Here is a 57,671-nt window from a genome sequence, read left to right on the forward strand (position 1 = left end):
AGCAGCCGCACGCGAGGCCGCACCACCGATGTGGAACGTACGCATCGTCAGCTGAGTACCTGGCTCACCGATGGACTGTGCTGCGATAACGCCGATGGCCTCACCTTTGTTGATGATGTGACCACGCGCCAGATCGCGTCCATAACAGTGCGCACACACACCGAAGTCAGTTTCGCAACTTACGACGGAGCGAACTTTCAGGCTGTCGACAGAGTGTTCTTCCAGCAGATCACATTGGTACTCGTGCAGCAGCGTGTTACGCGGCAGCAGAATATCTGCAGTGCCCGGCTTCAACACATCTTCCGCCGTTACACGTCCCAGAACACGTTCACGCAGTGGCTCTTTAACATCACCACCTTCGATAACCGGCGTCATCAGGATACCTTCGTGGGTACCACAGTCGTCCTCGGTGACCACCAGATCTTGCGCTACATCAACCAGACGACGCGTCAGATAACCGGAGTTCGCGGTTTTCAGTGCGGTATCCGCCAGACCTTTACGCGCACCGTGCGTCGAGATGAAGTACTGGAGTACGTTCAGACCTTCGCGGAAGTTCGCAGTAATTGGCGTTTCGATGATGGAGCCATCTGGCTTCGCCATCAGACCACGCATCCCCGCCAGCTGACGAATCTGTGCAGCAGAACCACGCGCACCGGAGTCGGCCATCATAAAGATGCTGTTGAAGGAGACCTGACGCTCTTCAACACCGTCACGGTTAATCACGCTCTCGGTCGACAAGTTTTCCATCATCGCCTTGGCTACGCGTTCGTTTGCTGCAGCCCAGATATCGATAACCTTGTTATAACGCTCGCCAGCAGTGACCAGACCAGACTGGAACTGCTCCTGAATCTCAGCCACTTCCGCTTCCGCTTCGGTGATGATTTCCGCTTTCTTCGCCGGGATGACCATGTCATCGATACCAACGGAAGCACCTGAACGTGCTGCATAGGCAAAACCGGTGTACATCGTCTGGTCAGCAAAGATGACGGTTGGTTTCAAGCCCAGAATGCGGTAACAGGTGTTCAGCATTTTGGAGATGGCTTTCTTACCCAGCGCCTGGTTGACGATAGAGTAAGGCAGACCTTTCGGCACGATCATCCACAGAATGGCGCGGCCCACGGTCGTGTCAATAATGCTGGTTTTAGCAACCCACTCGTCCTGCTCGTTTTTCTCATGCTCAGTGATACGTACTTTCACACGAGCATGTAACGAAGCCAAACCAGCGCGATAGATGCGCTCTGCCTCTTTCGGACCGGTCAGCACCATGCCTTCGCCTTTGGCGTTAACACAGTCACGGGTCATGTAGTACAGGCCCAGCACGACGTCCTGAGAAGGAACGATGATTGGCTCGCCGTTCGCAGGTGACAGAATGTTGTTGGTTGACATCATCAACGCACGTGCTTCCAGCTGAGCTTCCAGCGTCAGCGGTACGTGCACAGCCATTTGGTCACCATCGAAGTCGGCGTTATAGGCCGCACAAACCAGCGGGTGCAGCTGGATAGCTTTACCTTCGATCAGAACAGGTTCAAATGCCTGAATACCCAAACGGTGCAGAGTTGGTGCACGGTTCAGCAGGACCGGGTGTTCACGGATCACTTCGTCGAGGATATCCCAGACAACAGCTTCTTCACGCTCTACCATTTTCTTAGCAGCTTTAATGGTGGTCGCGAGGCCACGCAGTTCCAGCTTGCCGTAGATGAACGGTTTGAACAGCTCCAGTGCCATTTTCTTCGGCAGACCGCACTGATGCAGACGCAGGTATGGACCTACGGTGATAACAGAACGACCGGAATAGTCAACACGCTTACCGAGCAGGTTCTGACGGAAACGACCCTGCTTACCTTTGATCATATCGGCCAAAGATTTCAGCGGACGCTTGTTAGATCCGGTGATCGCACGGCCACGACGGCCGTTATCCAGCAGGGCATCTACCGCTTCCTGCAGCATACGTTTTTCGTTACGTACGATGATATCAGGCGCAGCCAGATCCAGCAGACGCTTCAGACGGTTGTTACGGTTGATCACGCGACGATACAGATCGTTCAGATCTGAGGTTGCGAAACGACCGCCGTCCAGCGGCACCAGTGGACGCAGATCCGGCGGCAGCACTGGCAGCACGGTCAGGATCATCCACTCTGGTTTGTTGCCAGACTGCACGAACGCTTCCAGCAGCTTGATGCGCTTGGTCAGCTTTTTGCGTTTAGTTTCAGAATTGGTTTCATTCAACTCTTCACGCAGCTGTTCGCACTCTTGCTCCAGATCCATGTTTTTCAACAGGGCCTGGATCGCTTCTGCACCCATTTTTGCGTCGAATTCATCACCAAACTCTTCCAGCGCATCCAGATACTGCTCTTCAGTCAGGATCTGACGCTTTTCAAGGTTGGTCATGCCGCCTTCAACCACCACATAGGATTCGAAGTACAGCACGCGTTCGATATCACGCAGTGGCATATCCAGCAGCAAACCGATGCGTGATGGCAACGATTTCAGGAACCAGATGTGCGCAGTTGGCGAAGCCAGTTCAATGTGGCCCATGCGCTCACGGCGAACTTTGGTCTGTGTAACTTCAACGCCACACTTCTCACAGATCACACCGCGATGTTTCAGGCGCTTGTACTTACCGCACAGGCACTCATAGTCTTTCACTGGCCCGAAAATACGCGCACAGAACAGACCGTCACGCTCTGGTTTGAACGTACGGTAGTTGATGGTTTCCGGCTTTTTAACTTCACCGAAAGACCAGGAACGGATCATGTCTGGCGAAGCCAGCGCAATTTTGATCGCATCAAACTCTTCAGTTTTAGTTTGCGCTTTCAGAAACTTAAGTAAGTCTTTCACGGATTAGCTCCCGTCGGAGTGAGACTTCTCAGAGACGCCCGGAATAAACCGGGCGCCCTGTAACCAGTACAAATGCGAGTCGTTACTCGTCTTCCAGCTCGATGTTGATACCCAGCGAGCGGATCTCTTTCAACAGCACGTTGAAGGATTCCGGCATGCCTGGTTCCATCTGATGGTTGCCGTCTACGATGTTCTTATACATCTTAGTACGACCATTCACGTCATCAGACTTAACAGTGAGCATTTCTTGCAGCGTATAGGCAGCGCCGTATGCTTCAAGCGCCCACACTTCCATCTCACCGAAGCGCTGACCACCGAACTGCGCCTTACCACCCAGCGGTTGCTGAGTAACGAGGCTGTAAGAGCCGGTAGAACGTGCATGCATTTTGTCATCCACTAAGTGGTTGAGTTTCAGCATGTACATGTAGCCAACGGTAACCGGACGCTCAAACTGCTCGCCAGTACGGCCGTCAAACAGCGTAATCTGACCCGAAGTCGGTAAACCGCCAAGCTGCAGCAGTTCTTTGATTTCGCTCTCTTTCGCACCATCAAACACCGGCGTTGCAATTGGCATACCTTTTTTCAGGTTCTCTGCCAGACGCAGTACTTCTTCATCACTGAAGGTGGCCAGGTCAACTTTCTGACGCACATCAGTGCCCAGATCGTATGCACGCTGAATAAACTCACGCAGTTTGGTCACTTCTTCCTGCTTCTTCAGCATCGCGTTGATTTTCTCACCGATACCTTTCGCAGCCATACCCAGGTGGGTTTCAAGAATCTGACCAATGTTCATACGTGATGGTACGCCCAGCGGGTTCAGTACGATATCGACCGGCGTGCCGTTCTCATCGTAAGGCATATCTTCGATCGGGTTGATCTTGGAGATAACACCTTTGTTCCCGTGACGACCAGCCATTTTGTCACCCGGCTGTATCTGACGCTTAACGGCCAGATACACTTTAACGATTTTCAGCACGCCAGGTGCCAGGTCATCGCCCTGAGTGATTTTACGGCGTTTTGCTTCGAGTTTTTTCTCAAACTCATGCTTCAGCTCGTCGTACTGCTCAGCCAGCTGTTCAAGTTGGTTTTGCTTGTCTTCATCGGTCAGACCCAGTTCTAACCAGCGCTCACGTGGCAGTTTGTCCAGCTTCTCAGCTTCAACGCCACCTGATACCAGTACGAAATGGATACGGCTGAACAGACCCGCTTCGAGGATCTGCAGTTCTTCAGACAGGTCTTTCTTGGCCTGCTTCAGCTGCATCTCTTCGATTTCCAGCGCACGCTTGTCTTTTTCTACACCATCGCGAGTAAAGACCTGAACGTCGATAACCGTACCAGATACGCCGTTTGGCACGCGCAAAGAAGAATCTTTAACATCAGACGCTTTCTCACCAAAGATGGCACGCAGCAGTTTCTCTTCTGGCGTCAGTTGGGTTTCACCTTTCGGCGTTACCTTACCAACCAGAATGTCGCCACCGGTCACTTCCGCACCGATGTACACAATACCGGATTCATCCAGTTTAGAGAGTGCAGCTTCACCCACGTTCGGGATATCAGCGGTGATCTCTTCCGGCCCCAGTTTGGTGTCACGAGACACACAGGCCAGTTCCTGAATGTGGATAGTAGTGAAGCGATCTTCCTGTACTACGCGTTCGGAGACCAGGATGGAGTCTTCGAAGTTATAGCCGTTCCACGGCATGAACGCCACGCGCATGTTCTGGCCCAGCGCCAGTTCACCCAGATCGGTAGATGGGCCATCTGCCAGCACGTCGCCGCGCTCGATTGGCTCACCCAGATTGACACACGGCATCTGATTGATGCAGGTGTTCTGGTTAGAACGGGTGTATTTGGTCAGGTTGTAAATGTCGATACCCGCTTCACCCGGATACATTTCGTCTTCGTTAACTTTGATAACGATACGTGATGCATCAACGTACTGAACGGTACCGCCACGTTTCGCTACGGCAGTTACACCCGAGTCAACCGCAACCGCACGTTCCATACCGGTACCCACAAGCGGCTTATCAGCACGCAGTGTTGGGACCGCCTGACGTTGCATGTTTGCACCCATCAATGCACGGTTGGCGTCATCGTGTTCCAGGAACGGGATCAGGGACGCACCGACAGAAACCACCTGCTGGGTGGAAACGTCCATGTAGTCAACCTGATCGCGACTGAACAAGCTGGATTCGCCTTTGCTACGGCAGGTCACCAGATCGTCAACAAAGTGACCTTCGTCATCGAGATTGGTGTTCGCCTGAGCGATAACGTAGTTACCTTCTTCAATCGCAGAAAGGTAATGAATTTCGTCGGTCACCACACCTTCACGCACGCGGCGATATGGCGTTTCGAGGAAACCATACTCGTTCGTCTGTGCATAAACAGACAGCGAGTTGATCAGACCGATGTTTGGACCTTCCGGCGTTTCGATTGGGCACACACGACCATAGTGAGTCGGGTGAACGTCTCGAACTTCAAAGCCTGCACGCTCACGCGTCAGACCGCCCGGGCCAAGTGCAGAAATACGACGCTTGTGCGTGATTTCAGACAGTGGGTTGTTCTGGTCCATAAATTGAGACAGCTGGCTGGAACCAAAGAACTCTTTCACTGCTGCAGAAATCGGCTTCGCGTTGATCATATCCTGTGGCATCAGGGTATCCAGATCGCCCAGAGACAGACGCTCTTTTACCGCACGCTCAACACGTACCAGACCGACACGGAACTGGTTTTCTGCCATTTCACCAACGGAACGGATACGGCGGTTGCCGAGGTGGTCGATATCGTCCACTTCACCCACGCCGTTACGGATGCCGATCAGCTTTTTCATCACTTCAATGATGTCGTCTTTGCTCAGGATACCTGAACCTTCGATCTCATCACGCAGCAATGAACGGTTGAACTTCATGCGGCCAACCGCAGAAAGATCGTAACGATCTTCCGAGAAGAACAGGTTCTCAAACAGGTTCTCAGCGGCTTCACGCGTTGGTGGCTCACCAGGACGCATCATGCGGTAGATCTCAACCAGCGCGCTAAGACGATCGCTGGTTGGGTCAACGCGCAGGGTCTCGGACATGTAAGCGCCGTGATCCAGGTCATTGGTGAACAGCGTTTCAATGCGCTTGTGACCAGACTGGCTCAGTTTTGCCAACAGGTCGAGCGACAGCTCCATGTTAGCCGCTACGATCAGCTCACCGGTGTTTTCGTCAATGTAGTCTTTAGCCACAACTTTACCGGCAATGTATTCAACCGGCACTTCAATATGCTGGATACTGTCTTTTTCCAGCTGGCGAATATGGCGCGCAGTGATGCGACGACCTTTTTCAACATAAACGGTGCCATTCGACTCAATGTCGAATGAAGCGGTTTCGCCGCGCAAGCGCTCAGGAATCAACTCCATCTGCAGCTTGTTATCGCGAATTTCGTAAACCACTTTGTCAAAGAACAGGTCAAGGATCTGCTCAGTGGTATAGCTCAACGCACGCAGGATGATGGTCGCAGGCAGCTTGCGGCGACGGTCAATACGGACGAACAGGTTGTCTTTCGGATCGAACTCGAAATCCAGCCAGGAACCGCGATAAGGAATGATACGCGCGTTATACAGCACTTTACCCGAAGAGTGGGTTTTACCCTTATCGCTGTCAAAGAAGACGCCAGGACTACGATGCAGCTGAGAAACGATAACCCTTTCTGTACCGTTGATAACAAAAGTACCGTTATCGGTCATGAGCGGAATTTCGCCCATGTAAACTTCTTGTTCTTTGATGTCTTTAACGGTGCCTTCCGGCGCTTCGCGCTCGTAGATCACCAGACGCAGTTTTACACGCAGCGGAGCTGAAAAAGTCACGCCACGAATCTGACACTCTTTAACATCAAATACAGGTTCGCCCAAGCGATAGCTGACGTACTGCAGCTCGGAGTTACCGCTGTAGCTTTGGATAGGAAAAACAGAACGGAATGCTGCTTCCAGCCCGTACTGGCCTTCCGGATCTTGCTCGATAAATTTCTGAAACGAGTCAAGCTGGATAGAAAGGAGATATGGAATATCCAGAACTTGTGGACGTTTTCCAAAATCCTTACGAATGCGTTTTTTCTCGGTATAGGAGTAAACCATAGGGTTCCTCAGCTCGCTGAAAAGTAGAACCACTCTGTCCGTCCTGGAGGACAGTTCATGCAACACTATTTGGTTTTCCGGAAAGCAAAGGGGACTTTCCGCAATACATCTTTCTATCACTCTTAAATCATTTCATTGCTCTTGTGCAGACAGGGAGCCCTCACAGGGAAGCAGTATATTAAGGCGTCGATAGAAAAAGATATTGAAGGACATCAATGGCTAAACAGTGTGAAACCCCATTGAGGTCCTGTAGCGCAAAAAGGCTGGTGACCAAAAATAGTCACCAGCCATCAGCCTGATAAATCAGACTGCAACCAAAAAGGTCGTCTTACTTAACTTCAACTTCTGCACCAGCTTCTTCCAGAGAAGCTTTAAGTGCAGCTGCGTCGTCTTTGCTAACGCCTTCTTTAACCACACCCAGCGCTTCAACCAGGTCTTTAGCTTCTTTCAAGCCCAGACCAGTTGCGCCACGTACGGCTTTGATTACTGCAACTTTGTTAGCGCCGATGCCTTTCAGCACGACGTTGAACTCAGTTTGCTCTTCAGCAGCTTCAGCTGGGCCAGCAGCAACAGCTACAGCGGCAGCAGCAGAAACACCGAATTTTTCTTCCATAGCAGAAACCAGCTCAACAACGTCCATTACGGACATAGCTGCTACTGCTTCCAGAATTTGATCTTTAGTGATAGACATGACAATTGTTCCTAAGAATCAGAAAAAGTTTATACGTTAAAGTGCGCAAGAAAAGGAAGAGCGATTAAGCCGCTTCTTTTGCATCGCGAACAGCAGCCAGAGTACGAACCAATTTGCCTGCAGCGGCTTCTTTCATGGTCGACATCAGACGTGCCAGTGCTTCTTCGTAAGTCGGCAGCGTTGCCAGACGGTCAATTTGAGCCGCTGGGATCAGCTCACCTTCAAAGGCCGCAGCTTTGACCTCAAATTTTGCATTCGCTTTCGCGAACTCTTTGAACAGACGAGCAGCAGCGCCCGGGTGTTCCATAGAGTATGCAATCAGGGTCGGACCAACAAACGTGTCTTTCAGGCACTCAAACTGAGTACCTTCAACGACGCGGCGCAGCAGGGTGTTACGAACAACACGCATGTAAACGCCAGCTTCACGACCTGCTTTACGCAGTTCAGTCATTTTATCTACGGTCACGCCACGGGAATCCGCAACAACCGCAGACAGCGCGCCTTTGGCTACTTCGCTGACTTCAGCAACAATCGCTTGTTTGTCTTGAAGATTTAATGCCATTAGCTTGTGCTCCTGGATTTTGGCCGGAGAAGGATTTCTCCGGAACTCACTTTCACTTATCAACCGCAAAGAAGATAAGCGCTAAAACACGGTGAGCAGAATCCAGCAAAGACTATAAAAATATTCTTCAGGTTCTGTCACCGTCTACGCAGGAAAAATTAAGTTTCTTGCGAAACTCCTGCGGTCTTGGACGGAGGCCTGGATAAGGCCAGGCTCCAACCGAAAATTCTTTCTAATTCGTCGTCTTTCAAGCCGCCACTAACTTGGCCGCTTTCACTTACCTCAGACACACAGTTAACTATGCTACCGAGGATTCATTCATTTGCCGCCACGCCACAACTTGAATGACTCGATTAGACGTCCTGTATATTAACAGAACAACGGGCGTAAGATTCTAGACGAAACTAACGCCCGCGTAAAGCAACGAATTAGTTCGCTGCTGCGTTCAGGCCAGCCTGATCAACTGCAACACCTGCACCCATTGTGGTGGAGATGCTAACTTTCTTGATGAAAATACCTTTTGCCTGAGAAGGTTTTGCTTTTTTCAGCGCAACCAGCAGAGCTTCCAGGTTTTCTTTCAGCTTGTCTGATTCGAAATCAACCTTACCGATAGTAGTATGGATGATACCGTTTTTGTCGTTGCGGTAACGAACCTGGCCCGCTTTAGCATTTTTAACTGCTTCAGCAACGTTAGGTGTTACGGTACCGACTTTCGGGTTTGGCATCAGACCACGTGGGCCCAGAACTTGGCCCAACTGGCCAACAACGCGCATTGCATCAGGAGATGCGATAACAACGTCAAAGTTCATTTCGCCTTTTTTGATCTGGTCAGCCAGATCTTCCATACCTACCAGCTCAGCGCCTGCAGCTTTAGCAGCTTCAGCGTTTGCGCCTTGGGCAAATACTGCAACGCGAACAGAACGGCCAGTACCGTGTGGCAGTACAGTTGCACCGCGAACGTTCTGATCGGATTTACGTGCATCAATGCCCAGGTTTACAGCTACGTCAACGCTTTCTACGAACTTAGCGGTCGCCAGTTCTTTCAGCAGAGCAACAGCTTCGTTGATGTCATACTGTTTAGTTACATCAACTTTCTCACGGATCACGCGCATGCGCTTGGTCAGCTTAGCCATTTCTTAGTCCTCCACTACCAGGCCCATGGAACGAGCAGTACCTTCGATTGAGCGAGTCATCGCTTCAACGTCAGCACCAGTCATGTCCGCAGCTTTGGTTTCTGCGATTTCACGTACCTGAGCACGAGTTACTTTACCGACTTTCTCTTTGTTTGGCTTACCAGAGCCAGACTTAACACCCGCCGCTTTTTTCAGCAGAACTGCTGCTGGCGGGGTTTTGGTCACAAATGTGAAAGAGCGGTCAGCGTAAACGGTGATAACAACCGGAGTCGGAAGACCCTTTTCCAGGCTTTCTGTTTTGGCGTTAAACGCTTTACAGAATTCCATGATGTTAACACCCTGCTGGCCCAGAGCTGGACCTACAGGTGGACTTGGGTTAGCCATACCTGCAGCAACCTGCAGCTTGACGTAGGCTTGTACTTTCTTAGCCATGATAATTCCTCTATTGGGTTTTAGCGCCTTAGTTAAAAAGGCTCCCCGTGATTAATATTCACACGCTGAAACAGCGCATAAAAACAAAAGGCGCGAAATTATAGTTAAATTTCGCGCCTTCCGCAACCGGAAATCGGTTACTGCTTATACTGGCACTTGTTGCATACAGGCTGTTTCACCTGCAGCAAGCTACACAATAATTTTAGCCTTTCTCAACCTGCCCAAAATCCAACTCTACTGGCGTTGCACGCCCAAAGATGGATACAGAGACTTTCAAGCGGCTTTTTTCATAGTCAACTTCTTCAACAACACCGTTAAAGTCAGCGAACGGACCATCGTTGACACGAACCATCTCACCAGGTTCAAACATTGTTTTCGGCCGCGGTTTATCACCAACCTGCTGCAGGCGGTTCATAATCGCATCAACTTCTTTATCGCTTATTGGTGCAGGACGATCGGAAGTACCGCCAATGAAGCCCATGACGCGAGGCACGCTGCGCACAAGATGCCAGCTTGCATCGTTCATGACCATCTGAACCAGAACGTAGCCCGGAAAGAACTTGCGCTCGCTTTTACGGCGCTGCCCGCCACGGATTTCCACAACCTCTTCGGTTGGAACCATGACATCGCCAAACAGTTCTTCCATGTTATGTAACTTGATATGCTCACGCAGCGATTGTGCTACGCGGCCTTCAAAACCGGAAAACGCCTGAACGACGTACCAGCGCTTTTTTGGAGCTTCAGACATCTCAGAACCTCAGGCCAGTGATAAACGATACCAGACGGACCAGAATACCATCCAGCCCCCACAAAATCAGTGACATCACGGCGGTTACCGCGGCAACGATTAACGTGGTGTGCAACGTTTCCTGACGAGTTGGCCAAATGACTTTACGGACTTCAGTTCGCGCTTCACGCGCAAAAGCCACGGTAGATTTACCTTTGGTCGTCAGCAGCGCAATGCCGCCCGCCGCTGCGATCAGAATGACAACAGCCAGCGCACGTATCGGTAATGTAACGTCGCGATAGTAGTAGTTACCTACGATTGCCACGATCAGCAAAACGGCAACGACTAGCCATTTAATCGCTTCCAGGCCGCGCCCGCTCCCTTGAGCTTCGGTATTAGCACTCATAAACTAACCTGCCACCATAAATCAGAAACTGTTTTGCTTCGCAATACGAAGCAACCAAACCGAATAATGCTGTGAGGCGAAACCCGGCATATCCCTTCATCTTTCAAATCACAGCAGAATGATTGCCTGCCTTTACCCGGTTCTTGCACTAAATCTGCATATCCAGAGCATTCACTCACATTTGCTGTAACGTGAAATCTATTGGGTTCAACGCCGTGCGACAGAGCCTGCCTCAGCAATGATTATGATCTAAAATCACTGATGAGCCAGGTTCTATGTTACAGCGTGCAAAAAGGGCATCAAATGATGCCCTCTTCATGTACGTTGCGTCAAATATTATCAGCGATTAAGCGATAACTTTAGCAACAACACCTGCACCAACGGTACGACCACCTTCACGGATTGCGAAACGCAGACCGTCGTCCATTGCGATTGGGTGAATCAGAGTCACTTTCATGTTCACGTTATCGCCTGGCATTACCATTTCCACGCCTTCTGGCAGTTCGATGGTACCGGTCACGTCAGTTGTACGGAAGTAGAACTGTGGACGGTAGCCTTTGAAGAACGGAGTATGACGGCCGCCTTCTTCTTTGCTCAGGATATAAACTTCTGAGTCAAACGTGGTGTGTGGCTTGATAGAGCCTGGCTTAGCCAGAACCTGACCACGTTCGATTTCTTCACGCTTGATACCGCGCAGCAGAACACCAACGTTCTCACCGGCACGGCCTTCGTCCAGCAGTTTGCGGAACATTTCAACGCCAGTACAGGTTGATTTTACGGTTGCTTTGATACCAACGATTTCAACTTCTTCACCCACTTTAACGATACCGCGCTCTACGCGACCGGTAACAACGGTACCACGACCGGAGATGGAGAATACGTCTTCGATTGGCAGCAGGAACGGCTTATCAATCGCACGCTCTGGCTCAGGGATGTAAGAATCCAGGTAACCTGCCAGTTCGATGATTTTCTCTTCCCACTGTGCATCGCCTTCCAGCGCTTTCAGTGCAGAACCACGAACAACAGGCAGATCGTCGCCCGGGAAATCGTATGCAGACAGCAACTCACGAATTTCCATCTCAACCAGTTCCAGCAGCTCTTCGTCATCAACCATGTCACATTTGTTCATGAACACGATGATGTAAGGAACGCCTACCTGGCGACCCAGCAGGATGTGCTCACGGGTCTGAGGCATCGGGCCGTCAGTCGCAGCAACAACCAGGATTGCGCCGTCCATCTGTGCAGCACCGGTGATCATGTTTTTGACGTAGTCGGCGTGTCCCGGGCAGTCAACGTGCGCATAGTGGCGGCTTGGGGTGTCATATTCAACGTGAGACGTGTTGATGGTGATACCACGAGCTTTTTCTTCAGGCGCGTTATCGATCTGGTCGAATGCACGAGCAGAACCACCGTAGGTTTTAGCCAGAACGGTAGTGATAGCTGCAGTCAGAGTAGTTTTACCATGGTCAACGTGGCCGATAGTACCGACGTTGACGTGCGGTTTTGAACGTTCAAATTTTTCTTTAGACATCGATTGTCCCTCTAAGACACGGATAAATCGGTGATATCACCACATCAACCAGGCTACGCCTGAACAGTTGAATTTTATTCACAGAAGAAGAATCAGGAAGGGAGATAATGAAGTGGTGCTGATACCCAGAGTCGAACTGGGGACCTCACCCTTACCAAGGGTGCGCTCTACCAACTGAGCCATATCAGCACATCTGGAGCGGGCAGCGGGAATCGAACCCGCATCATCAGCTTGGAAGGCTGAGGTAATAGCCATTATACGATGCCCGCATCCTGGAACTCGGCTACCTGTTCTTTCTGTAGCATATGAACAGTTAAAAAGGTTTTACTGTTCGAGTCAACTTGCACTGCCTGCTGACTCTGACTGTGCTTGAGCTCAGTCTGAATATGGCGGCTGGGTAAGAATTACTCGTCACTTAACCCTAACCTTTCACATCATGCTCTACACGTTTCCTCGTGCTTCATAACGTGAAACTTCCAGAAGATTTTTCAACCTTCCCGGATGACTTATTATTCATCCGCTTTCGGTCCTTTACTACAGAACCAAAATGGTGGTGGGGGAAGGATTCGAACCTTCGAAGTCTGTGACGGCAGATTTACAGTCTGCTCCCTTTGGCCGCTCGGGAACCCCACCCAGTTACTTGATGGTGCCGGCTACCGGAATCGAACTGGTGACCTACTGATTACAAGTCAGTTGCTCTACCAACTGAGCTAAGCCGGCATCAAGTGACGCGCATTCTAGGAAGACCGGCCTCGCTATGCAACAAAAAAATTGCGATAAATGTTCTATCGCTTATAATTTGTGCAAATTGTCGCAATTTAACCATTAAACGCTGAAAATTCATCCAGGTTTGATTGTCTCCCCGAACTTTTACAACCGCATTTCGCCACGCCGATAAACGGTCTGGACTTTCCTACCTCGCTGCATAGTATATTATTTATGCAATAAGAGACATTTATTTACTCTCATGACGTCTGGTGTACCCGGGTTGTTGGGGCTGGTATAGAAGAAAGCCTGATGTTCTTTGGGTATATGGACAAACATCATGTCTATCGTGGCGTGACGAGGATCGCGAGTACGCACTTGCAGTGCTCACCTTATACTTACCGAATTAAAGTTGAAAAGTGCGAGTGCCGTTGTGATTGCATCGGCATATTTATTTTTTCCTTCTTTTTCTCGTCATACTGATGTTAACCTCCTGCGCACTGTTTTCTGAAACGTCCCTTAGTACTCGAGTTGAGAAATTGATGATTTTATTACGCATCCTCAACAGCAACGTGCTGACAGGAAAATATTTGCTGACAGAAGCATGCATATGAGTAAAAAAGATTCCTCGTTAACGACACCTTATTTGCAATTTGATCGCACCCAGTGGGCGGCACTGCGCAACTCTGTTCCCATGACGCTGAGGGAAGATGAAATTGCACGTCTTAAAGGTATTAATGAAGATCTCTCGATTGAAGAAGTTGCAGAGATCTACCTCCCACTTTCGCGCCTGTTAAATTTCTATATCAGCTCTAATGTACGTCGCCAGGCGGTACTTGAGCAGTTTTTAGGGACCGATGGGCAAAAGATACCCTATATCATCAGTATTGCTGGCAGTGTTGCGGTTGGCAAAAGTACAACCGCCCGTGTACTTCAGGCATTGCTCAGTCGCTGGCCAGAGCATCGGCGCGTAGAGTTAATCACTACTGACGGTTTTCTTCATCCAAATGACGTATTAAAGGAACGTGGATTGATGAAGAAAAAGGGGTTCCCGCAATCCTATGATATGCATCGTCTGGTAAACTTTGTCTCAGACTTGAAGTCAGGCGCAACTCAGGTGACAGCACCGGTTTACTCGCATCTTATTTATGACGTTATCCCTGGCGGGGATAAATTAATACAACAGCCAGATATTTTGATTCTTGAAGGATTAAATGTCTTGCAGAGTGGTATGGATTATCCACACGATCCGTTACATGTATTTGTTTCAGATTTTGTTGATTTTTCAATTTATGTCGATGCGCCAGAAGATTTATTAGAGCACTGGTATATTAATCGCTTTCTCAAATTCCGTCAGGGAGCCTTTACCGATCCAGACTCTTATTTTCATCATTATGCGCAACTCCCTGAAGAGGAAGCCGTCGGGATCGCTGCACAGTTATGGAAAGAGATTAACTGGCTCAATCTGAAGCAAAACATTTTACCAACACGGGAAAGGGCGAGCCTGATTATGACAAAAAGTGTTAATCATGCCGTTGATTGTGTTCGTCTAAGAAAATAATGTTATGTCTCAGCATGTATCCCTTTAATTCGCGTAGTTTCACGATGAAAATACAATCCTAATATATTTGGAAAACGTCTAAATAACGTTACAGAGCTATCCTGGGGGATAGATAATCCTGAGATGATTTTTTAGGGTAAATATCCCCCCTTCCTTTTCCCGCACTAAAACATGCCGTTAATGCTGAATTCATCCTAATCAAATTGTCATCGCTATTGATTAAGATGTCATAAATAGTGGATTAAAAGGTTTTATCCCAGCATGTGGTGGGAGCTCTAGTATCATTGCAGCTATTCTTTATTTTAATACTACGATTGAAATCCACATAATCAGTATAGATGGATGGCCTGACCCACATCGCAACTATGTAGTTCAGGCAAAGTAGGCATATTGTTACTCTCACGTGATCGTGGAACAACCGCTAAATAACTCATCGAAAAGACCCGTCCATGAATTTTAAGTCCCCCCTGTCCGCGGTTTTCATCAACCCTGCGACCGCAATGAGATCTCTCCGCCAACCCAAGACTTAAGTGCGCCATCCTGCTCAAGTAGCAATCCACCTTGTTGGTCTATCCCGCGTGCGATACCGGGTACTTCACGATCGCCAATAAGTAGTTTAACTGGGCGGTTAATAAAATTATCTAACGCTGACCACCGGTCAATAAAAGGTGCCAGACCTTCACGTTCAAAAACGATAAGAGTACTGCGTAATTTATTGATCAACTTAGCCGTAAGCGCATTGCGATCGATAGTGATACCTGCTTCCTCCAGGTTAATCCATCCCTGATTTACAACCGTAGTATCAGGCGCACGCATGGCCAGGTTAATTCCTGCACCAATGACAATCTGTGCAGCGTCACCCGTTTTTCCGGTTAATTCAACCAAAATACCTGCCAATTTACGATCGTTCAGGTAGAGATCGTTCGGCCATTTAACTCTGACCTCCTTCGCCCCTAATTCATGCAGCACTTCAGCCATTACAATGCCGATTACAAGGCTTAACCCCATTGCTGCCGCTGGCCCTTGTTCCAGTCTCCAGTACATCGACAGATACAGATTGGAAGCAAACGGGGAAAACCATTGCCGTCCACGCCGACCACGTCCGGCCTGCTGATATTCCGCGACACAAACATCTCCTGATTGTAAAGTATCCATCCGGTCCAATAGATACTGATTAGTTGAATCAATGACCGGGATAACCGCTATCCGGCGATCATCCAGCTGCGATGCTATTTCCTTCTCATTTAATAGATGAAGTGGAGCAGACAGGCTATAGCCTTTACCTGTCACAGTGAACACATCCAGCCCCCATTCTTTGAGCACCTGTATATGTTTATTAATCGCAGCCCTACTCATGCCAAGCTGCTCACCAAGCTGTTCACCAGAATGGAATTCACCGTCTGCTAAGATGCTAACTAGCAGCAATGGGACTGTATTATTTTTCATGCGATCACCTCAACTGCATCCTTTTCACCCGTAGCGCCTATAAAGCGGACCTCAGGCTCGAGCCAAACATTAAACTTCTCACCAACCTTCTGGCGGACATAGTGCGCCAGTGAGACAATGTCCTGCCCTGTTGCATGCGATTCATTTATTAATACTAAAGCCTGCTGACGATGAACTGCGGCTCCACCAATACGATGTCCTTTAAGCTGGCATTGATCAATTAACCATCCTGCAGCCAGCTTTACTGCATTGTCCTGTGGATAGTGTGGTGCATCAGGATAGTCTTGCAAGATGGTCATGGCATGCTCTTTGCTAAGTACCGGATTCTTAAAGAAGCTACCAACATTGCCAGTTATCTTTGGATCGGGAAGCTTACTACGTCGCATATGGCAGACGGCGTCATAGATTTGCTGGGGGGTGACTGTTGTAGGGTCGAGTTTTGCTAAATCACCGTAAGTCATTATCGGCTGCCAACGCTTCTTCAAATATAAGCCTACGGCAATAATGGCGTGTCCAGCACGGTAGTGATGTTTGAAGATACTATCACGATAGCCAAAAAGGCATTCTTCAGTGCTCAGGCGTGTTATTTCACCGCTATTTAATGTCAGAACATCGACGTATTCACAAATATGGTTCAGTTCAACACCATAGGCACCAATGTTCTGAATAGGTGCAGATCCTACACATCCGGGAATGAGTGCAAGATTTTCCAGACCGGAAAATCCATTCTTCAGCGAATATTCAACCAAGGCATGCCAGTTTTCACCGGCACCAATGTGCAAATGCCAGGCATCATCATCCTCTTCAACTTTGATGCCTTTCAGCCGGTTGATCGCTACCATTCCCGCGAAATTTTCCATAAACAGCACATTACTGCCTTCACCAAGAAGTAAAAAGGGGAATCCCGCTTGCTGGCTTTCACACCAGGCTTGGGTAAGCTCGTCAAGTGTTTCGACAATAACCACCTGCTGTGCAGTAACGTCGATCCCTAAGGTATTAAAAGATTTGAGTGCTTGGGTGTGGCTGGACATGACACGGCCTTTACTGATTTATCTGCATATAGTCTACCCGATAGTCAGCATGTTAGTCGTAACAATTATGGCGTGCTCAGAGGGGGGGAGGTGGCATTCCCCGCGGTTAACTCAGGAGCCCCAAAACAAAAAAAGCCCCCCGCTTTCGCAGGAGGCTTCTTTCTTTATTTGATGCCTGGCAGTTCCCTACTCTCGCATGGGGAGACCCCACACTACCATCGGCGCTACGGCGTTTCACTTCTGAGTTCGGCATGGGGTCAGGTGGGACCACCGCGCTAGTGCCGCCAGGCAAATTCTTTTCGTGACGCTCATTCTGCGCCACTGATTCTTTATCCGTTTACAAGCCGAAAATCTTTATCGTCTCTCTACCAAAACGCCTCTGGCGTTGTAAGGTTAAGCCTCACGGGTCATTAGTACCGGTTAGCTCAACGCATCGCTGCGCTTACACACCCGGCCTATCAACGTCGTCGTCTTCAACGTCCCTTCAGGACTCTCAAGGAGTCAGGGAAGACTCATCTCGAGGCAAGTTTCGCGCTTAGATGCTTTCAGCGCTTATCTTTTCCGCACTTAGCTACCGGGCAATGCCATTGGCATGACAACCCGAACACCAGTGGTGCGTTCACTCCGGTCCTCTCGTACTAGGAGCAACCCCTCTCAGTCTTCCAGCGCCCACGGCAGATAGGGACCGAACTGTCTCACGACGTTCTAAACCCAGCTCGCGTACCACTTTAAACGGCGAACAGCCGTACCCTTGGGACCTACTTCAGCCCCAGGATGTGATGAGCCGACATCGAGGTGCCAAACACCGCCGTCGATATGAACTCTTGGGCGGTATCAGCCTGTTATCCCCGGAGTACCTTTTATCCGTTGAGCGATGGCCCTTCCATTCAGAACCACCGGATCACTATGACCTGCTTTCGCACCTGCTCGAGCCGTCACTCTCGCAGTCAAGCCAGCTTATGCCATTGCACTAACCTCACGATGTCCGACCGTGATTAGCTGACCTTCGTGCTCCTCCGTTACGCTTTAGGAGGAGACCGCCCCAGTCAAACTACCCACCAGACACTGTCCGCAGCCCGGATAACGGGCCTACGTTAGAACATCAAACGTTAAAGGGTGGTATTTCAAGGTCGGCTCCACGCAGACTGGCGTCCACGCTTCAAAGCCTCCCACCTATCCTACACATCAAGGCTCAATGTTCAGTGTCAAGCTGTAGTAAAGGTTCACGGGGTCTTTCCGTCTTGCCGCGGGTACACTGCATCTTCACAGCGAGTTCAATTTCACTGAGTCTCGGGTGGAGACAGCCTGGCCATCATTACGCCATTCGTGCAGGTCGGAACTTACCCGACAAGGAATTTCGCTACCTTAGGACCGTTATAGTTACGGCCGCCGTTTACCGGGGCTTCGATCAAGAGCTTCTCCTTGCGGATAACCCCATCAATTAACCTTCCGGCACCGGGCAGGCGTCACACCGTATACGTCCACTTTCGTGTTTGCACAGTGCTGTGTTTTTAATAAACAGTTGCAGCCAGCTGGTATCTTCGACTGGCTTCAGCTCCGGGAGCAAGTCCCTTCACCTACGCGCCAGCGTGCCTTCTCCCGAAGTTACGGCACCATTTTGCCTAGTTCCTTCACCCGAGTTCTCTCAAGCGCCTTGGTATTCTCTACCTGACCACCTGTGTCGGTTTGGGGTACGATTCAGTGTTACCTGGAGCTTAGAGGCTTTTCCCGGAAGCAGGGCATTTGTTACTTCAGCACCGTAGTGCCTCGTCATCACGCCTCAGCCTTAAAGCACCCCGGATTTGCCTGGGATGCAAGCCTACACGCTTAAACCGGGACAACCGTCGCCCGGCTAACATAGCCTTCTCCGTCCCCCCTTCGCAGTAACACCAAGTACGGGAATATTAACCCGTTTCCCATCGACTACGCCTTTCGGCCTCGCCTTAGGGGTCGACTCACCCTGCCCCGATTAACGTTGGACAGGAACCCTTGGTCTTCCGGCGAGCGGGCTTTTCACCCGCTTTATCGTTACTTATGTCAGCATTCGCACTTCTGATACCTCCAGCAACCCTCACAGGCCACCTTCAACGGCTTACAGAACGCTCCCCTACCCAACAACGCATAAGCGTCGCTGCCGCAGCTTCGGTGCATGGTTTAGCCCCGTTACATCTTCCGCGCAGGCCGACTCGACCAGTGAGCTATTACGCTTTCTTTAAATGATGGCTGCTTCTAAGCCAACATCCTGGCTGTCTGGGCCTTCCCACATCGTTTCCCACTTAACCATGACTTTGGGACCTTAGCTGGCGGTCTGGGTTGTTTCCCTCTTCACGACGGACGTTAGCACCCGCCGTGTGTCTCCCGTGATAACATTCTCCGGTATTCGCAGTTTGCATCGGGTTGGTAAGCCGGGATGGCCCCCTAGCCGAAACAGTGCTCTACCCCCGGAGATGAGTTCACGAGGCGCTACCTAAATAGCTTTCGGGGAGAACCAGCTATCTCCCGGTTTGATTGGCCTTTCACCCCCAGCCACAAGTCATCCGCTAATTTTTCAACATTAGTCGGTTCGGTCCTCCAGTTAGTGTTACCCAACCTTCAACCTGCCCATGGCTAGATCACCGGGTTTCGGGTCTATACCCTGCAACTTAACGCCCAGTTAAGACTCGGTTTCCCTGCGGCTCCCCTATACGGTTAACCTTGCTACAGAATATAAGTCGCTGACCCATTATACAAAAGGTACGCAGTCACCCCATTAAAGAGGCTCCCACTGCTTGTACGTACACGGTTTCAGGTTCTTTTTCACTCCCCTCGCCGGGGTTCTTTTCGCCTTTCCCTCACGGTACTGGTTCACTATCGGTCAGTCAGGAGTATTTAGCCTTGGAGGATGGTCCCCCCATATTCAGACAGGATACCACGTGTCCCGCCCTACTCTTCGAACTCACAGCAGGTGCATCTTCGTGTACGGGGCTTTCACCCTGTGTCGCGCGACTTTCCAGACGCTTCCACTGATGCACAAGCTGATGATGGTTCCGGGCTCCTCCCCGTTCGCTCGCCGCTACTGGGGGAATCTCGGTTGATTTCTTTTCCTCGGGGTACTTAGATGTTTCAGTTCCCCCGGTTCGCCTCATGCCACTATGTATTCATGACATGATAGTGCAACGGATTGCACTGGGTTTCCCCATTCGGGTATCGCCGGTTATAACGGTTCATATCACCTTACCGGCGCTTATCGCAGATTAGCACGCCCTTCATCGCCTCTGACTGCCAGGGCATCCACCGTGTACGCTTAGTCGCTTAACCTCACAACCCACAGGCGTTTTGCAACGCATACGTGTCGTGATAATTTGAGAGACTCGAACACACCGCCTTCATTCTTTATTACGGAAGAATGACGCGACGTGTCGTTTCAATTTTCAGCTTGTTCCGGATTGTTAAAGAGCAATATCTTAAAACCTGACTCGCGAAAGTCAGCTTTAAGCTATTTTTTGATAACGTCTTTCACTCGTTATCAGATATGGCGTCCCCAAGGGGATTCGAACCCCTGTTACAGCCGTGAAAGGGCAGTGTCCTGGGCCTCTAGACGATGGGGACACGAAATTTGCTTAACCGGCAACCGGTAAGCAAACGGCAATGCAATTGCTCATTACATCTATCAGACAATCTGTTGTGGACACTGCGCCGGAAAGTATCTTCAGGTAAGGAGGTGATCCAACCGCAGGTTCCCCTACGGTTACCTTGTTACGACTTCACCCCAGTCATGAATCACAAAGTGGTAAGCGCCCTCCCGAAGGTTAAGCTACCTACTTCTTTTGCAACCCACTCCCATGGTGTGACGGGCGGTGTGTACAAGGCCCGGGAACGTATTCACCGTGGCATTCTGATCCACGATTACTAGCGATTCCGACTTCACGGAGTCGAGTTGCAGACTCCGATCCGGACTACGACGCACTTTATGAGGTCCGCTTGCTCTCGCGAGGTCGCTTCTCTTTGTATGCGCCATTGTAGCACGTGTGTAGCCCTGGTCGTAAGGGCCATGATGACTTGACGTCATCCCCACCTTCCTCCGGTTTATCACCGGCAGTCTCCTTTGAGTTCCCGGCCGAACCGCTGGCAACAAAGGATAAGGGTTGCGCTCGTTGCGGGACTTAACCCAACATTTCACAACACGAGCTGACGACAGCCATGCAGCACCTGTCTCACAGTTCCCGAAGGCACCAATCCATCTCTGGAAAGTTCTGTGGATGTCAAGACCAGGTAAGGTTCTTCGCGTTGCATCGAATTAAACCACATGCTCCACCGCTTGTGCGGGCCCCCGTCAATTCATTTGAGTTTTAACCTTGCGGCCGTACTCCCCAGGCGGTCGACTTAACGCGTTAGCTCCGGAAGCCACGCCTCAAGGGCACAACCTCCAAGTCGACATCGTTTACGGCGTGGACTACCAGGGTATCTAATCCTGTTTGCTCCCCACGCTTTCGCACCTGAGCGTCAGTCTTCGTCCAGGGGGCCGCCTTCGCCACCGGTATTCCTCCAGATCTCTACGCATTTCACCGCTACACCTGGAATTCTACCCCCCTCTACGAGACTCAAGCCTGCCAGTTTCAAATGCAGTTCCCGGGTTGAGCCCGGGGATTTCACATCTGACTTAACAGACCGCCTGCGTGCGCTTTACGCCCAGTAATTCCGATTAACGCTTGCACCCTCCGTATTACCGCGGCTGCTGGCACGGAGTTAGCCGGTGCTTCTTCTGCGGGTAACGTCAATGAAAAAGGTTATTAACCTCTCTCCCTTCCTCCCCGCTGAAAGTACTTTACAACCCGAAGGCCTTCTTCATACACGCGGCATGGCTGCATCAGGCTTGCGCCCATTGTGCAATATTCCCCACTGCTGCCTCCCGTAGGAGTCTGGACCGTGTCTCAGTTCCAGTGTGGCTGGTCATCCTCTCAGACCAGCTAGAGATCGTCGCCTAGGTGAGCCGTTACCCCACCTACTAGCTAATCTCATCTGGGTTCATCCGATGGTGTGAGGCCCGAAGGTCCCCCACTTTGGTCTTGCGACGTTATGCGGTATTAGCTACCGTTTCCAGTAGTTATCCCCCTCCATCGGGCAGATCCCCAGACATTACTCACCCGTCCGCCACTCGTCACCCGAAGAGCAAGCTCTTCTGTGCTACCGTTCGACTTGCATGTGTTAGGCCTGCCGCCAGCGTTCAATCTGAGCCATGATCAAACTCTTCAATTTAAAGTTTGATTTGCTTCAACTCGTGAAGCGATGCTCAAGGAAAACGTCGTAATGAATTTATTACGTGTTCACTCTTAAGACTTGATATTTTTTACGTCCGGAGACGTTGATATCAATCCTGCGAGTGCCCACACAGATTGTCTGATAAATTGTTAAAGAGCAGTGCAGTCAGCGGCTTCGCCTGCTGCTGCGAGGTGGCGTATATTACGCTTTCCTCTTTCAGAGTCAACCCTTTTTAAGGAGGTTTTTTCTCTGGCAGTTCAGTGTGTTCTGAACCTCTGACCCGGTGGCCTGTAAGCCGTTGTTCCGTGTCAGTGGAGGCGCATTATAGGCAGTTCCTGACGGCTGACAAGTGTTAAATGCAAAAAAAATATCGTTCGCACTATTTTTCTACAAAGCGGGTTATTTTGCTACGATTTGCTGGTTAAGTGAGCGAAATCCTGGGCAAAACGCGATACCTGAGCCCAATCGGTATATTCCACTTCTTTCGTCGCATCTGTTTCACCACCGGTCATCCGCATGATGAGCTGGATCATTATGCGATCAAAGAATCCATAGCGCGGATAACGTAGTGCTCCTGCAAATACTGCACAACAATCTGGCTGCCACGGTGACTGGAGCAGAAACTTACGCGTATATGCATTCGTTTGTGGGGAACGCTTCTCGGGTTTTCTGGCAGTAAGATTAACGGAGAAAAATCCTGTTACCCGCTCTTGTAACTCTGGCAAGTAGCGCTTAACAAATTTCGCCACCGCGGAATGAAAGTGGCCATAGCGAATCGAGGCCCCAATCAGAACGCGATCGTACTGTTCCCACTTCAGATCCTGAATATGCAAAATATTGAGAATATCGCATTCCATTTCATTACGAAGGCTAGTCGCAATATAGGATGCAATTTCACGGGTTTGTCCATCACGGCTGGAAAAAAGGATAAGCGCTTTCATATTTTTACTCTGATTATTCATTCACGCCAAAAGGTTGGGGTAAACAGGACTAATAACGTGAACACTTCAAGACGGCCAAATAGCATCGTCAAAATAAGCACCCATTTCGCCACATCATTCATTGACGTGAAGTTATCAGCAACCACGCCAAGACCCGGACCAAGGTTATTAAGCGTAGCGGCTACCGCTGCAAATGCAGAAAAATCGTCAACACCTGTCGCAATAATCACTAACATACTAAGGATGAAAACTAACGCATACGCAGAAAAAAATCCCCAAACTGCCTCCAGAATGCGTTCAGGCAAAGCGCGATTACCTAATTTAATTGTATATACGGCATTGGGGTGGACCAATCTCTTTAATTCACGTGAACCCTGTTTGAACAGCAGCAGAATACGAATAACTTTTAGTCCACCACCGGTTGATCCCGCACACCCGCCAATAAAAGCAGAACAGAGCAGCAACACAGGCAAAAAAAGCGGCCATCGTGCAATGCTATCGGTGGTGAACCCAGCGGTAGTGGCCATTGAAACCACCTGAAAAAAGGCCTGGTTAATGGTTTGCAGCCCCGTCTGATAAACGTCGTGGAAATAGAGGACGACAGTACACACCACTACCAGCGTCAGTTGTACCCCAATGAACATTCGGAACTCAGGATCCCGCCAGTAAACTCTAAGATTGCGCCCACTGAGTAAGGAAAAGTGCAAACCATAATTGCAGCCTGATATCAGCAGGAAGACAGCAATTATGGTATTAATCGTTGGGCTGTTGAAATAACCAATGCTGGCATCGTGCGTTGAGAAACCACCAATCGCAATAGTGGAAAAGCTGTGACTGATCGCGTCAAATAATGGCATCCCCGCTATCCAGAGCGCGACGGCACAGGCTACCGTCAGCAGCACATAAATAAGCCATAATGTTTTTGCCGTTTCAGCGATCCGCGGACGCATTTTATTATCCTTAAGCGGGCCCGGCATCTCGGCACGGTAAAGCTGCATTCCACCTACGCCCAAAATAGGCAATATCGCTACAGCCAGGACGATAATCCCCATTCCTCCCAGCCATTGCAGCATCTGTCGATAAAAGAGAATAGCTTTAGGCAACGAGTCCAATCCTACCAGTGTGGTAGCGCCTGTCGTCGTTAAGCCAGAAAAGGATTCAAAAAAGGCATCTGTCACGCTGAGGTTAGGCCGTTCAGAGAACATAAAAGGCATTGCCCCTACGCTGCCCAACACCGTCCAGAAAAGGACAACGATCAGAAAGCCTTCACGCGGCTTCAGTTCACTTTTCTGCTTACGGTTAGGCCACCACAGCAATGCCCCGATGACCAGCGCCATGAAAAAAGTTTGACTAAATGCACGCCCGGCGCCATCACGATAAATCAGCGCCACTAAACCGGGTACAATCATCGTTCCTGAAAAAAGAATAACCAACAAGCCAACGATGCGAGTAATGGCACGAAAATGCATTCAGCCGTTTCCTATAACCTGACAAAAAAGAAATATATATCCTAAACAGTTCAGATTGCAGAATGGCGGCAAGCGACTAAATCTCCCTGAACATCAATAATCATGCAACCAGGAGATAGCGACACAGCCAGCAATTCCGCAGCGTGAAGTAAGATGGATATATTATTTTACTGGAAGAAGCTGTAGAGCTCCCCGACTAAAGTCTGATAAATTTTGCGTGAACCCTGTAATTTGCGCATAGGGGAGCGCTAAATTTATCAAGACAACATCCAAAAATTCGCTGTTCAGAAGTTTACCGTCAAAACGTTTAATCATTCTTTCAATATCAGCTAATTGCGCATAATCACAACGTAGCTGAAACGTACGCATCGGTACTTTTTGCAAACGCGCTAGCTGCTTTAGTCCTGCTTGCACACCGCCGCCATAGGCTTTTACCAGTCCGCCGGTACCTAGCTGTATACCGCCATAATAACGCACGACAACCGCAGTAATTTCACCAATATTGTTGCCCATCAACTGAGCCAGCATAGGTTTGCCAGCGGTACCTGAAGGCTCGCCGTCATCCGAAAAACCAAGCTGCTGTGAATCATCAGGCGCGCCAGCCACCCACGCCCAACAATGATGCCGGGCAGCAGGATGCTCGTTTTTAACCTGCTGCACGAAGGCACGAGCGGCTTCAACACCATCGGTGTGCGCTAACAGCGTGATAAACCGGCTTTTTTTGATGGTGTCCTCGCTGATACTGACCGATTCAGCAGGAATATCATAGGCATCCATCAGGCAAGATTAAGATCGCGCGTCATGTTTTCAACATGATTGTCGTAAATCACCACATTATCCTCAATACGTATACCACCATAAGGTTTTAGTGATTCAATACGTTGCCAATCGAAATGTTGACTAAATTTACCCTCTCGCCATGGAGCCAATAGGGATTCAATAAAGTAGAGGCCCGGCTCAATAGTTAATACCATGCGTGGCTCAAGTACTCGGGTGCACCGCAGGAAAGGGTATTGCTGTGGTGCACCCAGATGGGTACCGTTCTCGTCCTGCATAAAACCAGCGACATCATGAACCTGTAATCCAAGAGGATGACCTAAGCCATGCGGCAGAAATGGCCCGGTCAGATTATTCTCAACCATTGCTTCTTCACTTATTCCATTCACGACCTGATGTTTAATAAGTAATTTAGCAATACGCTGATGCATCTGCTGGTGATAGTCGGTGTAACGCACGCCCGCTTTAAGCGTATCAATTAACGCCAGCTCTTCACCATTAAGATCGTGTACCAGACGGGCAAAGAGTGAATCCCCTTTCGCCGCATAAGTACGGGTTAAATCAGCCGCATAGCCATTATATTCCGCACCAGCATCGATCAAAAAGCTACGCAGCTGTTCCGGAACCCGATGCTCCAACTGGGTATAGTGCAGCACGGCGGCATGTTCATTAAGCGCAATAATATTTCCATAAGGCACGTCGATATCACGATGCCCCGTTGCGCTCAGGTAGGCAACATTGATATCAAACTCGCTCATACCGGACAGGAAAGCTTCTTTGGCAGCCCAATGTCCCGCAACCGCAATTTTCTGCGCTTCACGCATGCAGGCCAGTTCATAATCAGTTTTAAATGAACGGTGATAATGCAAGTAGTCCAGTACACCTTTTGGATTCACGCGTTCCGCAGTGATATCAAGTTGTGCAGCACGCTGCGGTGCCGGACCGATATAGACGATATCCTGCCGCTGGCGGGGCAGCAAAGCCGCAATATCATCCGCATTTTTTAGCTGAACAATCTCGATTTCATCGGTCCAGAATCCCTCAGGAAGCGGCTCCACGTTATGCCAGTAATCAACCGGAGAGTAAAACCACAGCTTCGGTTTATTCACCCCATCCACCCATAACCAACAATTAGGCACCTGCGTCACCGGCACCCACGCTTTAAATTGTGGGTTAACTTTAAATGGGTAGTGATGATCATCGAGAAAAACCGTTAATAGTTCTCCGGAATGGATCAACATGGCATCAAGCTTAAAGCGCGCCAACACTTGTTGTGCGCGCTGTTGCAGCGTTGCAATATGATTTTTATACAGCGTAACAAGCGAGTCCATTTATCTTCCTCCGAGCAACGAAAAACAGTGCCCGCATCTTATCACAGGCTGGCATAGGATGCCGTTTTGCCTCACTTGTGATCCTGTTAGCAAATAAGCAAAGAGTCATTTGCAAATAATTAACATAAAACTCAAACTCAGGACTATCTGGTATGACCAGATCCCTTTATCGCTGCTTCAGGAGATTGACATGCTGTACCAAAGCGAAACACTTTCTCTCGACTGGCTGGATGACGGTATTGCCGAACTGATTTTTGATGCTCCCGGCTCAGTAAATAAACTGGATACTAAAACGGTAGCCAGTCTGGGTGAAGCGATCGCAGTTCTGGAGAAACAAGCGACTCTCAAAGGATTACTCCTCAGCTCACGGAAGCCCACATTTATTGTCGGTGCCGATATCAACGAATTTTTATCGCTGTTTGCAGCCCCTGCAGAAAAACTTGAGCAGTGGCTCGCTTTTGCCAATGCAATTTTCAATCGGCTTGAAGATTTACCTGTCCCCACTCTCTCCGCCATAAGTGGCTACGCGTTGGGTGGTGGCTGTGAATGCGTGCTGGCTACTGATTATCGTATTGCCACCGCCGATGCACGTATTGGTTTGCCGGAAACCCGACTCGGTATTATGCCGGGCTTTGGCGGCTCAGTGCGTCTTCCGCGTTTGCTTGGTGCCGATAGTGCATTGGAAATTATCGCCGCAGGTAAAGATGTGGATGCAAACCGCGCATTGGCGATAGGTTTAATCGACGCTATTACCACACCGGAAAAGCTGCACAGTGGGGCAATAGCAATGTTAAAAGCAGCTATCGCCGAACCGCACTGCTGGCGGACCCGCCGCCAACCTAAGCTACAGCCGTTAAAACTGAGTGCCATTGAAGCGGCAATGAGTTTCACTACGGCCAAGGCGCTGGTCATTCAAACTGCAGGTAAACACTATCCAGCACCTCTTATCGCAGTCAAAAGCATCGAAGCTGCCGCCGGATTAGACCGCGATAACGCGCTAAAGCTGGAAGCAAAAGCTTTCGTCCCGCTGGCTCGCTCTAATGAAGCTCGTGCCCTGGTGGGAATTTTCCTCAACGATCAATACATTAAATCGAAAGCCAAAAAACTGATCGGTAACAGCAAAGTTCCAACACAAGCCGCCGTATTAGGGGCTGGCATTATGGGTGGTGGTATCGCTTATCAGTCCGCCTGGAAAGGTGTGCCCGTAATAATGAAAGATATCAACCCGAAATCGCTGACGCTTGGCATGGACGAAGCCAGCAAACTGCTGAATAAACAGCTTGAACGGGGAAAAATAGATGGGCTCAAACTGGCTGGCATTATTGCGACAATCCAACCCACGCTGGATTACGCTAGCTTTGAACGTGCTGATATCGTCGTCGAGGCCGTAGTAGAGAATCCGAAAGTCAAAGCGGCCGTATTGGCAGAAACGGAAAAACAGGTGCGCGAAGACACAATTTTAGTTTCAAACACCTCAACCATTCCGATTAACCACTTAGCTGGCGTATTAACCCGTCCGCAAAACTTCTGTGGTATGCACTTCTTCAATCCGGTACACCGCATGCCACTGGTCGAGGTGATTCGTGGTGAAAGGACCTCGGATTCAACGCTCGCTAAGGTGGTAGCCTGGGCAAGTAAAATGGGTAAAACCCCCATTATCGTTAACGATTGCCCCGGATTCTTCGTGAATCGCGTGCTCTTTCCCTATTTTGCCGGTTTCAGCTTACTGCTACGTGACGGCGCTGATTTTCGGCAAATCGATAACGTCATGGAAAAAACCTTTGGCTGGCCCATGGGGCCTGCCTATCTGCTGGATGTGGTTGGGATTGATACGGCTCACCATGCTCAACGCGTAATGGCAGAGGGCTTTCCAACGCGAATGAAAAAAGATTATCGCGATGCCATCGATGTCATGTTCGATGCTCATCGCTACGGCCAGAAGAACCAGCTCGGCTTTTACGCATGGGAAAATGACAAAAAAGGCAAAGCCCAAAAAGTATCAGACCCAGCGGTAGATGAGTTATTACAAAGCGTCAGCAAGCCCCGGCGAGAGTTTAGTGACGCCGAAATTATCGCCCGAATGATGATCCCAATGATCAATGAAGTAGTGCGTTGTCTGGAAGAAAACATCATTGCCAGCCCGGCCGAAGCCGATATGGCATTAGTCTACGGGCTCGGTTTTCCACCATTCCACGGAGGTGCTTTCCGTTATCTGGATACCATAAGCAATATCGCCTTTGTCGAGCAAGCGAAGCAATTTATACATCTGGGCATGCTGTACCAGGTGCCGGCAGGCATAGAAAATAAAGCACAGATTGGTGAAAGCTGGTATCCCGTTGCTCAACCGACTAACGACGACATCCTGAAAACGGCGTGAGGAAAATATAATGGAAAACGTAGTCATTGTTGATGCTATCCGTACGCCAATGGGACGCTCCAAAGGCGGTGCATTTCGCCATGTACGTGCGGAAGACCTCTCAGCTCATCTGATGCGTGAGATCGTTAGTCGTAACCCTTCACTGGATGCGGCGTCACTGGACGATATTTACTGGGGCTGCGTGCAACAAACACTGGAACAGGGATTTAACATTGCGCGTAATGCCGCACTGCTGGCGGAAATTCCCCACCACGTTCCTGCTACCACAGTAAATCGCCTGTGTGGTTCATCTATGCAGGCTCTACACGATGCCGCCCGCGCCATTATGGTTGGTGATGCTACCGCTTGCCTTATCGGTGGTGTGGAACATATGGGCCATGTTCCTATGAACCACGGGGTTGATTTCCACCCTGGCCTGAGTCGTACTGTAGCAAAAGCAGCAGGTATGATGGGGCTGACGGCAGAGATGCTGGCACGCATGCATCATATTAGTCGCGAGATGCAGGATGAATTCGCCGCTCGCTCCCACCAACGGGCCTGGGCTGCCACCCAAGCCGGGCATTTTAAAAATGAGATTGTCACCACTTCCGGCCACGATGCCGATGGCGTGCTTAAACGTTACGATTTTGATGAAGTCATCCGCCCTGAAACTGACATTGCAGGCCTGGCAGCACTGAGGCCTGCATTTGACCCGGCAAATGGCAGTGTCACCGCAGGCAGCTCTTCCGCTCTCTCCGATGGCGCCGCAGCTATGTTAATAATGAGTGAATCGCGCGCCCGGGCACTGGGATTAGCGCCTCGCGCACGTATCAGGGCGATGGCCGTAGTCGGCTGCGCCCCTTCAATCATGGGCTACGGTCCAGTACCTGCATCAAAACTGGCACTAAAGCGAGCAGGTCTGACGGTTAACGATATTGATCTGTTTGAACTGAACGAAGCCTTTGCCGCGCAGACGCTTCCGTGTATCAAAGATCTGGGATTACTTGATCGGCTGGATGAAAAGGTCAACTTGAATGGTGGTGCGATTGCATTAGGACATCCGTTGGGTTGCTCCGGAGCCCGTATCAGCACCACATTACTTAATTTGATGGAGCGTCGTGATGTCCAGTTTGGCCTGGCGACCATGTGTATTGGATTAGGTCAGGGTATTGCGACAATTTTCGAACGCGTCTGACCGTTCATCAAGCTGCAGGTTTACTGGTTACGCCATTACCTGGCCCATCTCTGGGCCACGCCCTTTCGAGACCAAGAGCTGGCGTTCAAATCTGTTCTGGTCACTGCAGTTGCCTGCATATGTTGTCCGGGAGGGATTTCTGACGTTGGCCTGCATTCCGGAGCAGATACGATGGCACGTGAACCAATTGAATCGCTTCCCGCCCGTTGGGGCGGTTTTAATTTCAATGAAACAACACGTTGAGGCGAGTAACAACCCGCCTCTGCGGTCTCAAATAAAAGCAAAAGCGTCGCCGAACATCTGATTTTCCTGTGCACCACGTTCAGTGCAGAAACGATCGCGAGCAACTTTTGCCATCTCAAAACGTCCGGCAATATAGATATCATGCCCGCTTAGCGAACCATAGTCCTGCATCACGGCGGTTAGCACCGTACCGTTCCGCCCTTCCCAGCCTTCTTCAGGCTGTTCAACCACCGGAATGACTTTTAGATTTGGATGCTTAATTGCCAGCGCATTTAGCTCATCAAGATCGTAAAGATGTTTGAGTTCGCGCCCACCCCAGTAAATAGCAATATCCCGATCGGGCTGCTGTGCAAGAGCCGTCAGCAGGATCGAGCGAGCGTAAGAAAATCCCGTACCTCCCGCAATCAAAATCAACGGACGCGTACTGTCATCGCGTAACCAGGCATCACCATGAGGAATATCCACGGTAATTTCACGCTGTTGCTGAATACGTTCCATGACGGCCATCGCATAGAGATTGAGCTCGGATGCACCAATGTGCAGTTCGATAATATCCTTCTCCATCGGCGTTGAGGCCAGAGAGAACGGACGTTTATCACGTTCGTCCATCACAACCATCAAATACTGGCCCGCACGAAAACTAAAATTAGCTTCAGGCACCAGTCGAACTCGATACACGGTATCGGTAATAGCCTCTACCGAGGTTACTTTACAGCTTAACGTTGTCATGCGTTCCCTCTGTCGGGTCGTCATTATCAGTGGTTCACGATGCGTATACCCGCCCAATTCCACGCTGCAGATTTGTTGATAAACCCCACACGCCCCGGCCATCTGATTTCATTCAGCCTCCGGGAACGTACAGATTCCCCACATCCTGCAACGCGAATGATTCAGGATATCATTAACGCTTCGGCGCTACATTAAAGATAGCTAGCTCATCCCAGATGGCATCAATACGTGCGGTAACAGCCGCATCTTTTACGATCGGCCGGCCCCATTCTCGCTGCGTTTCACCCGGCCATTTATTTGTCGCATCCAGCCCCATTTTTGACCCCAGTCCCGAAACCGGCGATGCAAAATCCAGATAATCGATTGGCGTATTTTCGACTAAGACCGTATCACGCGCGGGGTCCATTCGCGTGGTAATAGCCCATATCACATCGTTCCAGTCTCGCGCATTCACGTCATCGTCACAGACGATAACAAACTTGGTGTACATAAATTGCCGCAGAAATGACCACACGCCCATCATGATTCTCTTGGCGTGTCCGGCATACTGCTTTTTCATTGTCACAACAGCCAGCCGATAAGAACAACCTTCAGGCGGCAAATAGAAATCGACAATTTCCGGGAACTGCTTCTGCAAAATAGGCACAAACACTTCGTTTAGCGCAACACCCAATACCGCAGGTTCATCCGGTGGACGTCCCGTGTAAGTAGAATGATAGATAGCATCACGACGTTGCGTAATATGCGTTACGGTAAAGACAGGGAAGTTATCGACTTCGTTATAGTAACCGGTATGGTCGCCATAGGGGCCTTCCGGCGCGGTTTCCCCCGCCTCAATATAACCTTCAAGTATTATTTCCGCACTGGCGGGAACTTCAAGATCGTTACTGATGCACTTCACCACTTCGGTTTTATTGCCCCGTAACAGGCCTGCAAAAGCATATTCCGACAGGCTGTCCGGAACCGGTGTTACCGCGCCTAAAATAGTGGCAGGATCGGCACCCAATGCCACGGCAACCGGAAAACGTTCACCAGGATGCGCCTGACACCACTCTTGAAAATCAAGTGCACCGCCGCGGTGGGAGAGCCAACGCATAATAACTTTATTTTTTCCAATCACCTGCTGACGATAAATGCCAAGATTCTGCCGTTCTTTGTGGGGACCGCGCGTAACGGTCAATCCCCAGGTTATGAGCGGTGCGGCATCTTCCGGCCAGCACTTCATCACCGGAATGCGGGACAGGTCAACGTCATCACCTTGCCAGATCTGTTCCTGGCAGGGAGCATTACGTAACCGCTTCGTTGGCATATTCAGCACTTGCTTAAACTGCGGCATCTTATCAAACAGATCACGGAAACCTTTCGGCGGCTCCGGTTCTTTTAAAAAAGCCAACAGTTTACCCACTTCGCGTAAGGCGCCGACATCCTCCTGGCCCATCCCCATCGCTACACGCTTGGGTGTGCCAAACAGGTTACACAGCACCGGCATGTCATAGCCTTTGGGGTTTTCAAACAGAAGGGCCGGGCCGCCGGCACGCAGAGTGCGATCGGCAATTTCGGTCATTTCCAGATCGGGATCGATCTCATGCGTGATTCTTTTTAATTCCCCGCGCTGCTCCAGCAGAGAAATGAAGTCGCGTAAGTCCTGGTATTTCATGACTTTCCATCAATACGGTCGGTGAATCGGCCATTATAAAGCTGATTCCTGAGGCATGCTTGTTTTTGTTACTGACTCTGTCATCCCGCCAGATGAAAGGTAATCGTGGTCACCTGGGAATGACACCCGCTCACGACCAAGATCCTCATCAAACATTCAGAGTACAGGAAGAAACATCCTCAACGTATGATCAGTCGAGTTACCGAGAGTCTGATACAGGTTGGCCATCAACGTCAATTTCCAATTCAGCGTTATACGTCAGCGTTGCCTGCATAGCGAGGCTGGTTTATGGTGATAGATTAAGATATTTCTTACGCTACAGGATGGCGTAAAGCTTGATGTAGCTATAACTCTAACAGGGGTTTTGGTATCCTTATCATCTGATAATTGGAAAGTGACATTATGGAATCCTGGTATTTACTTTACTGCAAACGTGGGCAGTTATTGCGCGCAAAAGAGCATCTTGAGCGTCAGTCGGTGCATTGTCTTAGCCCAATGATAGCGATGGAAAAAATCGTGCGTGGCAAACGTACCACCGTTAGTGAGCCTCTGTTTCCCAATTATTTGTTCATTGAGTTCGATCCCGAGACCATCCATACCACCACCATCAGCGCGACACGTGGCGTTAGCCATTTCGTACGTTTTGGCGCACTACCTGCTACCGTGCCGCAGGAAGTTATTGACATGCTGCAGACGGACACGCCACAAAACAGGGTTGATCCTGATACGCCGCAGCCCGGTGATGCGGTCATCATCACCGAAGGGGCTTTTGAAGGATTAAAAGCGATATTTACCGAACCAGACGGTGAAGCGCGCTCTATGCTGTTGCTCAACTTACTGAACAAACAGATTGTGCGTAGCGTGGATAATAAGCAGTTTCAGAAGATGTAAATTGGGCGGTTTAATACCGCCCAAGATCGGTTACCGCTGCATCTGCTCGTCACGTAACCACTCGGCCACACGTTTAGAAAAATAGGTCAAAATACCGTTCGCACCCGCACGCTTAAAGCATAATAACGATTCCATAATCGCAGGCTTCTCTGCCAACCAACCATTTTGAATCGCGGCCATATGCATCGCATACTCGCCAGAGACTTGGTAAGCAAACGTTGGCACGCCAAAGGTATCCTTCACCCGGCGAATAACGTCAAGATAGGGCATACCCGGCTTAACCATTACCATATCTGCACCTTCCTGCAAATCCTGGGCAATCTCTTGCAGCGCCTCATCCGTATTGGCCGGATCCATCTGATAGGTCATTTTATTGCCCCCTTTCAGATTACCGGAAGAACCAATCGCATCACGGAACGGGCCGTAGTAGCAAGAGGCATACTTCGCGGAATAGGCCATGATCTGAGTATTAACAAAACCCTCAAGCTCAAGCTGCCCACGGATAGCGCCAATACGGCCATCCATCATATCGCTTGGCGCGATGATTTCAGCACCAGCCTCAGCATGGGAGAGCGCCTGACGTACAAGGATCTCTTTCGTGATGTCATTGATAACATAGCCATCAGCATCAATCACACCATCCTGGCCATGCGTGGTATAAGGATCCAGCGCGACGTCTGTCAACAATCCCAGCTCTGGTACTGCATCTTTTAACGCACGGATAGTACGCTGGACCAACCCGTCGGGGCTGTACGCCTCTTCCGCATGCAGGGATTTCTTATCACCTTCAATCACCGGAAAAAGCGACATAACCGGTACGCCAAGTTTTGCAATCGCTTCCGCTTCTTTTAACAACAGATCGAGGGTCATACGCCTGACGCCCGGCATAGATGCTACGTCCTGTTGCTTATTGTGGCCTTCCATAACAAAGACGGGATAAATTAGATCGTCAACGGTTAGTTGATTTTCCGCAACCAGACGACGACTAAAATCATGACGACGCACGCGGCGCAGACGACGGCCAGGAAAGGCGCCAGGGAATGCAAAGCTCATTAGTGTTCTCCTGATAGGAATAGTGCAGACTTTTATATTACGCAGCGCATGGCGGGTATAACCCCGCCCGATTAAAGCCTGAACAAACTCCGGGTATTTTCATCAATTTTCTGCCCAAGCCACTCAGGATCTTCGCCACGCCATACGGCTACCTGATGGACAATATGTGGCAAAAAACAGGGTTCATTGCGGCGCGAAGGAGGACGGGGCCTCATGTCACGCGGTAACAGATAAGGTGCATCCGTCTCCAGCAATAGGCGATCGGCGGGAATTAGCGGCAATAGCTCGCGCAGGGCCAGTCCACGGCGCTCATCACAGACCCAACCGGTGATCCCCACATAAAGTCCACACGCCAGACACGCTTCCAGCTCTGATTGCGTACCGGTAAAGCAATGCACCACCGCCCCGGGCAATTTGTCGATCCACGGCGTTAAGATATCGATAAAACGCGAATGTGCATCACGGCAATGGAGAAATACCGGCATTGAAAGTTCTGCGGCCAGCGCCAGCTGAGCATCAAACGCATATTCTTGCTGATCGTGGGCCGAGAAGTTGCGGTTAAAATCGAGCCCACACTCGCCGATAGCTACAACCTGTGGGCGCTCTGTCAAACGACGTAGCGTTGAGGCGGTTTCGCCAGACCATTCACTGGCGTGGTGGGGATGAACACCCGCGGTTGACCAACAGTAATCGGGGTTTTGCTGAGCCAGGCTCTGCGCCTGCTGACTTTCTAGCGCGTTAGTACCGGTAATTAAAATGCCGGTGACGCCTGCTTCACGCGCGCGTTTAACGACCTTTACACGATCTTTGGCGAATTGTGTACTGGTCAAGTTTACACCGATATCAAACATGTCTCTTTCCAAACGGTAACCGCCCTTACGGGCGGTTTTCTATGACTTTTAATTCCACGCATCTGGCTGGAATCGCGTGCCCCAGGGGATATCAGGATTCAGGTTCCTGCTCCTTATCCATACCCTGACGTCCTTTTCCGACATAGAAGCGTGAAAAGAATACGCCGACTTCAAACAAACAGTACATCGGAATAGCGAGCAAAGTTTGCGAAAAAACATCCGGCGGTGTCAGTAACATACCGACGACAAAAGCGCCTACAAGCACATACGGACGCTTTCTTTTTAGATCTTCCGGGCTTGTCACGCCGGTCCAGCACAGCAATACAATTGCGATAGGCACTTCAAAGGAGACGCCAAACGCCATAAATAGCGCCATGACAAAATCCAGGTAGTTATTAATATCAGTCGCAATCAATACGCCCTGGGGGGCGGTTTTGGCGAAAAAACCAAACGCTAATGGGAAAACGATAAAATAGGCAAACGCCACACCGATATAAAACAAAGCAGTACTGGAAAAGAGTAAAGGCATAACCAGCCGGCGTTCATGCCGATAGAGTGCTGGGGCAACAAAAGCCCAAATCTGATACAGGATCACCGGAACAGCAAGAAACACCGAGACAATAATGGTGAGCTTGATAGGCGTAAAAAAGGGTGAGGCGACATCGGTCGCAATCATGCTGGCACCTACCGGCAACTGCTTGATCAGCGGAGCGGAAACCAACTGGTAAATATCATTCGCAAAATACACCAAGGCAAGGAAAATAACCAAAACGGCAATAATGCAGTTGAGCAGGCGCTTACGCAGTTCAATCAGATGACTGATGAGGGGTTGGGTATCTTCAACAGCCATGTTTAACGTTCATCACTTGTTGGTGCAGTTAATGTTGCCACTCGCGGATCTTGTTTGGCTTCAACCGCTGTAGCAGATTCTGCTGATGGTGAAATGGAATCGAGTGCAGCGTCGACAGTTTCTGGTGCCTGAGGGGGTGAACTGACCTGCGCACCTGCGGCCGCTGGCGTCACGCCATCATGAGACTCATGCGGATCGTTCACCAGTGGATTATGTATCGTATTGGCTTCATCATCCGCTTTTTCGTTATCGCCCAGATAAGAACGTCTCATAGAGTCTGCCGTTTTTTTCAACGCCTCCATAGACTCTTTTAGCTCAGGAGAAAGCGAATCCTTACTGGCCTGCTCGACTTTTCGCAGACTGTCCTGAAGTTCCTGAATTTTCAGTTCCTGTGCCAACTCATTCTGCACGTTGGCCGCGAGTGAACGCAATGCGCGAATCCAGCCGACCACTGTTCTTACCGCAACCGGCAGACGCTGCGGTCCAAGGACAACCAGTCCGATAACGAACACCAATACCAGTTCACTAAAACCTATATCGAACACGGCTTACACCTTGTCTTTGTCGTTCCTGGATTCTTCGTTCTTAACTTCAGTCTGTGGCTTGTCTGCCAACGTTTTAGCACTGAAGTCAGCATCCTGAGACGCTTTCTCTGTGTCTTTCTGATCCTCATCACCCATCGCTTTTTTAAAACCTTTGATGGATGAACCTAAATCGGAACCCAGGTTACGTAATTTATTGGTACCGAACAGAAGTACCACAATCACGGCAATAATTAACAATTGCCAAATACTGATCCCACCCATGTGCTTGCCTCTGATAAAAGATAATAATCACGCCAGTCATGAAGTATATAACATCTCGCTGCACACTGACGATGAGCAAACCTCCAGCATCCTCATAAAAACGTTTTTTTACGCTTCATGACAATGCGCTGGCTCTGCGCCAGCCGATAAGCCAGGCGACGAGACCGCCAGCCATCATCAGCGCCGGAAAAATATCCCATTCAGGATGCATCAGTAACATTCCGGTCCCGCTCAGGAGGAGAGTCGCGCCAACGCCAAACAGAAAACGTGACTGATGTTGGTTTGCTCGCTGAATATGAATATCACTGACCAGCCGGTCCACGCTATGCTGCAATCTTTTATGTTGACGCATGCTGTCATAAAAAAGCTCAGGTAATTCGGGTAACTTCTCAGCCCAGAAAGGCGCTTTCTCTTTTAATGCACGCACAATGGCGGGAATGCCAACCTGGTCTTTGATCCACTCTTCCAGGAAAGGTTTCGCTGTCTTCCACAGATCGAGCTGGGGATACAACTGCCGGCCAACGCCCTCAACATACAATAACGTTTTTTGCAGCAACACCAGCTGTGGCTGCACTTCCATATTAAAACGGCGTGCGGTGTTAAACAGATTTAACAAGACGTGACCAAAGGAGATTTCAGCCAGTGGCTTCTCAAATATCGGTTCACAGACGGTACGGATCGCGAACTCAAAATCTTCAACGTTGGTGTCTGCGGGCACCCAGCCAGAATCCACATGCAGCTCGGCAACCTTTCGATAGTCACGGTTAAAAAAGGCAATAAAGTTTTCTGCCAGATAACGCTTATCACCTTTATTAAGCGATCCCACAATCCCACAATCAATCCCGATATACTGTGGATCTTCAGGGTGGTCATAGCTTACGAAGATATTGCCTGGATGCATGTCAGCATGGAAAAAACTGTCACGGAATACCTGGGTAAAGAACACCTGCACACCGCGTTCAGCTAGCAGTTTCATATTCACACCGTGCTGTTCGAGCGTCACGACATCTGAAATAGGAATACCGTAGATGCGCTCCATCACCAGCATTGTCTCACTGCAATAATCCGAAAAGACTTCAGGAACATACAGCATTTTGCTTTGGTCAAAGTTGCGACGCAGTTGAATCGCATTCGCCGCCTCTCGCAGCAAATTAAGTTCATCGATCAGGGTCTTTTCGTAATCAGCGACGACTTCAAGTGGACGCAAACGACGTCCGTCCGGTAACAGACGCGGAACCCAACGCGCCAGCCGGTAGATCAGTTTCATATCCGCTTTGATGACCGGCAAAATATCCGGGCGGATCACTTTGATGACGATCTCTCTGCCATTCTCTTTGAGCGTCGCGGTATGTACTTGAGCAATAGAAGCAGAGGCCAGCGGCTTGATCTCAAAATTATCAAACCAGGTCTCAATCGTCGTTCCTAAAGAAAGCTCGATTTGTCGACGAGCCTGAGCCCCATCAAAGGGGGCCACGCGGTCTTGCAACATAGCCAGTTGATCGGCGATATGGGGCGGAAAAAGATCGCGGCGCGTTGACATCATTTGGCCAAACTTGATCCAAACCGGCCCAAGTTCTTCCATCGCCAGTCGGATGCGCGTGCCTAAGTCTTCTTTTTTATGCCGATTAGGTAACCAGAAAATACAACGTCGCCAGAGACGAATGGGCAACGTTATACGCATTCGGGGGATCAGTTCATCCAGGCCATAGCTCAGGAAAACTTTGATGATGTAATAAAGTCGACGAATTTCACCCAGTGTCATTTCGCCTCCAGTTGCGCTAACCGGTCGCTAAGTGCATCCGCAGCGCGACTTATCGCATCAACTTCTTCAGCGAACCAGGCAAGCTCAAGTCCACAAGGAGCGACACGCCACTCTTCTGTTAAAGTCAGGGCCGCGTAACGCTGCTTACGTTCCATATCGCCGCGAAGGAAACGAAAACTGCGACGCGCGAACTGGCTCATGCCCTGTGCGACAATATCGCCTACCCAGGGAGCAAGATACTCTGCCGGATCGAGTTCGGCTAAGTCGAACAGAGTAGAGAACTGCTGCACAACTTGCAGATCCCCTTCCACTTCCAGCTCTCCACTGCGGATCAAGGTTGTGAGCTGTTGCTTATCACGCAGTTTTACCAACGTTGCAAGTCGCGTTTTTACCGAACAATCCGCCTGCTCACTCCACTCACCCAATACATCCACATGGTTCTCACTGAATATCAACGTTAAAGGCTGAGAAAGCGCATCCAGATCGAACGCTAAACTTTTGCCGTTAAGGCGTTGACGCGCCGCTTTCAGGCTACGATCGCGATACAAAATTTGGTTAAGCGCGGTCTCCAGACCTGCGGTTAACAGCGGCGTTAAAGTCATTCGCTTTCCCGGTTAAAACTTGAATCCACGATGCAGCGCAACGATGCCGCCCGTCATATTGTGGTAAGTCGCATTTTCAAAACCCACGTCCATCATCATCGCCTTCAGCGTTTCCTGATCGGGATGCATGCGGATGGATTCAGCCAAATAACGGTAGCTTTCTGCATCTTTTGCCACCAGTTCACCAATGCGCGGCAAGATATGGAAAGAATAGGCATCGTAGGCTTTACTGATCGGCTCAAGAACCGGTTTGGAGAACTCCAGCACTAACAAACGGCCGCCAGGTTTCAGCACGCGAAACATGGATGCCAACGCCTTTTCCTTCTCGGTTACGTTACGCAAACCAAAAGAAATGGTGATGCAGTCAAAATAATTATCAGGGAAAGGTAGCGCCTCTGCATTAGCCTGCACGTAGCTAACGTTGCCAACAATGCCGCTATTGCGCAGCTTTTCACGCCCCATTTTCAGCATCGAACTGTTGATATCAGCCAGCACCACTTGCCCGGTCTCACCCACGATACGGGAGAATTTCGCGGTGAGGTCACCGGTTCCACCCGCCAGATCGAGCACACGCTGACCGCGGCGCACGCCGCTAGAATCGATGGTAAAACGCTTCCAGATACGATGGATACCAAACGACATCAGATCGTTCATCAGGTCATATTTTGCCGCGACGGAATGGAAAACGTCTGCCACCATATCCGCCTTTTCGCTTTTCGCTACGGTGCGAAAACCAAAGTGTGTGGTTTCCTGCGGTTCATCTGCCATTTGTTTTGCCTGCTCCACAATCAAATATCCCCGAAGTGTATCAGAGTCGCGATTATCAGGCACGCTAGCCCACGTTTATTCGTTGATGCATCTCAATATCCCATCAGACTTCAGGCTGCAGATTACGGGCTGTGATATGAATCATTTCGAGTAATCATCATCCGATAACACGTTACTGTCTGATGCGTCTTCATGGATCTCCGACGTTTCCGGCAGCGCCTGCTCAGCCAGACGCGGATTAATGGGCCGTTTTATCTCGACGCCGAGATGGCGAAAACTTTCACTCTGGGCAATGAGGTTACCACGCCCTTCCGCCAACTTTTTCATTGCAAGGCGGTAATGATCCTGAGCTTTATCCAGGCTCAGTCCTAAGCCTGTCATATCATCAACAAAAAGTCGCATCTTGTCGTAGAGCTTAGCGGCACGATCGGCAATACGCTGTGCATTACGACTTTGATGCTCATAGCGCCAGAGATTATTTATGGTACGTAACGCCACCAGCAGCGTTGTCGGGCTCACCAACATAATGTTCAGTTTTAGCGCTTCGCTAATCAACTCTGGCTGTCGATCAATCGCCAGTAAAAATGCAGGTTCTACGGGAATAAACATCAACACATAATCCAGTGAGCGTAAACCCGGTAATTGTTGATAATCTTTTCGGCTTAACCCCCGAAGATGCGCTCGAATTGCCGCAATATGCTCGTTAATTGCCTGCTCCCGCGCAATATCGTCTTCCCCATTGAAGTAACGCTCATAGGCAACCAACGTCATTTTGGCATCAATCACCACATCTTTACCCTGTGGCAAGCGCACAATAACATCCGGCTGCATACGGCTATGCTGATCGATCTGGACATTAACTTGGGTCTGATATTCATGGCCTTCACGTAAGCCCGATGCTTCAAGTACTCGACTCAGCACCACCTCTCCCCAATTCCCCTGGGTTTTATTATCGCCCTTTAACGCTTTGGTCAGATTGATCGCTTCCTGTGCCATTTGCGCATTCAGCTGTTGCAGATTACGAATTTCATGGGAAAGCGTATGTCGCTCACGCGCTTCCTGACCGAAACTGTCCTGAACCTGGCGACGAAATCCTTCCAGTTGTTCACGCAGCGGCGTTATTAAACCCTGCAGGCTTTGACGATTTTGTTCATCAACCCGCCGACCACTGCTTTCAAAAATGCGATTCGCCAGGTTTTCAAACTGTGCGGTCAGCCGCTGTTCACTGTTTGTCAGCAAACGCTGCTTTTCTTCAGCCGCCATTCTTGTCTCTTCCAGCCGGATAGTCACTTCACGCAATTCAGCTTCCTGCGCGCTGTTAATTTCACGCAGCGCACGGAGCTCCTGCTGCAGCAGTTCACACTCATTGCGCCAGTAGCCCAACTGCTCTAGCTTCTCCTGCGCGGCGGTAAACTGCCCGTGAAGATTTCGCAGCTCAATCTCATGCTGGCGCAGGTGTTGCTGATGCTTTTCCAGTGACAGTTGACGCGAGGCTAGCTCCTGCTGTGTCTGGTGCAAATCATGTTCCAGCAGACGCTGCTGCGTATCATGCTGCGCACTACGCTGCTGCGCACGCATACTGACAATTAACCAGCCCAGCAACAGCCCAATCACTAAGCCGCCAATACCGTAAAATAAACTGGTATCCACTTATCCTCCTGTTACATCGCGCGTTTCTATCGCGCTACGCGTCTATTCAACGCCACGTTAAAGGGAGGCTGTATGGATGTCCAGTCTGTTTTATCCTGACCAGATGATAACGGTAAAAATGACCGCATAAGCGGCCACAGAAGAGTGATCATTTTGAGGGCCACGGCCGTGGCACAAGGGAGAGAGCAGGCCGCCGAAACGCCCCCGTCCTGAAAGGGCTACAGCAGGCGGCGAGCCGCTTCAACCACGATTTTCACCGCGTCGCTTTCCGTCTGTTGCATTGTCTGAGCATCCGGGATCTCTTTTTGAGTCCGGTTAACAATGACACCAGCCACCATACCAGCACGCAAGCCCTGGCTGGCGCACATCGTTAATAACGTTGCAGACTCCATCTCATAGTTCAGTACCCCCATTTGCTGCCACTCTTTCATCGATCCCTGGAAGCGGCTCACCACGCGCCCGGAGAATGTGTCGTAGCGTTCCTGACCGGGATAAAACGTATCGGATGAAGCGGTAATCCCAATATGGGTTTTCGCACCAGTGGCTTTCGCAGCATCGACCAGCGCCGTCGTACAACTAAAATCGGCCACAGCCGGAAACTCCAGTGGAGCAAAATGCAGACTTGCACCGTCAAGACGAACCGATCCCGTCGTCACCAGCACATCACCCACATTAATATGCGGCTGGATCGCACCGGTAGTTCCCACACGCAGAAACGTTCTGACGCCTAACTGCGCCAACTCTTCAACCGCGATTGACGTCGAAGGGCCACCAATGCCGGTTGAACAAACCACAACAGGTTTACCGTCCAGTTCCGCGCGCCAGGTAGTGAACTCGCGATGAGACGCAAGATGAACAGGATTCTCCATCAGAGCCGCAATTTTTTTCACGCGCTCAGGATCGCCAGGCACAATCGCCAGTGTCGCTCCCTGTAAATCAGCTTTTGTAATACCAAGGTGAAAAACGTCAGATTGGGCCATAACAGACTCCTGTTTAAAATAGGATTGATAATGCAATGCGCTACTGTAAGGCAGCACTCAATAAATTTATGTGATTTTTCTCACTCATTAAAATGGAAGTTACATTTCATAAGGAAAAATATGTGGTTTAAATCACATTAAATCACTCTGTAATCATAATTTGCTACAACCAACCCTGCGCTTTTTCCTGCCCGAGTGTTAAAGAGATAGATGTTAAAAAGGGTACGCAACACATAATCAATGTGTAATTCTGACTATAGTTACCTGATTGCGCTAATGCTTGCATGGAGAGAACAATGAACACTGAAAAAAACACCGCTCATAAACAAGACAATAATGGGTTCGCTCCTGCGGTAGCCCCCACCGCATCGACCACGATTCTGACTGAAAGTGAGTCGATCACGACTAAAGAAACTTCCATTCCCACACAGGGCGAAAACATGCCCGCTTTTTATGCCAAACCCAAAGATGCATCAGAGCCGCTACCGGTAGTTTTAGTGGTTCAGGAGGTCTTTGGCGTCCACGAACATATCCGCGATATTTGCCGCCGCCTTGCGATGGAAGGGTATCTGGCTATTGCCCCTGAACTCTATTTCCGTCAGGGCGACCCTAATGATTACAGCGATCTCTCAACATTGCTGAAAGAGCTGGTCAGCAAGGTGCCTGATGCACAGGTATTAGCCGATCTTGACCACGTGGCTAATTGGGCCTCGCGGAACGGAGGCGATATGCGTAATACCGCTATCACCGGCTTTTGCTGGGGAGGACGTATCTGTTGGCTGTATGCCGCTCATAATCCACAGTTAAAAGCAGCTGTTGCATGGTATGGCAGGCTTGTGGGTGAAAAAACCATGAAACAGCCAAAACATCCGGTTGATGTGACAATGGACCTTAACGCACCGGTGTTGGGTTTGTACGGTGGATTGGATACTGGTATCCCACAGGAAAGCGTTGAATTAATGCGCCAGGCGTTACGAGCGGCTAACGCTAAATCAGAAATCATTGTCTATCCGGAAGCCGGACATGCATTTAACGCAGATTATCGTCCCGATTATCATGAAGAATCAGCGAAAGATGGCTGGTCGCGGATGCTCGCCTGGTTCAAACAAAACGGCGTAAAACCTGCAGCCTGAGTAAACAAGGGGGCGCCGGCGCCCCCTAGTATCAGACTTTAGTTTCACGCAGGTTCTGTGCCGCTTTTACCATGTTGGCCAGCGCCTGACGCGTTTCAGTCCACCCACGCGTTTTCAAACCACAGTCCGGGTTAACCCACAAGCGCTCAACCGGAATACGTTTCGCCGCTTTCAGCAGCAGATCCTGAATCCACTCCACGCCAGGCACGTTGGGTGAATGAATGTCATACACGCCCGGCCCAATTTCATTGGGATACTCGAAATCCTCAAACGCCTCGAGCAGGTCCATATCAGAACGCGATGTTTCGATGGTGATCACGTCAGCGTCCAGCGCGGCGATAGAATCCATGATGTCGTTAAACTCGCAATAACACATGTGGGTGTGAATCTGCGTATCATCCCGTGCAACAGCCGCATTCAGGCGGAACGCATCCACGCCCCATTTCAGATAGGCCGCCCAGTCAGACTGACGCAATGGCAAACCTTCGCGCAGCGCAGGCTCATCAATCTGGATGATACCAATGCCCGCTTTCTCCAGGTCTTCAACTTCGTCACGCAGCGCCAGCGCAATCTGTTTAGCAATGGTTTCACGTGACACATCTTCGCGCGGGAAAGACCAGCAGAGAATGGTCACCGGCCCCGTCAGCATCCCTTTGACAGGCTTATCGGTCAGAGACTGCGCATATTTGGCCCATTCAACGGTAATCGCTTCAGGACGACTGACATCGCCAATAATAACCGGCGGTTTCACGCAACGGGAACCATAGCTTTGTACCCAACCGTTCTGAGTAAACACGAAGCCATCCAGATGCTCGCCGAAGTATTCAACCATGTCGTTACGTTCTGCTTCACCATGTACCAGCACGTCCAGACCTAAACGCTCCTGCTCCGCGATCGCCTGTTTGATATGTTCCGCAATGCCGGTGCGGTAATGATTACCGTCGAGACGCCCCTGTTTGAAATCCAGGCGCAGGCCACGAATTTCAGTGGTCTGAGGGAATGAGCCTATGGTCGTGGTGGGCCATGCCGGCAGGTTAAAGCGCTTACGCTGGGCAACGGCACGCGCCGGGTAATCGCTTTGACGTTCAATATCTTGTGGGGTGATCGCGGCCAGACGTTGTGCAACAGCGGCATTATGTACGCGGTTTGAGTTACGACGAGCGCGGATTGGCGCGCTCCATGATTCCAGAGACGCCGCATCGTTGGTGTTCAGCGCTTTCGTCAGCAGCGCCAACTCACCGCATTTTTGCAGTGCAAATGAGAACCAGCTTTTCACTTCATCATCAAGCCGTGTTTCAACACTCAGATCGATTGGGCTATGCAGCAGTGAACATGAAGAACCCATCCACAGCTGTTTACGCTGACCAACAAGCGGCGCTAAACGCTCAAACCAGGTGCTCAGATCGGCACGCCATACGTTACGGCCATTGATCACCCCTAAAGAGAGCAGCCACTCGGCGGGCAGTTTAGCGTTGATATCAGTGATATCATCTTTGCCGTGTACTAAATCAACATGCAGGCCATTTACCGGCAGTGCGCGAAGGGTATCCAGGTTGTGAGAGATACTATCGAAATAGGTGGTTAACAGCAGTTTTGTATTGCCCAGCAGCGCAGTATAAGCCGGTTTGAAAGCGTTCAGCCATTCAGCAGGCAGCTCAAGAACCAGTGCAGGTTCATCGATCTGCACCCACTCAATACCACGTTTCGCCAGCTCCGCCAGCACTTGCTGGTAGACGGGAAGAATATCCTGCAGCAGGCTCAGGCGATCAAACTGCTCACCTTTCACTTTGCCCAGCCAAAGATAGGTAACAGGCCCCAGTAAAACAGGTTTGACTTTATGCCCAAGGGCCAGCGCTTCATCGACTTCATCCAGCAGCTGTGTCCAGGTCAGTTTGAACTGCTGGCCCTTAGTGAATTCTGGCACCATGTAGTGATAGTTGGTGTTAAACCATTTGGTCATTTCTGCAGCGGCGGCGGGTTCGCCGGTTGGTGCGCGACCACGTCCCAAACGGAACAAGGTGTCCAGATCGACCGAGCCGTCTTTATTTTGGTGACGCGCAGGTACGTTGCCCAGTAACAGACTGGTCGTCAGTACGTGATCATACCAGGCAAAATCACCTACGGGCAGCAGATCAACGCCAGCCTCTTTTTGTTGCTGCCAGTGGCGAGCACGCAGTTCACTACCCACGGCCAGCAACTCTTCCTGAGTACTGTTGCCTGCCCAGTAACTTTCCTGCGCTTTTTTCAGTTCGCGACGTAAGCCGACGCGGGGAAATCCAAGTGTATGGTTCAGGATGGTCATGATTTTATCCTTGTCTGTTAATAACGTTGCGCAATATGTTGAACTGGCGTCATTAGCACCGTCAGTTTGGACGTGGGTCGCGCGGCATTTTTAGCATGGTTCACCGCGCCGCATTTAAGGTCACCTTGCGCACTCAGGTGCTCATACGTCTGGTAAAATACACCTCGGTCCAAAATGACAAGCAGGATAGCTGGAAGTTTGGACGTCCAGATGTTTACACTGCTATACTGTGCAGGTACTGTATGAACCACAAGCGCAAATTATTCACTCTCGATATGAAGGACTCTCATGATCGAACTCAAACACCTGCGAACGCTGCAAGCATTGCGAAATACTGGCTCGCTCGCTGCGGCGGCGGCCCAGCTGCACCAAACGCAATCGGCGTTATCCCACCAGTTCAGTGACCTGGAGCAGCGCCTGGGCTTTCGTCTGTTTGTGCGCAAAAGCCAACCGCTGCGCTTTACGCCGCAGGGAGAGATCTTGTTACAGCTGGCTGAACAGGTGTTACCGCAGATTCAGCAGGCCTTACAGGCATGCCATGAACCTCACCAAGCCACCCTGCGTATCGCTATTGAATGCCATAGCTGTATTCAATGGCTGACGCCCGCACTGGATAATTTCCGCCAAAGCTGGCCGCAGGTGGTGATGGATTTCAAATCAGGCGTGACTTTTGATCCTCAGCCTGCGCTGCAGCAGGGCGAACTTGATGTAGTACTGACTTCTGATATCTTGCCTCGCAGTGGTCTACACTATTCGCCCATGTTCGATTTCGAAGTTCGGCTGGTACTTGCGCCCGATCATCCGCTGGCCCAGCAGGAACAAATTACGCCAGTTGACCTGGCGAATGATGTGTTGCTTATTTATCCAGTACAGCGCCAGCGTCTGGATATCTGGCGTAACTTTCTGCAACCCGCGGGCGTCAGTCCGGCATTGAAAAGCGTCGATAATACTTTACTGCTGATTCAGATGGTTGCCGCGCGTATGGGCATTGCCGCGCTACCGCACTGGGTAGTAGAAAGCTTCGAACGTCAGGGATTAGTTGTCACAAAAACACTGGGGAATGGACTCTGGAGTCGACTGTACGCTGCCGTGCGTGATGGTGAGCAGCGCCAACCGGTTATCGAAGCGTTTATTCGCTCTTCACGCCAGCACGCATGTGATAATTTGCCGCTGGTTCATGACGCCTCGCGTCCCGGCAACCCGATACCACAGCCGCTCTCGTCACCGCTACTCTGAATATATACGCACGCCAGTGGGCCTCACTGGCCGTCATCAATCCTATCCCTGTCTGCCAGCCATATTCGGCAAAATCCACGATTGCGATGACTCCTGTTTACCACCTGCAGACACGAATACCGTGAACAGCGCTGCAACTTCAGGGACGACATGTATATAATGCGCCGCAACGCCCTTATAAATTGAAGAGATTTCATTATGACCAACAATGACGTGTTACGCAGCGTGCGCTACATGCTGGACTTAAGTGACGCCCAGATGGTCGCCCTTCTGGCGCTGGCAGACAGCGACGTGTCCGCCGAGGAAATGCATGCCTTTTTGAAAAAAGAAGAAGAAGAGGGGTTCCGCGCCTGTCCCGATGTCATCATGGGCTATTTTCTTAATGGATTGATTTTTCAGCGTCGCGGTAAGAGTGAAGAGGCACCAGCACCGTCCATCGAACGCAAAATGACCAATAACATCATGCTAAAAAAACTGCGCGTTGCCTTTGATTTAAAAGCGACCGATATTACGGATGTGCTACAGCTAGCCGATTTCTCAGTATCACAAAGCGAGATAGGTGCCATTTTCCGCAAGCCGGGGCACAAAAACTATCGGGAATGTGGCGATCAGATCTTAAGAAACTTTTTAAAAGGGCTGACGAAAAAAATACGTCCGACAGCCGAGAAGAAAGCCTAGAGCATCGTAAGCCAGGTCCGCCTGGCTTCTGTTACTGGCTGACAATCCATCGCTTATGCACCCATAATGACGCACAGATTATCGTTGCACCGATAATAAAACTTGGCCAGTGCGGTTGTTGCTGCCAAATCGCCAGATTGACCAACAACCCTGCGGGGACATGCATGTTGTTCATAATGCCCAACGTGCCGGCATCGACCTGCGTGGCGCCATAATTCCACATAAAATATCCCAGTCCTGATGCCACTACACCCAGCCACAGTAAAATGCCCCACTGCAGGCCGGTAACAGGCAATTTGTCTGGATTTCCCCATAGCAGCCAGGCAACGATAGCAACACTCGCCGCACCAATATAAAACCAGGAAAATGCGGTATGCTGCGGCATAGGCCGCGTTTCCTGCAGCCGTTTATAACCCACCATACCCACTGCGAAGCAGATATTCGCCAGCTGTACCAGCAGTAAACCATACCAAAAATGGTCGCTTACTTTGTCATAGCGAATAATCGCAGCACCCAGCACCGCCAGTAACGCGCTCAACGCATACCCCGGACGTACACCCCGACCGCTAATGAGATCATATATTAACGTGACATACAGCGGTGTCATGACGGTAAATAGCAGAAATTCCGAGACGCTAAGATAGAGATACGCCTGAAAACTGATGAGATACATAATCCCCAGTTGCAACATTCCCACCAACATATACAGCAGCAGCGTAAACAACGGATAACCACGCCAGCGTAAAAAGGGCAAGAATACCATTGCGGCCAAACCCAGCCGCATGAGTACGGCAAACCAACTGTCAACCTGGCCTGCAAGGTACTCACCGATAAGACTAAAAGAAAAAGCCCAAAGAATAGTGGTAATAATCAGTAATGCCACGTTACACACTCATCAAAAAAAGAAGCGCTATTGTAACGAAAAGTGTGTGCGTTAAGGCATGTTTTTGAGTAACACGCCGCCAACAAATAAATAATTAAATATGTTTGATAAAGAAAACAAACGCGCATCACTGTAATCAAACTGTAACAATTGAGCAGTTACTCACAGTTATTATCCCCTCCCGCCGCTATTATTTGCTCGAAATGGAACATTTACACCTGCGTAGTCGAGCAATGTTCTTACTTAAGATCATCCAATCTGAGATGTCAGAACAAAACGCGCCACTGGAGGCCAAATGCTAACTATCTTCAAACCCGCGCAGCATCAACCGCGTGTTTCAGATGAACACATTGATCCACACTATCGCCGCCTGCGTTGGCAAATATTTCTGGGTATCTTCTTCGGCTACGCCGCTTACTATCTGGTACGTAAAAACTTTGCGCTGGCAATGCCCTACCTGGTTGAGCAAGGCTTTTCGCGAGGAGATCTGGGGTTCGCTCTGTCCGGGATTTCTATCGCCTATGGCTTTTCAAAATTCATTATGGGCTCAGTATCCGATCGTTCAAATCCACGCGTATTCCTTCCTGCTGGTCTGATTCTTGCGGCAGCAGTGATGCTATTTATGGGATTCGTACCTTGGGCCACCTCCAGCATCATGGTGATGTTTGTTCTGCTGTTTTTATGTGGCTGGTTCCAGGGAATGGGATGGCCGCCGTGCGGGCGTACAATGGTGCACTGGTGGTCACAAAAAGAGCGCGGCCGTATCGTTTCGATATGGAACTGTGCCCATAACGTTGGCGGCGGCATCCCTCCTCTGCTCTTCCTGCTTGGCATGGCCTGGTTTAACGACTGGAAAGCCGCACTCTATATGCCTGCTTTCGGGGCAATCATCATTGCCTTGATTGCATTTGCACTGATGCGTGATACGCCACAATCGTGTGGTTTACCGCCTATCGAAGAGTATAAAAATGACTATCCGCCTGACTACACCGACAAAGCGGAAGAAGAACTCACAGCAAAACAGATCTTTATGCAGTACATACTGCCCAACAAGCTGCTGTGGTATATCGCTCTGGCCAACGTTTTCGTCTATCTACTGCGCTACGGTATTCTCGACTGGTCACCGACTTACCTGAAAGAGGTCAAACACTTCGCACTGGATAAGTCGTCCTGGGCCTATTTTTTATATGAATATGCAGGCATCCCCGGCACGCTACTGTGTGGCTGGATGTCGGATAAAGTATTTAAAGGTAACCGCGGTGCGACTGGCGTTTTCTTTATGATACTGGTCACTATCGCCACCGTAATTTACTGGATGAATCCGGCAGGTAACCCGGGTATCGACATGGCCTGCATGATCGTCATTGGTTTTCTCATCTATGGCCCGGTAATGTTAATTGGGTTACATGCGCTTGAGCTCGCGCCGAAGAAGGCAGCGGGTACCGCAGCCGGTTTCACAGGACTGTTCGGCTATCTCGGTGGCTCCGTGGCCGCAAGTGCCATCGTTGGCTACACTGTCGATTACTTCGGCTGGGATGGCGGCTTCATCATTATGATCGGCGGTTGTGTGCTGGCCGTAATTTTACTGCTGATGACCATGCTAAGTGAGAACAAACATAAGCAGACATTACAGCAGTTGAATTAATCGGAGGATGCGATGAAATTAAAACCTATGCTGGCTGGGATGCTCTTGATTAGCGCATGTTCAGCACTTGCTGAAACGAATGGAAAAATTGTTATCGCGCATCGCGGTGCCAGTGGTTATTTGCCGGAGCATACGCTACCGGCAAAAGCGATGGCCTATGCGCAAGGTGCAGACTTTCTTGAACAGGATCTGGTGATGACGAAGGATAACCGACTGGTTGTTCTGCACGATCACTATCTCGATCGCGTGACCGACGTTGCCAACCGTTATCCCAACAGAGCCCGCAAAGACGGACGCTACTACGCTATAGATTTCACCCTGGCTGAAATCAAAGGACTGAAATTTACCGAAGGCTTCGATATTAAGAACGGCAAGCAGATACAGACGTTCCCGGGACGGTTCCCGATCAATACGTCCGATTTCCACATACATACCTTTGAGGAAGAGATCGAATTTGTTCAGGGTATGAATCATTCAACCGGTAAAAACATCGGCATCTATCCCGAAATTAAAGCGCCCTGGTTCCACCACCAGGAAGGTAAGGATATTGCGCTTGAGGTGCTCAAGGTACTGAAAAAATATGGTTATAGCGGTAAAAGCGACAATATCTATCTGCAGTGTTTCGATTTTAATGAACTAAAACGTATTAAAACCGAGCTGGAACCAAAAATGGGTATGGACCTTAAGCTGGTGCAGTTAGTCGCCGAAACCGACTGGGATGAAACACAGGAAAAACAGAACGGTAAATGGATTAATTACAATTACGACTGGATGTTTAAACCAGGTGCAATGAAAACGTTGTCGCAGTATGTGGATGGTATTGGACCGGATTACCATATGTTGATCGCACCCGGATCAACACCAGACCATATCAAATTGACCACTATGGCACAGGAAGCGCATCAGAATAAATTGCAGGTTCACCCGTATACGGTACGCGCCGACCAATTACCGGATTTTGCTACCAATGTAAACCAGGTGTATGACGCGCTTTATAATAAAGCCGGTGTAGAAGGATTGTTCACTGACTTCCCGGATAAGGCCGTACAATTTTTACAGCAGGAATAATATGCTTTAAACCACTGGCTTCCTGAGAGCTTACTCAGGTAAATGACCAGTCTGACGGCAAAAGAGTTGCATCACAGCAGCAAGCCACCTCGCCCTGTCGCACAGAGAACGATGCGACAGGGCGAGGTGGCACAGCCGACAATGGGCTGGCTTGAAGAATGACAGGTAGATTAGTTTAAGAACAGCTTACGCAAATAATGAGGGACAGCTTCATCCGCATTACTGCCAATGACTTCCAGTTCTGGTAACAGATCTTTGAGTCTTTGATGCGCATTACCCATGATGCATCCTTTACCTGCCATTAGCAGCATTTCTTTATCATTAAGTCCATCACCGAACGAAATACACTCATTTAATGAATAACCCAACATTTTAGAAACGGCCTCTAACGCGTGGCCTTTGGACACGCCGCCCGCCATAACTTCCAGACAGGTTGGAAATGAAAAACTAACATTGACACGATCGCCCCAGCGAGCTTGAATGGCTTGCTCCAGCGGTAACAGTTTGTCGGCGTCATCGCAGGTGAAGAAGACTTTACTAACGCCTCCGGCATCCAACATACCGGGTTCAAATAAACGACAGGTGAAAATGGATTCCTGGAAGTATTTCTCTTCATCCGGATGACGTCGATTGAGATACCACTCATCATCGCGATACACGTTGGTCAGAATATCGGGATCGTCATATTTAGTAGCGAACAGCTCCGCCGCTATATCACGATCGAGGTTATGGCTGAAGATCAACTCACCTGCAGTGTTATGCACGCGGGCCCCGTTTGAGGTGATCATAAAGGATTCAATTTCCAGGCTATCGCGCATCTGTGAAACGTCAATATGATGGCGACCGGTTGCAAAGATAAAGTGGATCCCTTTCTTCGTCAGTAGTTTCAGCGTTTCTTTGGTATAGGGCGTCAGATGATGGTCAGGTGATAGCAGTGTGCCATCAAGATCGGATGCAACTATATGGTACATAATTCTTTCAAACCTCTGGTTAATTTTGTATCGATATCAGCAAAGAGCTGGGCCTGCGTAGCCACAGCGATTTAGCCCACGATAAAAACGTTCTGAGTAAGTTGCTAACGATGCCGCGCATAAAAATCAACGATGGCATCTAGTGCTTCGGTACGCATATTGTCTTTTTCAAATAAGATCTCATGACGCGCACCTGCGATAACCCGCGGTTTTCCTCCATCACAAGGATGGCCCGCTTCCACCATTTTGGTGCAAAACAGATCCTGGGCGCGGTTATCCACTACGTTATCTTCACCCGCCTGGAGCAGTAAGAGCGGCGTGACGATCTCTGCCGCCTGATTGACTATACGCTGCCCGGCCATCACGCCTTCCCGCACCCAATGATAAGTGGGGCCGCCAACACGAATGCCTGGGTCGTCAGCATAAAAGCGCAAATTACGGCGATAGCGTTCATCACTATGCGTCAATTCATTTACGCTAAAAGAGCGCACGCGCCATTTGCCGGTACCTAACGCATAGCTATCACGGATCACAGGCCGACGTTCTGCCCAGTCGAGGATTCGTTTTGCCAGCCAGTTGGGCATCGGTAGAGTGATACCAAACATCGGGGATGCCAGCACCGCCGCGTCAAATGCCTGCGGCTGGCGAGCCAACATCAGCGCGAGAACAGCGCCCCCCATGGAGTGCCCTAACGCATAGCGGTGGCGATAGTGACCTGCGGCAATCTCCGTCAGATAGAGCGCTTCCAAATCATCGACATAGTCTGAAAAATTTACCACGTGCCCCCGGTGCGAGTCCTGTAATAAACGTCCCGAACGCCCCTGACCACGATGATCGATAATGATCACATCATAACCGCAATGAAACAGGTCATAGGCCAACTCAGGATATTTGACATAGCTTTCAATGCGTCCCGGAACCAACAAGATGGCCTTGTCATGTCTTGCCGAGGAGAATCGGACATAACGAATGGGTACATTCGCAACGCCGATAAATTCACGCTCTTCACGGCGGCGCCAAAAATCCAGCAACGGACCGGTGGCAAAAGCGGCAAAGGCATTTTCACGTGTTAACCAGCCCTTTTGGTGCTTTGTCATCCTGTAATTTTCCGCACAAACATCGCCTGACTACCGCCATAGCAGAACAATAAACAATGGCGTATTGTGTCACAATTCCAGGTACACAGGGAGTTTTACCCATGACCATCGAATGGTGGCTGACTTACCTTTTGACGACCAGTATTCTCAGCCTCTCTCCGGGATCGGGGGCAATAAACACCATGAGTACCGGTATCAGCCACGGCTATCGGGGTGCTGCCGCATCGATTGCAGGATTACAAGTTGGTCTTGCACTGCATATTATTCTGGTTGGCGTCGGTCTGGGGGCGCTTTTTTCGCAATCGCTGATAGCGTTCGAAATACTGAAATGGGCTGGTGCGGCTTATCTGGTCTGGTTGGGGATCCAACAATGGCGTTCCGCGGGTGCCATTGATTTAAATGCGGTGGCAAAAGTCACACCACGGCGTCGCCTGTTTAAGCGCGCGATATTGGTTAATCTAACCAATCCGAAAAGCATCGTTTTCCTGGCAGCGCTGTTTCCTCAGTTTATTATTCCCCATCAGCCGCAGACGATGCAGTATCTGGTGTTGGGCGTGACAACAGTGATTGTCGATATCATTGTAATGATTGGCTATGCCACGTTAGCCACACGCATTGCCAACTGGATTAAAGGGCCGCAGCGGATGAAATTACTCAATCGCATCTTTGGCGGACTTTTTATGGCGGTGGGTATTTTGCTGGCATCCGCACGAAGAATGGCGTAGCTCCTCTTTTTCCCGCACCAACGTTGGCTCAACTTTTTGAGCCAACGTAAATGAGCGCGTCACACGATGCGAATTAGCGGGAGAGAATAAGATGGATGCCAAAGCCAGCGAATAGCACACCAGCCATGCCATCAATCCATTTTGCTAAATGTTGGTAGCCGCGGCGAATCGTCGGCAAAGCAAAAATAGTGGCAACCATGCTGAACCAAAGGAACGTCTCTGTAACAATCAATAAAAAGAGCCCCCAGCGTTCGCCAGCACCAACATCATCGCCAACAAACAGGGAAAAAACGCTGCCAAAATAGATCACCGCTTTCGGATTAGAGAGATTAGTCAGAAAGCCTTTTAAAAAACTGCGACCCTTTTTGGGAAGGATAACATCCGCCTCTGGTGACACTGGACGCCTATGCTGCTGACACGCCGAACGCAGCAACTGCCAACCCATCCACAGAAGATACAAGCCCCCGCCGATCATAATAATTTCATGCAGCCAGGCCATCTTCTGCAGTAGCAGATGCAGCCCCATGAGTGCCACGCCAGCCCAAATAATAATCCCTAATGAAATACCCAGCACGCCCATCATAGCTTCCTTTCGCGATCGGCTGGCTGCCGTCTGTGAGACAAAGAAAAAGTCCGGGCCAGGACTCATCAGCGCGATTAAATGCACCATTGCCACAGTCAGGAATAGCATAAGCATTGTCTTTTACCTGTTATCTTCTGATTTTCTGGGGTGAAGTTCGTCATATGTAATGTTGCTACTGCCAGTCTTGAAATGAGGGGCAGACAACCCTGAATAAGACACATACGTAAACAAAGCCACTCATCGTAATCGTATATGAAATTTATTGGTCACCGCCGTCGACGTGCTCTCTGATCATCATCATAAATGGCTTACCAAACCGCTCCAGCTTACGCTGTCCCACGCCATTGATACTCAACATTTCAGACGCAGTAATCGGCATCTGTTCTGACATTTCAATCAACGTCGCATCGTTGAACACAACATAAGGTGGGATATTTTCTTCATCGGCAATGGCTTTGCGCAGCTTGCGTAATTTAGCAAACAACTTACGATCGTAATTACCGCCGTAGGATTTCTGGTTATAGCTTTTTGTTTTAATGCTGACCATACGCGGGACAGCCAACATCAGGGGCATTTCGCCACGCAAAATCGGGCGGGCAGCTTCAGTGAGTTGTAATGCGGAATGCATCGCGATATTTTGCGTCACTAAGCCAAGGTGGATCAGTTGACGTAATACACTGGTCCAGTGTTCCGTACTCTGCTCGCGGCCAATACCATAAACCGGCAACTTGTCATGTTGCATATCGCGTATGCGCTGATTATTGGCCCCGCGCATCACTTCCACAATATAGCCCATGCCAAAACGCTGCCCAACACGATAGATGCTTGAAAGCGCCTTTTGTGCTTCCACTAATCCATCATAGCGGCGGGGAGGATCAAGACAGATATCACAGTTGCCACAAGGCTGCTGACGCCCCTCGCCAAAGTAGTTCAGCAGCACTAAACGGCGGCAGGTTTGCGCTTCAGCAAACGCGCCCATCGCATTCAGTTTATGTCGCTCAATATCCTGCAGTTGACCCGGTGCCTTCTCTTCCAGACAGCGGCGCAGCCAAGCCATATCTGCAGGGTCATAGAGGAGTACCGCTTCAGCAGGCAAGCCATCTCTCCCGGCACGGCCAGTTTCCTGATAGTAGGACTCAATATTGCGCGGGATATCGAAGTGCACCACAAAACGCACATTAGGCTTATTAATTCCCATACCAAATGCCACGGTGGCGACCACAATTTGTAAATCATCCCTTTGAAAAGCTTCCTGAACCTGGGCACGATGCACATTGTCCATCCCGGCATGATAAGCCCCAACGCTCAGACCACGGCTCTGCAAGCGTGCAGCTGTATCTTCCACTTTTGCCCGGCTGTTGCAGTAAATGATACCGCACTTGCCACGTTGATCCTGTACATAGCGAAGTAACTGCTCGGTAGGCTTAAATTTCTCCACTAGCGTATAGCGAATATTTGGACGATCGAAACTGCTAATTTGGATTAGCGGGTCGTTAAGTTGTAATAACCGTGCAATATCATTGCGCGTCGTTTCATCTGCCGTCGCGGTCAATGCCATAACCGGTAGCGCCGGGAAACGCTGGCGTAGCTGACCTAGCGCCCCGTATTCTGGTCGGAAGTCATGTCCCCACTGGGAGATACAGTGCGCCTCATCAACCGCCAGCATCGCCGGGTTCCAATGCGCAAGATTATCGAGGAAATTATCCATCATCAGGCGTTCCGGCGCGATATACAGCAAACGGATACGCCCCGAGCGGCAACCGGTGATAACGTCAAGCTGCTCTTCACGATTTTGAGTTGAGTTGAGGCAAGCTGCCGCCACACCGTTAGCCAACAGTTGATCAACCTGATCTTTCATTAGCGAGATCAAGGGCGACACCACCAGCGTCAGTCCCTCGCGCACCAGTGCAGGCACCTGATAGCAGAGGGATTTACCGCCACCGGTTGGCATAACCACCAGACAGTCACGCCCGTTTAACGACGCCTGTATGATGGTTTGCTGGCCGGGACGAAACTGTTGGTAGCCA

43 protein-coding genes, 5 tRNA genes and 3 rRNA genes (2 of these 51 running past the window's edge) are annotated in these 57,671 nt (G+C 50.0%); 10 read left to right on the forward strand and 41 right to left on the reverse strand.

The window, feature by feature from the left end; genetic code table 11:
- The 13 genes from rpoC to J1C60_RS17255 all read right to left on the reverse strand — a co-directional run.
- On the reverse strand, positions 1-2,838 hold the 5' portion of the coding sequence (gene rpoC, locus J1C60_RS17195) for a DNA-directed RNA polymerase subunit beta' (protein WP_128178941.1). 1,383 nt of this gene lie to the left of the window's left edge; the window shows 2,838 of its 4,221 coding nt (coding positions 1-2,838); its start codon is at positions 2,836-2,838; its stop codon lies beyond the left edge, outside the window.
- An 82-nt stretch (positions 2,839-2,920) separates the two neighbouring features.
- Positions 2,921-6,949: a DNA-directed RNA polymerase subunit beta gene (gene rpoB / locus J1C60_RS17200; RefSeq protein WP_128178940.1), complete on the reverse strand. Its 4,029-nt coding sequence runs from the start codon at positions 6,947-6,949 to the stop codon at positions 2,921-2,923.
- A 328-nt stretch (positions 6,950-7,277) separates the two neighbouring features.
- Positions 7,278-7,640 (reverse strand): 50S ribosomal protein L7/L12, encoded by a 363-nt coding sequence (rplL, locus tag J1C60_RS17205; protein WP_128178939.1) that lies wholly within the window; start codon positions 7,638-7,640, stop codon positions 7,278-7,280.
- A gap of 64 nt (positions 7,641-7,704) precedes the next feature.
- Complete coding sequence (gene rplJ, locus J1C60_RS17210) at positions 7,705-8,202, reverse strand: 50S ribosomal protein L10 (RefSeq protein WP_012772934.1); 498 nt, start codon at positions 8,200-8,202, stop codon at positions 7,705-7,707.
- A gap of 428 nt (positions 8,203-8,630) precedes the next feature.
- Positions 8,631-9,335: a 50S ribosomal protein L1 gene (rplA, locus tag J1C60_RS17215; RefSeq protein ID WP_128178938.1), complete on the reverse strand. Its 705-nt coding sequence runs from the start codon at positions 9,333-9,335 to the stop codon at positions 8,631-8,633.
- Between the two features lie 3 nt (positions 9,336-9,338).
- The gene (gene rplK, locus J1C60_RS17220) at positions 9,339-9,767 is read right to left on the reverse strand and encodes a 50S ribosomal protein L11 (RefSeq protein WP_128178937.1); all 429 of its coding nucleotides are present in this window, start codon (positions 9,765-9,767) and stop codon (positions 9,339-9,341) included.
- A 202-nt stretch (positions 9,768-9,969) separates the two neighbouring features.
- A complete protein-coding gene (gene nusG / locus J1C60_RS17225) occupies positions 9,970-10,515 on the reverse strand; it encodes a transcription termination/antitermination protein NusG (RefSeq protein ID WP_128178936.1) in 546 nt (181 codons plus the stop codon).
- Between the two features lies 1 nt (position 10,516).
- Positions 10,517-10,900 (reverse strand): preprotein translocase subunit SecE, encoded by a 384-nt coding sequence (secE, locus tag J1C60_RS17230; protein WP_128178935.1) that lies wholly within the window; start codon positions 10,898-10,900, stop codon positions 10,517-10,519.
- Positions 10,901-11,246: 346 nt separating this feature from the next.
- Positions 11,247-12,431, reverse strand: a complete 1,185-nt coding sequence (tuf, locus tag J1C60_RS17235) for an elongation factor Tu (protein ID WP_154325460.1) — start codon at positions 12,429-12,431, stop codon at positions 11,247-11,249.
- Between the two features lie 113 nt (positions 12,432-12,544).
- A tRNA-Thr gene (locus J1C60_RS17240) sits at positions 12,545-12,620 on the reverse strand.
- A gap of 5 nt (positions 12,621-12,625) precedes the next feature.
- Positions 12,626-12,700 (reverse strand) — tRNA-Gly (locus tag J1C60_RS17245).
- Positions 12,701-12,979: 279 nt separating this feature from the next.
- Positions 12,980-13,064, reverse strand: a tRNA-Tyr gene (locus J1C60_RS17250).
- A gap of 11 nt (positions 13,065-13,075) precedes the next feature.
- Positions 13,076-13,151: transfer RNA gene (locus J1C60_RS17255), tRNA-Thr, on the reverse strand.
- Between the two features lie 595 nt (positions 13,152-13,746).
- On the opposite strand from J1C60_RS17255, the gene coaA reads away from it, so the two are divergent.
- Positions 13,747-14,697 (forward strand): type I pantothenate kinase, encoded by a 951-nt coding sequence (gene coaA, locus J1C60_RS17260; protein ID WP_128176716.1) that lies wholly within the window; start codon positions 13,747-13,749, stop codon positions 14,695-14,697.
- Between the two features lie 483 nt (positions 14,698-15,180).
- Here the strand turns inward: coaA and birA are convergent, their stop codons facing one another.
- From birA to pepQ, 10 genes are all read right to left on the reverse strand, one after another.
- Entirely contained in the window at positions 15,181-16,143 is a 963-nt protein-coding gene (birA, locus tag J1C60_RS17265) for a bifunctional biotin--[acetyl-CoA-carboxylase] ligase/biotin operon repressor BirA (RefSeq protein ID WP_128176715.1), read from the reverse strand.
- A complete protein-coding gene (gene murB, locus J1C60_RS17270; RefSeq protein WP_128176712.1) occupies positions 16,140-17,174 on the reverse strand; it encodes a UDP-N-acetylmuramate dehydrogenase in 1,035 nt (344 codons plus the stop codon). The genes birA and murB overlap by 4 nt, the downstream gene beginning before the upstream one ends.
- 173 nt (positions 17,175-17,347) lie before the next feature.
- Positions 17,348-17,463: ribosomal RNA gene (gene rrf, locus J1C60_RS17275) — 5S ribosomal RNA — on the reverse strand.
- A 100-nt stretch (positions 17,464-17,563) separates the two neighbouring features.
- Positions 17,564-20,471, reverse strand: a 23S ribosomal RNA gene (locus J1C60_RS17280).
- A gap of 215 nt (positions 20,472-20,686) precedes the next feature.
- A tRNA-Glu gene (locus J1C60_RS17285) sits at positions 20,687-20,762 on the reverse strand.
- A 105-nt stretch (positions 20,763-20,867) separates the two neighbouring features.
- Positions 20,868-22,409, reverse strand: a 16S ribosomal RNA gene (locus J1C60_RS17290).
- The 16S, 23S and 5S rRNA genes sit together here with 1 tRNA gene alongside, the layout of an rRNA operon.
- A 410-nt stretch (positions 22,410-22,819) precedes the next feature.
- Positions 22,820-23,353, reverse strand: coding sequence for a menaquinone-dependent protoporphyrinogen IX dehydrogenase (gene hemG, locus J1C60_RS17295; RefSeq protein WP_128176249.1), 534 nt, complete (start codon positions 23,351-23,353; stop codon positions 22,820-22,822).
- 17 nt (positions 23,354-23,370) lie between these two features.
- Positions 23,371-24,822, reverse strand: coding sequence for a Trk system potassium transporter TrkH (trkH, locus tag J1C60_RS17300; protein ID WP_128176250.1), 1,452 nt, complete (start codon positions 24,820-24,822; stop codon positions 23,371-23,373).
- A 162-nt stretch (positions 24,823-24,984) separates the two neighbouring features.
- Positions 24,985-25,599, reverse strand: a complete 615-nt coding sequence (locus tag J1C60_RS17305) for an IMPACT family protein (protein WP_128176252.1) — start codon at positions 25,597-25,599, stop codon at positions 24,985-24,987.
- The gene (gene pepQ / locus J1C60_RS17310) at positions 25,599-26,930 is read right to left on the reverse strand and encodes a Xaa-Pro dipeptidase (RefSeq protein WP_128176254.1); all 1,332 of its coding nucleotides are present in this window, start codon (positions 26,928-26,930) and stop codon (positions 25,599-25,601) included. The genes J1C60_RS17305 and pepQ overlap by 1 nt, the downstream gene beginning before the upstream one ends.
- Before the next feature lie 190 nt (positions 26,931-27,120).
- Between pepQ and fadB the strand changes: the two genes are divergently transcribed.
- Together fadB and fadA are read left to right on the forward strand one after the other, a co-directional pair.
- Positions 27,121-29,307: a fatty acid oxidation complex subunit alpha FadB gene (gene fadB / locus J1C60_RS17315; protein ID WP_128176256.1), complete on the forward strand. Its 2,187-nt coding sequence runs from the start codon at positions 27,121-27,123 to the stop codon at positions 29,305-29,307.
- A gap of 10 nt (positions 29,308-29,317) precedes the next feature.
- Positions 29,318-30,481, forward strand: coding sequence for an acetyl-CoA C-acyltransferase FadA (fadA, locus tag J1C60_RS17320; RefSeq protein ID WP_128176258.1), 1,164 nt, complete (start codon positions 29,318-29,320; stop codon positions 30,479-30,481).
- Positions 30,482-30,751: 270 nt separating this feature from the next.
- On the opposite strand, the gene fre is transcribed toward fadA, so the two are convergent.
- Complete coding sequence (gene fre, locus J1C60_RS17325; RefSeq protein ID WP_128176260.1) at positions 30,752-31,453, reverse strand: NAD(P)H-flavin reductase; 702 nt, start codon at positions 31,451-31,453, stop codon at positions 30,752-30,754.
- A gap of 172 nt (positions 31,454-31,625) precedes the next feature.
- Positions 31,626-33,110: a 4-hydroxy-3-polyprenylbenzoate decarboxylase gene (gene ubiD, locus J1C60_RS17330; protein WP_128176262.1), complete on the reverse strand. Its 1,485-nt coding sequence runs from the start codon at positions 33,108-33,110 to the stop codon at positions 31,626-31,628.
- Between the two features lie 402 nt (positions 33,111-33,512).
- On the opposite strand from ubiD, the gene rfaH reads away from it, so the two are divergent.
- Complete coding sequence (gene rfaH, locus J1C60_RS17335; RefSeq protein ID WP_128176264.1) at positions 33,513-34,001, forward strand: transcription/translation regulatory transformer protein RfaH; 489 nt, start codon at positions 33,513-33,515, stop codon at positions 33,999-34,001.
- A gap of 30 nt (positions 34,002-34,031) precedes the next feature.
- Here the strand turns inward: rfaH and hemB are convergent, their stop codons facing one another.
- The 10 genes from hemB to udp all read right to left on the reverse strand — a co-directional run bounded on the left by hemB (position 34,032) and on the right by udp (position 43,323).
- A complete protein-coding gene (gene hemB, locus J1C60_RS17340) occupies positions 34,032-35,054 on the reverse strand; it encodes a porphobilinogen synthase (protein WP_128176266.1) in 1,023 nt (340 codons plus the stop codon).
- 71 nt (positions 35,055-35,125) lie between these two features.
- A complete protein-coding gene (gene tatD / locus J1C60_RS17345; RefSeq protein WP_128176268.1) occupies positions 35,126-35,905 on the reverse strand; it encodes a 3'-5' ssDNA/RNA exonuclease TatD in 780 nt (259 codons plus the stop codon).
- Between the two features lie 91 nt (positions 35,906-35,996).
- Positions 35,997-36,755, reverse strand: a complete 759-nt coding sequence (gene tatC / locus J1C60_RS17350; RefSeq protein ID WP_128176269.1) for a Sec-independent protein translocase subunit TatC — start codon at positions 36,753-36,755, stop codon at positions 35,997-35,999.
- 2 nt (positions 36,756-36,757) lie between these two features.
- Positions 36,758-37,300, reverse strand: coding sequence for a Sec-independent protein translocase protein TatB (tatB, locus tag J1C60_RS17355; RefSeq protein ID WP_128176271.1), 543 nt, complete (start codon positions 37,298-37,300; stop codon positions 36,758-36,760).
- A 3-nt stretch (positions 37,301-37,303) separates the two neighbouring features.
- On the reverse strand, positions 37,304-37,561 hold the full coding sequence (tatA, locus tag J1C60_RS17360) for a Sec-independent protein translocase subunit TatA (RefSeq protein ID WP_128176273.1): 258 nt from the start codon (positions 37,559-37,561) through the stop codon (positions 37,304-37,306).
- Between the two features lie 115 nt (positions 37,562-37,676).
- A complete protein-coding gene (ubiB, locus tag J1C60_RS17365; protein ID WP_128176275.1) occupies positions 37,677-39,323 on the reverse strand; it encodes a ubiquinone biosynthesis regulatory protein kinase UbiB in 1,647 nt (548 codons plus the stop codon).
- On the reverse strand, positions 39,320-39,925 hold the full coding sequence (ubiJ, locus tag J1C60_RS17370; protein ID WP_128176277.1) for a ubiquinone biosynthesis protein UbiJ: 606 nt from the start codon (positions 39,923-39,925) through the stop codon (positions 39,320-39,322). The genes ubiB and ubiJ overlap by 4 nt, the downstream gene beginning before the upstream one ends.
- A 12-nt stretch (positions 39,926-39,937) precedes the next feature.
- Positions 39,938-40,693: a bifunctional demethylmenaquinone methyltransferase/2-methoxy-6-polyprenyl-1,4-benzoquinol methylase UbiE gene (gene ubiE / locus J1C60_RS17375; RefSeq protein WP_128176279.1), complete on the reverse strand. Its 756-nt coding sequence runs from the start codon at positions 40,691-40,693 to the stop codon at positions 39,938-39,940.
- A 141-nt stretch (positions 40,694-40,834) separates the two neighbouring features.
- Complete coding sequence (gene rmuC, locus J1C60_RS17380; RefSeq protein WP_128176281.1) at positions 40,835-42,343, reverse strand: DNA recombination protein RmuC; 1,509 nt, start codon at positions 42,341-42,343, stop codon at positions 40,835-40,837.
- A gap of 218 nt (positions 42,344-42,561) precedes the next feature.
- Positions 42,562-43,323: a uridine phosphorylase gene (udp, locus tag J1C60_RS17385; protein WP_128176283.1), complete on the reverse strand. Its 762-nt coding sequence runs from the start codon at positions 43,321-43,323 to the stop codon at positions 42,562-42,564.
- Positions 43,324-43,619: 296 nt separating this feature from the next.
- Between udp and J1C60_RS17390 the strand changes: the two genes are divergently transcribed.
- Complete coding sequence (locus tag J1C60_RS17390) at positions 43,620-44,456, forward strand: dienelactone hydrolase family protein (RefSeq protein ID WP_128176285.1); 837 nt, start codon at positions 43,620-43,622, stop codon at positions 44,454-44,456.
- Between the two features lie 31 nt (positions 44,457-44,487).
- Here J1C60_RS17390 and metE read toward each other — a convergent pair whose 3' ends face one another.
- Positions 44,488-46,758: a 5-methyltetrahydropteroyltriglutamate--homocysteine S-methyltransferase gene (gene metE, locus J1C60_RS17395; RefSeq protein WP_128176286.1), complete on the reverse strand. Its 2,271-nt coding sequence runs from the start codon at positions 46,756-46,758 to the stop codon at positions 44,488-44,490.
- Positions 46,759-47,046: 288 nt separating this feature from the next.
- Here metE and metR point away from each other — a divergent pair, with 288 nt between their 5' ends.
- Both metR and J1C60_RS17405 read left to right on the forward strand, forming a co-directional pair.
- The gene (gene metR / locus J1C60_RS17400; RefSeq protein WP_128176288.1) at positions 47,047-47,994 is read left to right on the forward strand and encodes an HTH-type transcriptional regulator MetR; all 948 of its coding nucleotides are present in this window, start codon (positions 47,047-47,049) and stop codon (positions 47,992-47,994) included.
- A 198-nt stretch (positions 47,995-48,192) separates the two neighbouring features.
- Positions 48,193-48,672 carry a YehS family protein gene (locus J1C60_RS17405; protein ID WP_128176290.1) on the forward strand — a complete coding sequence of 160 codons (480 nt, stop codon included), beginning with the start codon at positions 48,193-48,195 and terminating at the stop codon, positions 48,670-48,672.
- 31 nt (positions 48,673-48,703) lie between these two features.
- Here J1C60_RS17405 and J1C60_RS17410 read toward each other — a convergent pair whose 3' ends face one another.
- Positions 48,704-49,555 (reverse strand): carboxylate/amino acid/amine transporter, encoded by an 852-nt coding sequence (locus tag J1C60_RS17410; RefSeq protein ID WP_128176292.1) that lies wholly within the window; start codon positions 49,553-49,555, stop codon positions 48,704-48,706.
- Positions 49,556-49,850: 295 nt separating this feature from the next.
- Between J1C60_RS17410 and glpT the strand changes: the two genes are divergently transcribed.
- Together glpT and glpQ are read left to right on the forward strand one after the other, a co-directional pair.
- The gene (glpT, locus tag J1C60_RS17415; protein ID WP_128176294.1) at positions 49,851-51,200 is read left to right on the forward strand and encodes a glycerol-3-phosphate transporter; all 1,350 of its coding nucleotides are present in this window, start codon (positions 49,851-49,853) and stop codon (positions 51,198-51,200) included.
- A 12-nt stretch (positions 51,201-51,212) separates the two neighbouring features.
- Positions 51,213-52,268: a glycerophosphodiester phosphodiesterase gene (gene glpQ / locus J1C60_RS17420; RefSeq protein WP_128176296.1), complete on the forward strand. Its 1,056-nt coding sequence runs from the start codon at positions 51,213-51,215 to the stop codon at positions 52,266-52,268.
- Positions 52,269-52,438: 170 nt separating this feature from the next.
- Here the strand turns inward: glpQ and yigL are convergent, their stop codons facing one another.
- Together yigL and pldB are read right to left on the reverse strand one after the other, a co-directional pair.
- Entirely contained in the window at positions 52,439-53,239 is an 801-nt protein-coding gene (yigL, locus tag J1C60_RS17425) for a sugar/pyridoxal phosphate phosphatase YigL (RefSeq protein ID WP_128176297.1), read from the reverse strand.
- 104 nt (positions 53,240-53,343) lie between these two features.
- Positions 53,344-54,336: a lysophospholipase L2 gene (pldB, locus tag J1C60_RS17430; RefSeq protein WP_128176299.1), complete on the reverse strand. Its 993-nt coding sequence runs from the start codon at positions 54,334-54,336 to the stop codon at positions 53,344-53,346.
- 101 nt (positions 54,337-54,437) lie between these two features.
- On the opposite strand from pldB, the gene rhtB reads away from it, so the two are divergent.
- Positions 54,438-55,061 (forward strand): homoserine/homoserine lactone efflux protein, encoded by a 624-nt coding sequence (gene rhtB / locus J1C60_RS17435; RefSeq protein ID WP_128176300.1) that lies wholly within the window; start codon positions 54,438-54,440, stop codon positions 55,059-55,061.
- Positions 55,062-55,134: 73 nt separating this feature from the next.
- On the opposite strand, the gene rhtC is transcribed toward rhtB, so the two are convergent.
- Both rhtC and recQ read right to left on the reverse strand, forming a co-directional pair.
- Positions 55,135-55,758: a threonine export protein RhtC gene (rhtC, locus tag J1C60_RS17440; RefSeq protein ID WP_128176302.1), complete on the reverse strand. Its 624-nt coding sequence runs from the start codon at positions 55,756-55,758 to the stop codon at positions 55,135-55,137.
- Positions 55,759-55,903: 145 nt separating this feature from the next.
- Positions 55,904-57,671 carry the 3' portion of an ATP-dependent DNA helicase RecQ gene (gene recQ, locus J1C60_RS17445; RefSeq protein WP_128176304.1) on the reverse strand. The gene runs 62 nt beyond the window's last position, so only the last 1,768 of its 1,830 coding nucleotides appear in the window; its start codon lies off the right edge, out of view — the gene reads right to left on this strand; the stop codon is at positions 55,904-55,906.

Source organism: [Pantoea] beijingensis (assembly GCF_022647505.1).
Classification (GTDB): Bacteria; Pseudomonadota; Gammaproteobacteria; order Enterobacterales; family Enterobacteriaceae; genus Erwinia; species Erwinia beijingensis.

What these genes read in the sequence shown, in the direction of transcription:
- rplK (WP_128178937.1), bottom strand. Translation starts at nt 9,767, where the DNA reads ATGGCTAAGAAAGTACAAGCCTACGTCAAGCTGCAGGTTGCTGCAGGT.
- tatC (WP_128176269.1), bottom strand. Translation starts at nt 36,755, where the DNA reads ATGGCTGTTGAAGATACCCAACCCCTCATCAGTCATCTGATTGAACTG.
- trkH (WP_128176250.1), bottom strand. Translation starts at nt 24,822, where the DNA reads ATGCATTTTCGTGCCATTACTCGCATCGTTGGCTTGTTGGTTATTCTT.
- pepQ (WP_128176254.1), bottom strand. Translation starts at nt 26,930, where the DNA reads ATGGACTCGCTTGTTACGCTGTATAAAAATCATATTGCAACGCTGCAA.
- metR (WP_128176288.1), top strand. Translation starts at nt 47,047, where the DNA reads ATGATCGAACTCAAACACCTGCGAACGCTGCAAGCATTGCGAAATACT.
- fre (WP_128176260.1), bottom strand. Translation starts at nt 31,453, where the DNA reads ATGACAACGTTAAGCTGTAAAGTAACCTCGGTAGAGGCTATTACCGAT.
- rhtB (WP_128176300.1), top strand. Translation starts at nt 54,438, where the DNA reads ATGACCATCGAATGGTGGCTGACTTACCTTTTGACGACCAGTATTCTC.
- nusG (WP_128178936.1), bottom strand. Translation starts at nt 10,515, where the DNA reads ATGTCTGAAGCTCCAAAAAAGCGCTGGTACGTCGTTCAGGCGTTTTCC.
- ubiE (WP_128176279.1), bottom strand. Translation starts at nt 40,693, where the DNA reads ATGGCAGATGAACCGCAGGAAACCACACACTTTGGTTTTCGCACCGTA.
- hemB (WP_128176266.1), bottom strand. Translation starts at nt 35,054, where the DNA reads ATGAGCTTTGCATTCCCTGGCGCCTTTCCTGGCCGTCGTCTGCGCCGC.
- metE (WP_128176286.1), bottom strand. Translation starts at nt 46,758, where the DNA reads ATGACCATCCTGAACCATACACTTGGATTTCCCCGCGTCGGCTTACGT.
- fadB (WP_128176256.1), top strand. Translation starts at nt 27,121, where the DNA reads ATGCTGTACCAAAGCGAAACACTTTCTCTCGACTGGCTGGATGACGGT.
- yigL (WP_128176297.1), bottom strand. Translation starts at nt 53,239, where the DNA reads ATGTACCATATAGTTGCATCCGATCTTGATGGCACACTGCTATCACCT.
- coaA (WP_128176716.1), top strand. Translation starts at nt 13,747, where the DNA reads ATGAGTAAAAAAGATTCCTCGTTAACGACACCTTATTTGCAATTTGAT.
- tatD (WP_128176268.1), bottom strand. Translation starts at nt 35,905, where the DNA reads ATGTTTGATATCGGTGTAAACTTGACCAGTACACAATTCGCCAAAGAT.
- J1C60_RS17305 (WP_128176252.1), bottom strand. Translation starts at nt 25,599, where the DNA reads ATGGATGCCTATGATATTCCTGCTGAATCGGTCAGTATCAGCGAGGAC.
- rhtC (WP_128176302.1), bottom strand. Translation starts at nt 55,758, where the DNA reads ATGCTTATGCTATTCCTGACTGTGGCAATGGTGCATTTAATCGCGCTG.
- udp (WP_128176283.1), bottom strand. Translation starts at nt 43,323, where the DNA reads ATGGCCCAATCTGACGTTTTTCACCTTGGTATTACAAAAGCTGATTTA.
- rpoB (WP_128178940.1), bottom strand. Translation starts at nt 6,949, where the DNA reads ATGGTTTACTCCTATACCGAGAAAAAACGCATTCGTAAGGATTTTGGA.
- glpQ (WP_128176296.1), top strand. Translation starts at nt 51,213, where the DNA reads ATGAAATTAAAACCTATGCTGGCTGGGATGCTCTTGATTAGCGCATGT.
- ubiD (WP_128176262.1), bottom strand. Translation starts at nt 33,110, where the DNA reads ATGAAATACCAGGACTTACGCGACTTCATTTCTCTGCTGGAGCAGCGC.
- hemG (WP_128176249.1), bottom strand. Translation starts at nt 23,353, where the DNA reads ATGAAAGCGCTTATCCTTTTTTCCAGCCGTGATGGACAAACCCGTGAA.
- rfaH (WP_128176264.1), top strand. Translation starts at nt 33,513, where the DNA reads ATGGAATCCTGGTATTTACTTTACTGCAAACGTGGGCAGTTATTGCGC.
- rplJ (WP_012772934.1), bottom strand. Translation starts at nt 8,202, where the DNA reads ATGGCATTAAATCTTCAAGACAAACAAGCGATTGTTGCTGAAGTCAGC.
- pldB (WP_128176299.1), bottom strand. Translation starts at nt 54,336, where the DNA reads ATGACAAAGCACCAAAAGGGCTGGTTAACACGTGAAAATGCCTTTGCC.
- murB (WP_128176712.1), bottom strand. Translation starts at nt 17,174, where the DNA reads ATGTCCAGCCACACCCAAGCACTCAAATCTTTTAATACCTTAGGGATC.
- J1C60_RS17405 (WP_128176290.1), top strand. Translation starts at nt 48,193, where the DNA reads ATGACCAACAATGACGTGTTACGCAGCGTGCGCTACATGCTGGACTTA.
- tuf (WP_154325460.1), bottom strand. Translation starts at nt 12,431, where the DNA reads ATGTCTAAAGAAAAATTTGAACGTTCAAAACCGCACGTCAACGTCGGT.
- J1C60_RS17390 (WP_128176285.1), top strand. Translation starts at nt 43,620, where the DNA reads ATGAACACTGAAAAAAACACCGCTCATAAACAAGACAATAATGGGTTC.
- fadA (WP_128176258.1), top strand. Translation starts at nt 29,318, where the DNA reads ATGGAAAACGTAGTCATTGTTGATGCTATCCGTACGCCAATGGGACGC.
- ubiB (WP_128176275.1), bottom strand. Translation starts at nt 39,323, where the DNA reads ATGACACTGGGTGAAATTCGTCGACTTTATTACATCATCAAAGTTTTC.
- rplL (WP_128178939.1), bottom strand. Translation starts at nt 7,640, where the DNA reads ATGTCTATCACTAAAGATCAAATTCTGGAAGCAGTAGCAGCTATGTCC.
- glpT (WP_128176294.1), top strand. Translation starts at nt 49,851, where the DNA reads ATGCTAACTATCTTCAAACCCGCGCAGCATCAACCGCGTGTTTCAGAT.
- birA (WP_128176715.1), bottom strand. Translation starts at nt 16,143, where the DNA reads ATGAAAAATAATACAGTCCCATTGCTGCTAGTTAGCATCTTAGCAGAC.
- tatA (WP_128176273.1), bottom strand. Translation starts at nt 37,561, where the DNA reads ATGGGTGGGATCAGTATTTGGCAATTGTTAATTATTGCCGTGATTGTG.
- ubiJ (WP_128176277.1), bottom strand. Translation starts at nt 39,925, where the DNA reads ATGACTTTAACGCCGCTGTTAACCGCAGGTCTGGAGACCGCGCTTAAC.
- secE (WP_128178935.1), bottom strand. Translation starts at nt 10,900, where the DNA reads ATGAGTGCTAATACCGAAGCTCAAGGGAGCGGGCGCGGCCTGGAAGCG.
- rplA (WP_128178938.1), bottom strand. Translation starts at nt 9,335, where the DNA reads ATGGCTAAGCTGACCAAGCGCATGCGCGTGATCCGTGAGAAAGTTGAT.